The sequence below is a fragment of the Bacillus sp. SRB_331 genome, assembly GCF_003264175.1.
In the GTDB taxonomy this organism is placed as follows: Bacteria; Bacillota; Bacilli; order Bacillales; family Bacillaceae_G; genus Bacillus_A; species Bacillus_A mycoides.
In genome coordinates this window covers 1-48,423 of the sequence record NZ_NADV01000019.1, presented here as the reverse complement: position 1 = coordinate 48,423, position 48,423 = coordinate 1, and the positions used below count along the sequence as shown (strand labels likewise).

The 48,423-nt window shown below is 36.2% G+C and carries 50 protein-coding genes and 2 tRNA genes; 51 read left to right on the top strand and 1 reads right to left on the bottom strand.

Going from position 1 to position 48,423, the window contains the following annotated elements; genetic code table 11:
- Positions 1–208: 208 nt before the first annotated feature.
- The 9 genes from B5P42_RS13660 to rsmI all read left to right on the top strand — a co-directional run bounded on the left by B5P42_RS13660 (position 209) and on the right by rsmI (position 6,716).
- The gene (locus B5P42_RS13660) at positions 209–388 is read left to right on the top strand and encodes a sigma factor G inhibitor Gin (protein ID WP_002130199.1); all 180 of its coding nucleotides are present in this window, start codon (positions 209–211) and stop codon (positions 386–388) included.
- 79 nt (positions 389–467) lie between these two features.
- Positions 468–1,889: an aminotransferase class I/II-fold pyridoxal phosphate-dependent enzyme gene (locus B5P42_RS13655; protein ID WP_098636433.1), complete on the top strand. Its 1,422-nt coding sequence runs from the start codon at positions 468–470 to the stop codon at positions 1,887–1,889.
- A 1-nt stretch (position 1,890) separates the two neighbouring features.
- On the top strand, positions 1,891–2,517 hold the full coding sequence (gene tmk / locus B5P42_RS13650; protein WP_002009634.1) for a dTMP kinase: 627 nt from the start codon (positions 1,891–1,893) through the stop codon (positions 2,515–2,517).
- Between the two features lie 35 nt (positions 2,518–2,552).
- A complete protein-coding gene (gene holB, locus B5P42_RS13645; RefSeq protein ID WP_002009636.1) occupies positions 2,553–3,536 on the top strand; it encodes a DNA polymerase III subunit delta' in 984 nt (327 codons plus the stop codon).
- Positions 3,537–3,541: 5 nt separating this feature from the next.
- Positions 3,542–4,369, top strand: a complete 828-nt coding sequence (locus B5P42_RS13640) for a PSP1 domain-containing protein (protein WP_002009637.1) — start codon at positions 3,542–3,544, stop codon at positions 4,367–4,369.
- A 14-nt stretch (positions 4,370–4,383) separates the two neighbouring features.
- Positions 4,384–4,734: a DNA replication initiation control protein YabA gene (gene yabA, locus B5P42_RS13635; RefSeq protein WP_002009639.1), complete on the top strand. Its 351-nt coding sequence runs from the start codon at positions 4,384–4,386 to the stop codon at positions 4,732–4,734.
- 120 nt (positions 4,735–4,854) lie between these two features.
- Positions 4,855–5,595, top strand: coding sequence for a tRNA1(Val) (adenine(37)-N6)-methyltransferase (locus B5P42_RS13630; protein ID WP_113710298.1), 741 nt, complete (start codon positions 4,855–4,857; stop codon positions 5,593–5,595).
- Positions 5,582–5,872, top strand: a complete 291-nt coding sequence (locus B5P42_RS13625) for a GIY-YIG nuclease family protein (protein WP_002130207.1) — start codon at positions 5,582–5,584, stop codon at positions 5,870–5,872. The genes B5P42_RS13630 and B5P42_RS13625 overlap by 14 nt, the downstream gene beginning before the upstream one ends.
- Positions 5,841–6,716: a 16S rRNA (cytidine(1402)-2'-O)-methyltransferase gene (gene rsmI / locus B5P42_RS13620; protein WP_113710296.1), complete on the top strand. Its 876-nt coding sequence runs from the start codon at positions 5,841–5,843 to the stop codon at positions 6,714–6,716. Before B5P42_RS13625 ends, rsmI begins: the two co-directional genes overlap by 32 nt.
- A 20-nt stretch (positions 6,717–6,736) precedes the next feature.
- On the opposite strand, the gene B5P42_RS13615 is transcribed toward rsmI, so the two are convergent.
- Positions 6,737–7,021 carry a transition state genes transcriptional regulator AbrB gene (locus B5P42_RS13615; protein ID WP_000843037.1) on the bottom strand — a complete coding sequence of 95 codons (285 nt, stop codon included), beginning with the start codon at positions 7,019–7,021 and terminating at the stop codon, positions 6,737–6,739.
- 492 nt (positions 7,022–7,513) lie between these two features.
- Here B5P42_RS13615 and metG point away from each other — a divergent pair, with 492 nt between their 5' ends.
- The 42 genes from metG to lysS all read left to right on the top strand — a co-directional run bounded on the left by metG (position 7,514) and on the right by lysS (position 48,044).
- Positions 7,514–9,523, top strand: coding sequence for a methionine--tRNA ligase (gene metG, locus B5P42_RS13610; protein ID WP_113734405.1), 2,010 nt, complete (start codon positions 7,514–7,516; stop codon positions 9,521–9,523).
- A 165-nt stretch (positions 9,524–9,688) separates the two neighbouring features.
- Positions 9,689–10,456, top strand: a complete 768-nt coding sequence (locus B5P42_RS13605; protein WP_002009645.1) for a TatD family hydrolase — start codon at positions 9,689–9,691, stop codon at positions 10,454–10,456.
- A gap of 260 nt (positions 10,457–10,716) precedes the next feature.
- The gene (gene rnmV / locus B5P42_RS13600) at positions 10,717–11,274 is read left to right on the top strand and encodes a ribonuclease M5 (RefSeq protein ID WP_002029323.1); all 558 of its coding nucleotides are present in this window, start codon (positions 10,717–10,719) and stop codon (positions 11,272–11,274) included.
- On the top strand, positions 11,271–12,149 hold the full coding sequence (gene rsmA, locus B5P42_RS13595; RefSeq protein ID WP_002091590.1) for a 16S rRNA (adenine(1518)-N(6)/adenine(1519)-N(6))-dimethyltransferase RsmA: 879 nt from the start codon (positions 11,271–11,273) through the stop codon (positions 12,147–12,149). Before rnmV ends, rsmA begins: the two co-directional genes overlap by 4 nt.
- A gap of 117 nt (positions 12,150–12,266) precedes the next feature.
- Positions 12,267–13,130, top strand: coding sequence for a sporulation peptidase YabG (yabG, locus tag B5P42_RS13590; protein ID WP_002009651.1), 864 nt, complete (start codon positions 12,267–12,269; stop codon positions 13,128–13,130).
- A gap of 238 nt (positions 13,131–13,368) precedes the next feature.
- Positions 13,369–13,632 (top strand): biofilm formation stimulator Veg, encoded by a 264-nt coding sequence (veg, locus tag B5P42_RS13585; RefSeq protein WP_002009653.1) that lies wholly within the window; start codon positions 13,369–13,371, stop codon positions 13,630–13,632.
- Positions 13,633–13,723: 91 nt separating this feature from the next.
- Positions 13,724–13,903, top strand: a complete 180-nt coding sequence (gene sspF, locus B5P42_RS13580) for an acid-soluble spore protein SspF (protein WP_002094215.1) — start codon at positions 13,724–13,726, stop codon at positions 13,901–13,903.
- Positions 13,904–14,099: 196 nt separating this feature from the next.
- Positions 14,100–14,969: a 4-(cytidine 5'-diphospho)-2-C-methyl-D-erythritol kinase gene (gene ispE, locus B5P42_RS13575; RefSeq protein WP_012260164.1), complete on the top strand. Its 870-nt coding sequence runs from the start codon at positions 14,100–14,102 to the stop codon at positions 14,967–14,969.
- Positions 14,970–15,023: 54 nt separating this feature from the next.
- Positions 15,024–15,872: a pur operon repressor gene (purR, locus tag B5P42_RS13570; protein ID WP_002091587.1), complete on the top strand. Its 849-nt coding sequence runs from the start codon at positions 15,024–15,026 to the stop codon at positions 15,870–15,872.
- Positions 15,873–15,995: 123 nt separating this feature from the next.
- Positions 15,996–16,370 (top strand): RidA family protein, encoded by a 375-nt coding sequence (locus B5P42_RS13565; protein ID WP_000869819.1) that lies wholly within the window; start codon positions 15,996–15,998, stop codon positions 16,368–16,370.
- Positions 16,371–16,522: 152 nt separating this feature from the next.
- Positions 16,523–16,816, top strand: a complete 294-nt coding sequence (gene spoVG, locus B5P42_RS13560) for a septation regulator SpoVG (protein WP_000454042.1) — start codon at positions 16,523–16,525, stop codon at positions 16,814–16,816.
- Positions 16,817–17,142: 326 nt separating this feature from the next.
- Positions 17,143–18,522, top strand: coding sequence for a bifunctional UDP-N-acetylglucosamine diphosphorylase/glucosamine-1-phosphate N-acetyltransferase GlmU (gene glmU, locus B5P42_RS13555; RefSeq protein ID WP_002091584.1), 1,380 nt, complete (start codon positions 17,143–17,145; stop codon positions 18,520–18,522).
- Positions 18,523–18,540: 18 nt separating this feature from the next.
- The gene (locus B5P42_RS13550) at positions 18,541–19,494 is read left to right on the top strand and encodes a ribose-phosphate diphosphokinase (protein WP_002091580.1); all 954 of its coding nucleotides are present in this window, start codon (positions 18,541–18,543) and stop codon (positions 19,492–19,494) included.
- Positions 19,495–19,566: 72 nt separating this feature from the next.
- A complete protein-coding gene (gene pth, locus B5P42_RS13545; RefSeq protein WP_087943057.1) occupies positions 19,567–20,127 on the top strand; it encodes an aminoacyl-tRNA hydrolase in 561 nt (186 codons plus the stop codon).
- 70 nt (positions 20,128–20,197) lie between these two features.
- Positions 20,198–20,422, top strand: a complete 225-nt coding sequence (locus B5P42_RS13540) for an anti-sigma-F factor Fin family protein (RefSeq protein WP_002091576.1) — start codon at positions 20,198–20,200, stop codon at positions 20,420–20,422.
- A gap of 105 nt (positions 20,423–20,527) precedes the next feature.
- Entirely contained in the window at positions 20,528–24,058 is a 3,531-nt protein-coding gene (gene mfd / locus B5P42_RS13535) for a transcription-repair coupling factor (RefSeq protein WP_113734404.1), read from the top strand.
- Between the two features lie 135 nt (positions 24,059–24,193).
- The gene (gene spoVT / locus B5P42_RS13530; RefSeq protein WP_002009670.1) at positions 24,194–24,730 is read left to right on the top strand and encodes a stage V sporulation protein T; all 537 of its coding nucleotides are present in this window, start codon (positions 24,194–24,196) and stop codon (positions 24,728–24,730) included.
- A 231-nt stretch (positions 24,731–24,961) separates the two neighbouring features.
- Positions 24,962–26,563, top strand: a complete 1,602-nt coding sequence (locus tag B5P42_RS13525) for a putative polysaccharide biosynthesis protein (RefSeq protein WP_113734403.1) — start codon at positions 24,962–24,964, stop codon at positions 26,561–26,563.
- 12 nt (positions 26,564–26,575) lie between these two features.
- Entirely contained in the window at positions 26,576–28,036 is a 1,461-nt protein-coding gene (gene yabN / locus B5P42_RS13520) for a bifunctional methyltransferase/pyrophosphohydrolase YabN (protein ID WP_113734402.1), read from the top strand.
- A 14-nt stretch (positions 28,037–28,050) separates the two neighbouring features.
- Entirely contained in the window at positions 28,051–28,326 is a 276-nt protein-coding gene (locus tag B5P42_RS13515) for an RNA-binding S4 domain-containing protein (protein ID WP_002009677.1), read from the top strand.
- A 58-nt stretch (positions 28,327–28,384) separates the two neighbouring features.
- A complete protein-coding gene (yabP, locus tag B5P42_RS13510) occupies positions 28,385–28,693 on the top strand; it encodes a sporulation protein YabP (protein ID WP_001059101.1) in 309 nt (102 codons plus the stop codon).
- Complete coding sequence (gene yabQ, locus B5P42_RS13505) at positions 28,690–29,343, top strand: spore cortex biosynthesis protein YabQ (protein ID WP_002091573.1); 654 nt, start codon at positions 28,690–28,692, stop codon at positions 29,341–29,343. Before yabP ends, yabQ begins: the two co-directional genes overlap by 4 nt.
- Positions 29,340–29,699, top strand: a complete 360-nt coding sequence (gene divIC, locus B5P42_RS13500; protein WP_002091572.1) for a cell division protein DivIC — start codon at positions 29,340–29,342, stop codon at positions 29,697–29,699. The genes yabQ and divIC overlap by 4 nt, the downstream gene beginning before the upstream one ends.
- Positions 29,700–29,786: 87 nt before the next feature.
- Positions 29,787–30,272 carry a S1 domain-containing RNA-binding protein gene (locus tag B5P42_RS13495; protein ID WP_002009683.1) on the top strand — a complete coding sequence of 162 codons (486 nt, stop codon included), beginning with the start codon at positions 29,787–29,789 and terminating at the stop codon, positions 30,270–30,272.
- Between the two features lie 159 nt (positions 30,273–30,431).
- Positions 30,432–30,505, top strand: a tRNA-Met gene (locus B5P42_RS13490).
- A gap of 13 nt (positions 30,506–30,518) precedes the next feature.
- Positions 30,519–30,590 (top strand) — tRNA-Glu (locus tag B5P42_RS13485).
- A 261-nt stretch (positions 30,591–30,851) separates the two neighbouring features.
- Positions 30,852–33,323: a stage II sporulation protein E gene (gene spoIIE, locus B5P42_RS13480; RefSeq protein ID WP_113734401.1), complete on the top strand. Its 2,472-nt coding sequence runs from the start codon at positions 30,852–30,854 to the stop codon at positions 33,321–33,323.
- A 203-nt stretch (positions 33,324–33,526) separates the two neighbouring features.
- The gene (gene tilS, locus B5P42_RS13475) at positions 33,527–34,957 is read left to right on the top strand and encodes a tRNA lysidine(34) synthetase TilS (RefSeq protein WP_002107305.1); all 1,431 of its coding nucleotides are present in this window, start codon (positions 33,527–33,529) and stop codon (positions 34,955–34,957) included.
- Positions 34,954–35,496: a hypoxanthine phosphoribosyltransferase gene (gene hpt / locus B5P42_RS13470; protein ID WP_002124550.1), complete on the top strand. Its 543-nt coding sequence runs from the start codon at positions 34,954–34,956 to the stop codon at positions 35,494–35,496. The genes tilS and hpt overlap by 4 nt, the downstream gene beginning before the upstream one ends.
- Before the next feature lie 85 nt (positions 35,497–35,581).
- Complete coding sequence (gene ftsH, locus B5P42_RS13465) at positions 35,582–37,483, top strand: ATP-dependent zinc metalloprotease FtsH (RefSeq protein WP_002091565.1); 1,902 nt, start codon at positions 35,582–35,584, stop codon at positions 37,481–37,483.
- Between the two features lie 222 nt (positions 37,484–37,705).
- On the top strand, positions 37,706–38,494 hold the full coding sequence (locus B5P42_RS13460) for a type III pantothenate kinase (protein WP_113734400.1): 789 nt from the start codon (positions 37,706–37,708) through the stop codon (positions 38,492–38,494).
- A gap of 6 nt (positions 38,495–38,500) precedes the next feature.
- Positions 38,501–39,376: a redox-regulated molecular chaperone HslO gene (hslO, locus tag B5P42_RS13455; protein WP_002009693.1), complete on the top strand. Its 876-nt coding sequence runs from the start codon at positions 38,501–38,503 to the stop codon at positions 39,374–39,376.
- A gap of 117 nt (positions 39,377–39,493) precedes the next feature.
- Complete coding sequence (cysK, locus tag B5P42_RS13450) at positions 39,494–40,417, top strand: cysteine synthase A (RefSeq protein ID WP_002130221.1); 924 nt, start codon at positions 39,494–39,496, stop codon at positions 40,415–40,417.
- A 223-nt stretch (positions 40,418–40,640) separates the two neighbouring features.
- Positions 40,641–42,038 (top strand): anthranilate synthase component I, encoded by a 1,398-nt coding sequence (gene trpE / locus B5P42_RS13445; protein ID WP_044444394.1) that lies wholly within the window; start codon positions 40,641–40,643, stop codon positions 42,036–42,038.
- A 5-nt stretch (positions 42,039–42,043) separates the two neighbouring features.
- Complete coding sequence (pabA, locus tag B5P42_RS13440) at positions 42,044–42,631, top strand: aminodeoxychorismate/anthranilate synthase component II (RefSeq protein WP_002029312.1); 588 nt, start codon at positions 42,044–42,046, stop codon at positions 42,629–42,631.
- Entirely contained in the window at positions 42,625–43,497 is an 873-nt protein-coding gene (gene pabC, locus B5P42_RS13435; protein WP_107888352.1) for an aminodeoxychorismate lyase, read from the top strand. The genes pabA and pabC overlap by 7 nt, the downstream gene beginning before the upstream one ends.
- Positions 43,472–44,332, top strand: coding sequence for a dihydropteroate synthase (folP, locus tag B5P42_RS13430; RefSeq protein WP_107888353.1), 861 nt, complete (start codon positions 43,472–43,474; stop codon positions 44,330–44,332). The genes pabC and folP overlap by 26 nt, the downstream gene beginning before the upstream one ends.
- The gene (folB, locus tag B5P42_RS13425; protein WP_002130228.1) at positions 44,333–44,695 is read left to right on the top strand and encodes a dihydroneopterin aldolase; all 363 of its coding nucleotides are present in this window, start codon (positions 44,333–44,335) and stop codon (positions 44,693–44,695) included.
- Positions 44,692–45,207 carry a 2-amino-4-hydroxy-6-hydroxymethyldihydropteridine diphosphokinase gene (gene folK, locus B5P42_RS13420; RefSeq protein ID WP_002130229.1) on the top strand — a complete coding sequence of 172 codons (516 nt, stop codon included), beginning with the start codon at positions 44,692–44,694 and terminating at the stop codon, positions 45,205–45,207. Before folB ends, folK begins: the two co-directional genes overlap by 4 nt.
- Positions 45,159–45,362 carry a helix-turn-helix domain-containing protein gene (locus B5P42_RS13415; RefSeq protein WP_002009706.1) on the top strand — a complete coding sequence of 68 codons (204 nt, stop codon included), beginning with the start codon at positions 45,159–45,161 and terminating at the stop codon, positions 45,360–45,362. The genes folK and B5P42_RS13415 overlap by 49 nt, the downstream gene beginning before the upstream one ends.
- 23 nt (positions 45,363–45,385) lie before the next feature.
- Positions 45,386–46,384 carry a tRNA dihydrouridine synthase DusB gene (gene dusB / locus B5P42_RS13410; RefSeq protein WP_002009708.1) on the top strand — a complete coding sequence of 333 codons (999 nt, stop codon included), beginning with the start codon at positions 45,386–45,388 and terminating at the stop codon, positions 46,382–46,384.
- 160 nt (positions 46,385–46,544) lie between these two features.
- Entirely contained in the window at positions 46,545–48,044 is a 1,500-nt protein-coding gene (gene lysS / locus B5P42_RS13405; RefSeq protein WP_002009709.1) for a lysine--tRNA ligase, read from the top strand.
- Positions 48,045–48,423 lie beyond the last annotated feature (379 nt).

Below are 48,423 nucleotides of genomic sequence, written 5' to 3'. Positions count from 1 at the left end.
TCGCCAAGCAAGATAAAAACACAAGTCTTTTGACTTGTGTTTTTTTGTTTTTAAACAGTACATGAAAGAAGTAAAGGGAATACATAAGTAATACAAACACGTTGCCCAAGAATAAATCATATTATATAAGAAATTGATGTATATTTTCCAGAAATTTGTTAAGGAATAGAGGTATATAATATGTTTATTTAAAAAGGGAGGAAAGATTATGAAATTACCAAGTGAAATTTGCATCGTTTGTGAGACAAAAAGAGGGGAAGGAATATATGTATATAATAATTTAATATGTTACGAGTGCGAAAGAAATCTGGTGAATACTGAGACAACTGACCCGAAGTATATACATTATTTAAAACAACTGCGAAAATTAGAAGTATCATATTTTTAAATAGGCATTATGCCTATTATTTTTTTTGCCCTAATATCTGTATAATAGATACAGAATGAATAATAAGGAAGATATATATATGAATCAAAATCGTATGCCTTTATATGAGGCGCTAATGGAATTTAAAGAAAGGCGACTACTATCTTTTCATGTTCCGGGTCATAAGAATGGTTTAAACTTCCCTCAGAAAGCTTCAGGGGGGTTTAAGGACATATTATCAATTGATGTAACAGAGTTAACAGGATTAGATGATTTACATAGCCCGTTTGAATGTATAGATGAAGCACAGCAATTATTAGCTGAAGTATATGGCGTGCACAAAAGTTATTTTTTAATTAATGGTTCAACAGTTGGAAATTTAGCAATGATTTTGTCTTGCTGCGGCGAACATGATATTGTCCTCGTACAAAGAAATTGTCATAAATCGATCATTAATGGTTTGAAATTAGCAGGGGCTAATCCGGTCTTTTTAAATCCATGGATTGATGAAGTACATAACGTACCAGTAGGTGTTCATGATGAAATTATTAAGGAGGCAATTACAAAGTATCCAAATGCAAAAGCACTTATTTTAACACATCCTAATTACTATGGTATGGGAATTGATTTAGAGGCAAGTATCGCTTACGCACATGCACATAAAATTCCTGTTCTAGTAGATGAAGCACATGGGGCGCATTTTTGTATAGGGGACCCCTTCCCGAAGTCAGCATTAGTTTATGGTGCGGATATTGTGGTTCATTCCGCACATAAAACATTACCTGCGATGACAATGGGATCTTATTTACATATAAATAGCCGTTTGGTGAGCGAAGAAAAAGTTTCCTCCTATTTAAGTATGCTACAATCTAGTAGCCCATCGTATCCAATTATGGCTTCTCTTGATATAGCACGTTTTGCAATAGCAGTTATAAAGGAAGAGGGTCATGATGAAATCGTTGAGTTTTTACGCCGATTTAAAGAAGGATTGCGATCTATCCCACAAATAGCCATTTTGCAATATCCATCGCAAGATGAATTAAAAGTTACGGTGCAAACTCGCTGTCAGTTATCGGGGTATGAATTACAGTCTGTATTTGAAAAAGTCGGTATATATACGGAAATGGCAGATCCATATAACGTCCTATTTATATTACCGTTACAAGTAAATGAGGGGTATATGAAAGCTATAGAGATCATTCGATTAGCTATGCAGCAATATAAGGTAAAAGACAAGATAGCATCAATTCGTTATACTTATAAAGGGGAGATTTCCCCTTTACCGTATACGTATAAACAATTAGAGAGATACGAAACGAAGTTAGTATCTATAGAAGAAGCCGTTGGTATGATAGCTGCAGAAATGGTGATTCCGTATCCACCTGGAATTCCATTGATCATGTATGGAGAGAGAATTACTCAAGAACATACAAAGCAAATTACTCATTTAGAGAAAACAGGGGCTCGTTTTCAAGGTAGTACGAAATATATGAACGTGTATGATATAGAAAGTAGGTTTTAGGATGAAGGGATTATTTGTAACAATTGAAGGGCCAGAAGGTTCGGGTAAAACAACATTAATTAAAAGTTTATTACCATATTTTGAGCAAAAGGAACAAAAGGTAATGGCGACCAGAGAACCGGGTGGTATTGCAATTTCTGAAGATATTAGAACAATTTTACATAAACAAGAGTATACGATGATGGAAGCACGTACAGAGGCGCTCTTATATGCTGCTGCACGTAGACAACATTTAGTGGAAAAAGTTATGCCAGCACTTGAGGAAAACTATCTTGTACTATGTGATCGTTTTATAGATAGCTCTTTAGCATATCAAGGATATGCAAGAGGCTTAGGTATGGATAAAGTATTTGAAATTAATCGTTTCGCAACGGAAGATTGTATGCCTAGTTTAACAATCTATTTAGATATTGAGCCAGAGGTAGGTTTAGCACGAATTGGAAAAGATGCAGGACGTGAAGTAAATCGACTAGATATGGAAGATATCTCTTTCCATAAACGTGTGCGTGAAGGGTATTTACAAGTTGTAGAGCGTTTCTCTAATCGCATTGTATTAGTAAATGCTGATCAACCAATGAAAAAACTTATAGAAGAAGTTGTTCAGATTATAGAAGATAAATTGTTATAATAGAAGGAAAGAATGAAATAAGTGAGGTATGCAGTATGATAAATACGTGGGAGCAGCTTTCTGCTATACAGCCCATCGGTGTCAAAATGTTGATGAATAGCATTGCAAAAGAGCGTATATCCCACGCTTACTTGTTAGAGGGAGGGAAAGGGACTGGGAAGTTCGCCACAGCAATTCAAATGGCAAAAAGTTTTCTCTGTTCACAAAGAAATGGTGTAGAGCCTTGTCATGTATGTACGAATTGTCGCCGAATTGATTCAGGTAACTACCCAAACTTACATATTGTAAAACCAGATGGATTATCTATTAAAAAACAGCAAATTCATGATTTACAAGAAGAGTTTTCAAAAACAGGATTAGAAGCAAATAAAAAAGTATATATTATTGAGCATGCAGATCGTATGACAGCAAATGCAGCGAATACGCTCTTAAAGTTTTTAGAAGAACCAAGTAGTGATACAACAGCTATTTTACTTACTGAACAAAGTCATCAGATTTTAAATACAATCTTATCTCGTTGTCAAGTTGTTACGTTTAGGCCGTTGCCTACAGAATCTTTAATTAAGAGGTTAGAGGAAGAAGGTATTACAGTTTCTTTATCTACACTTGCTGCGCAGCTTACAAATAGTTTTGAAGAAGCTTTATTAATGTGTAATGATGAATGGTTTGCACAAGCGAGAGCTTTAGTGATAAAATTATGTGAAGCGCTCGAAAAAGATAAGGCCTCTATTTTTTTTGTACAAGAAAAATGGGGGAAGCACTTTGGAGAGAAAGAACAATTACAGCAAGGCTTAGATATGTTACTCCTTATTTATAAGGATTTATTATATGTTCAACTTGGAGAAGAAGATCGTCTTGTTTTTCATGAGCAGAAAGAGATGTTTGAATCCTTTTCTTATGCTCAGAAGCGCATTGTATCAGCTCTCTTTAATATATTAGAGGCAAAAAATAGAATCAACGCTAATGTAAATGCGCAGCTTGTGTTCGAACAGTTAGTGTTGCGGTTGCAGGAGGGATGACCGTTTTGTATGATGTAGTAGGTGTTCGCTTTAAGAAGGCCGGAAAGGTATATTACTTTGATCCAAATCAGTTCGATATCTCAGAAAATGAGTTTGTAATTGTAGAAACGGTAAGAGGTATTGAGTACGGAAAAGTAGTTATTACCAAAAAGCAAGTTGATGAAAATGACGTTGTATTACCGCTAAAAAAAGTTATTCGTATTGCAAATGAAAATGATCGTACCATTGTTGAAGAGAATAGGCATGCTGCGAAAGAAGCATATCAAGTTTGTCAACAAAAGGTAGGAGAACATAATCTTGATATGAAGCTTGTAGATGTAGAGTATACGTTCGATCGTAATAAGATTATTTTTTACTTTACTGCGGATGGTCGGATTGATTTCCGGGAACTAGTGAAAGACTTAGCGGCAATTTTTAGGACAAGAATTGAGCTGAGACAGATCGGCGTTCGTGACGAAGCAAAAATGCTTGGTGGTATTGGTCCATGTGGTCGTATGCTTTGTTGTTCTACTTTTTTAGGAGATTTTGAACCTGTATCCATTAAAATGGCAAAGGATCAAAATTTATCATTAAATCCTGCAAAAATCTCTGGTTTATGTGGTCGCTTAATGTGTTGCTTAAAATATGAGAATGATGAATATGAGGCAGCAAAGGAACAACTTCCTGATTTAGATCAACGTATACAAACACCGCACGGTACTGGCCGTGTTATCGGATTAAATATTTTAGAAAGATTAATTCAAGTGGAACTAGTAGACAAGGAACGGATAGTAGAATATACGTTAGATGAATTAATGAATAAAGGGGTCGTTTCGAGTCAAACCACAGATTAATGAGGTGGGTGCTTGTGGAGAAAAAGGATATTTTTGCATCGGTTTCTAGTATGGAAGAGCAAATTGGACATTTATACAAACAGTTGGGAGAATTAAAACAACATCTTGCAGAATTATTGGAAGAAAACCAACATATAAAAATGGAAAATGAAAATTTGCGACATCGTTTTGAAGAAGTGCAGAACAAGGAAAAACAAAAAACTCAAAAACGCAAAGAAATGAAGGCGAAGACAGATATTGGTGAAGGCTACGATAATCTAGCGAGACTATATCAAGAAGGTTTTCATATTTGCAATCTACATTATGGAAGTGTACGTAAAGAGGGAGATTGTTTATTCTGTCTGTCATTTTTAAATAAAAAGTGAGATTACCTTTCCAATATAATTGGAAAGGTAATTTTTTATACATGAGAGTAGAATGAAATTTATTTTTACATTAATAGAAGATGAAATAGGGTAGGTTAAGTGTAAGAAAGGGAGCAATATATGAATTTATATGAAGATGAGCGTTTAGATTACTTATTAGCGCAAGATATGAAGATTGTACAAAGTCCATCAGTATTTAATTTTTCTTTGGATGCTGTTTTACTTGCAGATTTTGCTTGGGTGCCAATTCAAAAAGGTAATTTACTTGATTTGTGTACAGGTAACGCAGTTATCCCTCTTTTATTAAGTACAAGGACAAAAGGGAAGATTACAGGTGTAGAAATTCAAGAGCGCTTATATGATATGGGAATAAGAAGCGTTCAATACAATAATTTAGCAGAAAGAATTCATTTAATCCATGGAGATTTGAAAGATATGCCGGAGAAACTTGGACGTCATCAATATGATGTTGTAACATGTAATCCTCCTTATTTTCAAACACCACAAACTTCTGAGAAGAATATGAATGAACATTTAGCGATAGCTCGTCATGAAATTATGTGCACACTAGAAGATGTTGTATACGCAAGTAGCCAGCTAGTGAAACAGGGTGGGAAAGTAGCATTTGTACATCGTCCAGGTCGTTTGCTCGACATCGTCACATTAATGCGTAAATACAAAATTGAACCGAAACGTGTGCGATTGGTTTATCCTAAGGCTGGTAAAGAAGCGAATACATTGTTAATTGAAGGAATTAAGGATGGGAATGCAGATTTAAAAATCTTACCACCTCTTTTTGTATATGAAGAAAACAATGAATATACAAAGGAGCTTCGTTCAATTTTATATGGAGAAGAATAAGCATTGTTTTTATGTGGTGGAGTGTTCTGATGGAAGTTATTATGCTGGATACACGAATCATATAGAAAAACGGATTCAGACCCATAATAGTGGAAAAGGTGCTAGATATACACGCGCTAGACTTCCAGTTGTTTTAAAATATGTAGAGGATCACGAGGATAAACGAACAGCTATGCAAGCTGAGTATCACTTTAAGCAGTTAACGAGGAAAAAAAAAGAAGAATATATGCAAAAAGGAGAACGCTATGTGGCAGCAAAAAAGCTTTCAGCAAAATGAAAAGGGAGTTTTATATTTAGTACCGACTCCAATCGGAAATTTAGAGGATATGACATTTCGTGCAATCCGAATTTTAAAAGAGGCAGACATTATTGCAGCGGAAGATACAAGGCAAACGAAGAAACTTTGTAATTACTTTGAAATTGAAACACCAGTTATGAGTTATCATGAGCATAATAAAGGAGTAAGTGGACGGAAAATTTTAGATAAGTTAGAAGAAGGTAAGACTGTAGCCATTGTGAGCGATGCTGGTATGCCATGTATTTCAGATCCTGGTTATGATATCGTTGTAGAGGCTGTAGCAGAACAATATCATGTTATCCCGCTTCCTGGGGCAAATGCAGCCCTTACAGCATTGATTGCATCAGGACTTGAGACAAAACATTTTTATTTCTATGGTTTCCTGCAAAGAAATAAAAAGGGACGTAAGCTTGAATTAGAAAAACTACGCTATATTCCAACTACAATGATGTTTTATGAGGCGCCACATCGTTTAGATGATACTTTAATCTCTATGCAAGAAGTATTAGGAAATAGGGAAATCGTATTATGTCGTGAGCTAACGAAAAAATTTGAAGAGTTTATTCGTGGAACAATTGAAGAAGCGATTGAGTGGACGAAGCAAAATGAAGTTCGTGGTGAGTTTTGTATTTTAGTAGCAGGTTCAACAGAAGAACCTACTCCAGAAGAACAATGGTGGGAATCTATTTCAGTATATAATCATATTGAACATTATATAAATGAAAAAGGTATGAATTCAAAAGAAGCGATAAAAACAGTCGCTAAAGACCGAGATTTGTCGAAACGAGACGTATATCAAATCTATCATGTGGATAAAAAATAAGCTTCTCATAATTGAGAAGCTTATTTTGCTGTTTCGATATAATCTTGAAGTTCGTTTAAGACTTGTTCAGCGCCTTCTTTACTTAAGATAATTTTACCTTCAGCTAAAGATAGGTTACCATCAGATACTTCACCAGTTACTTGGCAAGTCATGTTTGGTTTATATTTCTTTAAGATGATTTTTTCATCATCAACGTAGATTTCAAGAGCATCCTTTTCTGCAATACCTAAAGTACGGCGTAATTCGATTGGAATTACTACACGACCTAATTCATCAACTTTACGAACGATACCAGTAGATTTCATAATTCTTTTCCTCCTAAATAAATAGTTTATAAGTTTCGAGTCTATTTTTTTGATTCGTCATTTTTCGACAAAATACCCTATGGACATATGATACCAATCATTTACATTTCCGTCAATTATTAAATTCTATATTTTTAAAAAAGATTTATAGATTTTTATACTTCTTATATATGATAGAATGTAAGTCATTTCTACAATTGTTTTGTATTATTTTTTATAATGTTTATACTTTTCGGGAAATATATTGTATATTTTTTTGAATATGAGTAATAGATGATAAAGATATCGAGCATTAACTCGTTTTTATCCCGCATTAGCGAGCAGTAAGACTCCCACTTTAAAATTTAGCCGGAGCAAAGAAGTTAAGTGGGAGATCAACTGCTCGTAAAAGCCCGATTGGTGTGAGCTAATAATCCATGGGGGATGAACCCTCCCCACGGATTAAAGTTTCACTTTATATATGAGTTTTTGATATACTGTTTATAAATACATATGAGGTTATTCGGGAGGTCCAAAACGATGAAAGAGGAAAATAAGTCCTTTTATATTACTACCCCAATTTATTATCCAAGTGGAAAGTTACACATTGGACATGCTTATACGACAGTAGCAGGAGATGCGATGGCACGATATAAGCGTATGCAAGGATACAATGTTCATTATTTAACAGGAACTGATGAGCATGGACAGAAGATCCAAAAGAAAGCAGAAGAACTAAATGTTACACCACAGGCATATGTGGATAACATTGTATCAGGGATTAAAGAACTTTGGGAGAAGATGGATATCTCTTATGATGATTTTATTCGTACAACTAAAGATCGTCATAAAGATGTTGTTGAGAAAATCTTCAAGCAGCTAGTAGATCAAGGCGATATTTATCTTGATGAATATGAAGGTTGGTATTCTGTACAGGATGAAACATTCTATACAGCGCATCAATTAGTAGATCCAATTATGGAAGGTGACAAAGTAGTTGGTGGAAAAAGCCCAGATAGTGGTCACGCTGTAGAACTTGTTCGCGAAGAGTCTTATTTCTTTAGAATGGGTAAATATGTAGACCGACTATTAAAGTTCTATGAAGATAACCCTCATTTCATTCAGCCGGAGTCCCGTAAAAATGAAATGATTAATAACTTCATTAAACCAGGATTAGAAGATTTAGCTGTTTCTCGTACTTCATTTGACTGGGGAGTTCGTGTTCCAGGTAACCCAAAACACGTTATTTACGTATGGGTAGATGCGTTGTCTAATTACATTACTGCATTAGGATATGGAACAGAAAATGAAGAGAAGTATAAAAAATTCTGGCCAGCAGATGTCCATTTAGTTGGGAAAGAAATCGTTCGTTTCCACACAATTTATTGGCCAATTATTTTAATGGCTTTAGATTTACCACTTCCGAAGAAAGTCTTTGCTCATGGCTGGATTTTAATGAAGGATGGAAAAATGAGTAAGTCAAAAGGAAACGTAGTAGATCCAGTTACACTAATTGATCGTTACGGATTAGATGCATTGCGTTACTACTTACTTCGCGAAGTTCCATTTGGATCTGATGGAGTATTCACACCAGAAGGATTTGTTGAACGAATCAACTTTGATTTAGCGAATGATTTAGGTAACTTATTAAATCGTACAGTAGCTATGATTGATAAATACTTTAACGGGGAAATCCCTGCATTTAAAGCAAATGTAACTGAGTTCGATGAAACGTTAGTGACATTTGCCAAAGATACATTGAAAAAAGTAGAAGAGGCAATGGAGAATATGGAATTCTCTGTAGCGCTAAGTTCCATTTGGCAATTAGTTAGCCGTACGAACAAATATATTGATGAAACGCAGCCGTGGGTATTAGCGAAGGATGAGAATGATCGCGAAAAACTTGCGTCTGTAATGGCCCACTTAGTTGAGGTACTTCGTCAAACAGGTATTATGCTTATGCCATTCCTAACAGTAGCACCAAGTAAGATGTTTGCTCAACTTGGACTTACTGAAGAGGCGCATAAATCTTGGGAAAGCCTATCTACAATTGGATGTATTCCAGCTGGAACAAAAGTAGAAAAAGGAAACCCAATCTTCCCTCGTTTGGAAATGGAAGTAGAAGTGGGGTATATTAAAGAACAAATGCAAGGTTCTGCTCCTAAAATAGAAGAGAAAAAAGCAGAAGAACCAAAGGCAGAAGAAATTACAATTGATGATTTCTTTAAAGTAGAATTACGAGTAGCTGAAGTAATATCCGCTGAACCTGTGAAAAAAGCAGATAAGTTGTTGAAAATTCAGCTTGATTTAGGTACAGAGAAGCGCCAAGTGGTTTCTGGGATTGCTAAATTCTATTCCTCAGAAGAACTAAAAGGTAAAAAGGTTATTTGTGTAACGAATTTAAAACCTGTAAAATTACGTGGTGAATTATCACAAGGTATGATTTTAGCAGGTGAAGAGAATGGCGTATTGTCATTAGCATCAATTGACCAGAATTTACCAAATGGTACAAAAATCAAGTAATTGAGACAAGAAAAGAGATGTTTCACGTGTAACATTGGTGAAGCGTCTTTTTTCTTTTTACATTCCGTTTTTTGCATTAAAATTGAAGTATTGTTATCGTTAAGTTAGAAAGAGTGTAGTTTTTCTATGAGAGAATTGATTTCAATATAAAAGGAGTTATTTATTATGTTGTTTGATACACATTCACATTTAAATGCAGAGCAATTTGAAGAAGATTTACAAGAAGTTATCGCGAGAATGAAAGAAGCGGGAGTTACATATACAGTTGTTGTTGGATTTGATGAAGTAACGATAAAGAAAGCAATTGAATTAGCAGAGGCTTATGATTTTATTTACGCTGCAGTTGGATGGCATCCTGTTGATGCAATCGATATGAAAGAAGAACATTTAGCTTGGTTAGAAGAATTAGCGGCTCATCCTAAAGTAGTTGCAATTGGGGAAATGGGATTAGATTATCACTGGGATAAGTCTCCAAAAGAAATACAGAAGGAAGTATTCCGTAAACAAATTGCATTAGCGAAAAAGGTGAAATTACCGATTATTATACATAACCGCGATGCAACTCAAGATATTGTTGATATCCTAGAGGAAGAGAATGCAGCTGAAGTAGGGGGCATTATGCATTGCTTTAGCGGTAGTGTAGAAGTAGCGCAGCGATGTGTCGATATGAACTTTTTAATTTCATTAGGTGGGCCAGTAACATTTAAAAATGCCAAGAAACCGAAAGAAGTTGCTATGGAGATTCCGTTAGAAAAATTATTGATAGAGACAGATTGCCCGTATTTAACACCACACCCATTTCGAGGAAAACGAAATGAACCTAGTTATGTAAAACTGGTAGCAGAAGAAATTGCGAATTTAAAAGGAATTTCTTATGACGAAGTAGCACAAGTAACAACAAAGAATGCCAAATCCTTATTTGGTGTTGAATAAAAAAGAATGGGGAGTCCCATTCTTTTTTTGTTTTTTGAGAAGAGAGATAGTAGAAGTGATAAGAACCCACTATTTACTCATAACATAAGTGTAGAAATATTGCGGATAAATTAAGATGGAGATAGAAGTGTTACAATAAGGATAGTGAACAAAGATTTTTCTCTTCTACTTTTTAAAATGTACGATTGGGAAAATAATAATGGAAAAGTCGTCATTTTTTTGTTTTACTAAGTAGAGATGAAAAGAGTGTGGAGGCAAGCATGAAAATTAAAGAGATTATCGTTGTAGAAGGTAAAGATGATACAGTTGCGATTAAACGTGCTGTTGATGCGGATACAATCGAAACGAACGGTTCAGCAATCGGTGATCACGTTATTGAGCAAGTTAAATTAGCGCAGCAAAAACGAGGCGTTATTATTTTCACAGATCCGGATTATCCTGGAGAGCGTATTCGAAAAATTATTTCTGACAAGGTTCCTGGATGTAAGCATGCTTTTTTAACGAAGGAAGAAGCACTTGCTAAAAGGAAAAAAGGTGTTGGAATCGAACATGCTTCTAATGAGTCGATTCGCCGTGCTTTAGAGAATATACATGAAGAAATGGAAGCTTACACAAGTGAAATTAGTTGGAGTGATCTAGTCGATGCGGGCTTAGTGGGCGGAGAAATGGCAAAGAGTCGCAGAGAAAGAGTGGGTAAGCTATTAAAGATTGGTTATACAAACGCAAAACAGTTACATAAACGTTTACAAATGTTTCAGGTTTCAAAGGAATCATTTGCAGAAGCTTATAAGCAAGTAATACAGGAGGAAAAAAAATGAAGGATATCGCAACACCAAATCGTACGAAAGACATTGTTGAAAAGTATGGATTTTCATTCAAAAAAAGTTTAGGACAAAATTTTTTAATTGATACGAATGTATTAAATCGTATCGTTGATCACGCAGAAATCGGTTCAGAAAGTGGCGCAATTGAAATTGGACCAGGTATCGGTGCGTTAACAGAGCAATTGGCAAAGCGTGCTAAAAAAGTAGTGGCTTTTGAAATTGATCAGAGATTATTACCAATTTTAGACGAGACGTTAGCTCCATATAGCAACGTTACAGTTATAAATAAAGATGTACTAAAAGCAGATGTACATGAAGTGTTTAGTGAGCAATTTGAAGAAGGACAAGATGTAATGGTAGTAGCTAACTTACCATACTATATTACAACGCCAATTTTATTTAAATTGCTTGAAGAAAAATTACCGGTTCGTGGATTTGTTGTTATGATGCAAAAAGAAGTTGGGGATCGTTTAGCTGCTAAACCAGGAACGAAAGAGTATGGTTCTTTATCAATTGCCATTCAGTATTATACAGAGGTAGAAACAGTTATGACTGTACCGCGTACAGTGTTTGTGCCACAACCAAATGTTGATTCTGCGATTATCCGTCTTCTAAAGCGTCCTAAACCAGTTGTAGAAGTGACAGATGAAACTTTCTTCTTTGAAGTAGTACGAGCAAGTTTCGCACAGCGTCGTAAAACTTTAATGAATAATTTATCAAATAATTTAAATGGTTTCCCGAAAGATAAAGAGCTGTTGGATCGAATTTTGACAGAAGTAGGAATTGATCCGAAGCGAAGAGGCGAAACGCTATCTATCGAAGAGTTTGCAACATTAAGTAATGCATTAATTCTTCATAAATTGTCATAAGAATATGAAAGGGACAGTTCAACTTGAGCTGTCCCTTTTGTCACCTTTCCTTTCCTAAATTCATACTTTAAAAACAGGTAAGATGGCCTAACGAGTTTGGAGTTTGGAGGTAGGAGAATGGATTTACATGTTGGAGAATTAGTTGAACGATATTCTCATAATAGGGATATTCTTTTTCGTATTATAGAAATAAAAGGCGATATGGCAATATTATTTGGAGAGGAAATTAGACTTGTGGCGGATGCACCACTTGCAGATTTAGTTAGTATAGATCAACGAGAACATAAAAATAGAGTGAAGCGTGAAAAAGAAACGATGGAGCGTACTTACCGGTTGTTTCAGCAAGATTACGTGTTGATGAAACAAAGACATGAACATAATTCAACTGGTGGATATACAAGTGAAGTGAATTATTTTCAAATGCCAGGACGTGTATTGCATATAGATGGAGATCCTTTATATTTGCGCAAGTGCTTAGATTTATATAATAAAATAGGCGTTCCTGTTCAAGGTATTCATTGTAAGGAAACGGAGATGCATGAAAAGGTAGTAGACTTAATAGATCATTTTCGCCCAGACATTTTAGTTATTACAGGACATGATGCATATACAAAGTCAAAAGGAGTTATGGGAGATTTAGCAGCATATAGACATTCTAGACATTTTGTACAGGCCGTTCGAGAAGTGCGGAAAAAGTATCCATCGTTAGATCAACTCGTTATTTTTGCTGGGGCTTGTCAATCACACTTTGAGGCGTTGATTCGGGCAGGTGCTAATTTTGCTAGTTCACCGTCTAGAATTAATATTCATGCTCTAGATCCTGTATATGTAGTTGGCAAAATTAGTTTCACTTCATTTATGGAAAGAGTAAATGTATGGGACGTTGTGCGTAATACAATTACTGGCGAAAAGGGACTAGGCGGAATTGAAACAAGAGGGATTTTACGAACAGGATTGCCCTTTCAACATTATGACGAATGAGCAAGGTACATACGTATCTTGCTTTTTTATGTGGAAATGATTTAAATGAGTCTGGATAAAAAGCGGCAAGAACGTGCAGACTATACAATGATACTTTTAGAATATAGTATTTCTTCTATCTATTTGAACGCATGATGCTTTTATAATGATATTGTCTGTGAATTGCGGTTAATAATTGGGATAGATATATCGTGTTTTAAGTGTTCAATCTAAATTACAGCGAGGTGTAGCAAAGTATATGTCAAAACGTTTAGATGAAATTAAAAGCGAATTAGATCACCATCTTGGACAGCGGCTTATGTTAAAGGCAAATAGTGGGAGAAGAAAAACTGTGGAGCAATCAGGTGTACTTGCAGAAACGTATCGTTCTGTGTTTGTTGTACAATTAGACCAGCAAGAAGATGCATTGCAACGTGTATCTTATAGTTATGCAGATGTTTTAACAGAGACAGTAGAGCTAACATTTTACGATGAATCTCAAAATGAAGTATTTTATAATTAATGTATTTTTTGTTACATATATTCCCATAAATGAAAAGCTATATTATTTTGCATACTAATTATACCGTAGCAAAATAAGGAGGGACTCTGCATTGAGTAGACGAAGAGGAGTCATGTCAAATCAATTTAAAGAAGAGCTTGCAAAAGAGCTTGGCTTTTATGATGTTGTTCAGAAAGAAGGATGGGGCGGAATTCGTGCGAAAGATGCTGGTAATATGGTGAAACGTGCTATAGAAATTGCAGAACAGCAATTAATGAAACGAAACCAGTAGTTGTAAGATACTTTCTATGCTACGGTAGCCGAGGAGAGATTCCTCGGCTTTTTGCACGCTAAAAGGTGCCATCATTTGACATAAGTAGTTTCATTCTGAGTGCTTTTCGATATAATTAGGGAAGTGTCATCGTCTTACTATAAATTTATGGTAAAATAAACGATAAAAGATTGAGTACATAGAGTGGGTGAATAGATTGAAGCTACTAGTGAAAGCACCAGCAAAGATTAATCTGTCGTTAGATGTACTGGGAAAAAGACAAGATGGATATCATGAAGTGAAAATGATTATGACAACAATCGACTTGGCAGATCGTTTAGAGCTAACGGAATTAGCAGAGGACCGTATTGAAATTTTGTCCCATAATCGGTATGTCCCAGACGACCAACGCAATTTAGCTTATCAAGCAGCGAAATTATTAAAAGTGAAGTTTAATGTAAAAAAAGGTGTGTCTATTACTATTGAAAAAACGATTCCAGTAGCCGCTGGATTAGCAGGTGGAAGTAGTGATGCAGCAGCGACATTACGTGGCCTTAATAAGTTATGGAATTTAGGGCTAACAATCGATGAATTAGCAAAGCTTGGCGCAGAAATTGGGTCAGATGTATCGTTCTGTGTATATGGTGGAACTGCTATTGCCACTGGAAGAGGAGAAGAAATTGAACATATAAAGACTCCGCCTTCTTGTTGGGTTGTTTTAGCAAAGCCCCACATTGGTGTATCTACTGCTGACGTGTACGGAAATTTAAAATTAAATCGTGTTACGCATCCAAATGTAGATAAAATGGTTGAAGTCATTAACCATGGCGATTATAAAGGAATTTGTGATACCGTTGGTAACGTTTTAGAAGATGTGACGTTTGCGATGCATCCCGAGGTTGCACGTATTAAATCACAGATGAAACGCTTTGGGGCAGATGCCGTATTAATGAGTGGAAGTGGCCCAACTGTATTTGGTCTTGTACACCATGATTCGCGAATGCACCGCATATATAACGGGTTAAAAGGATTTTGCGAGCAAGTATATGCAGTGCGTTTATTAGGAGAGCGAGAAACGCTTGAATAAAGACGTATAATACGTTATGATTTGTTTAGAATATTCGTGATTTGAGGTGAGAGTATGAAAATTAGACGAAGTACAAGATTGGTCGATCTGACGTATTACTTGTTACAAAATCCTCGTCAGCTAGTTTCTCTCACTTTTTTTGCTGAAAGGTATCAATCGGCTAAATCTTCCATTAGTGAAGATTTAGTTATTATTAAGCAAACGTTTGAACAACAAGGTGTCGGCACATTGCAAACGGTACCAGGAGCAGCAGGAGGAGTGAAATATATTCCTTATATAAGTGAAGAAGAGGCAAATCTGATTATTAACGAGCTTTGTAGCTTATTTGAAAACCCAGACCGTATTTTGCCTGGCGGTTACTTATATATGACGGATCTTTTAAGTAATCCTCGCCAGATTAATGGCGCAGGTCGTTTATTTGCTTCTGTTTTTGCTAGGCAACCAATTGATGCGGTTATGACGGTAGCGACAAAAGGAATTCCGCTTGCTTATGCAGTAGCAAACTACTTAGATGTACCGGTAGTAATTGCGAGAAAAGATAATAAGGTAACAGAAGGACCCACTGTTAGTATTAACTATGTATCAGGTTCCTCTAAGCGAATCCAAACGATGACTTTAGCAAAGCGTAGCCTTCCAGAAGGGTCCAATGTTTTAATTATTGATGACTTTATGAAAGCTGGCGGAACCATTCAAGGTATGATGAGCATGCTAGAAGAGTTTAAAGCTAATGTTGTTGGGATTGGCGTATTAGTAGAGTCTACGGATATTGAAGAAAGACTTATTAATAACTTTGTATCATTAATTCGTCTGTCAGAAGTTGATGTGAAAGAAAAAGCGATTCAAGTGGAAAAGGGGAATTATGCACTTGCACCATTTGATAAAGGGCTTGTAGAGGCTGAGTAAAAAGGTAAAGCAGATAGCTTTACCTTTTTTTATTCCTATTTATAAATTACAAAATAGATGGACAAACTGCCTTTGGTACACTATTTTTAAAGAGTAAAAATAAATAATAAAAGGGTGAAAAGTATGAAAGTTGTTCAAACAAGCAAAGCACCACAGGCAATCGGACCATATTCACAAGGGATTATTGTAAATAATATGTTCTATAGTTCAGGACAAATTCCGTTAACGGCAAGTGGAGAACTTGTAACAGGAGATGTAACAGTACAAACAGAGCAAGTATTTGAAAATTTACAAGCGGTATTAGCAGAAGCAGGTGCTTCATTTGATACAGTGGTAAAAACAACAGTATTCTTGAAGGATATGGATGATTTTAATGCTGTTAATGAAGTATACGGTTCTTATTTCTCTACTCATAAACCAGCGCGTTCTTGTGTACAAGTAGCAAAATTACCGAAAGATGTTTCTGTTGAAATCGAAGTAATTGCCCTAGTTAAGTAACTCTTTGTAAGCGATAACCTCTACTAATCCTTATATTCAACTACAATAAAAATTTTTATCTTAAAAATTTTTAAAAAATTAAAGGGAAAATAGAAATTTTGTGGAATTTATACAAATATATCGCTTATTTAGAAAAGGGTGGTGAACACAAGATGGAAGTGACTGACGTAAGATTACGCCGCGTAAACACAGAAGGCCGCATGAGAGCAATTGCCTCTATTACTCTAGACCATGAATTTGTTGTTCATGATATTCGTGTAATTGATGGTAATAATGGATTATTTGTAGCAATGCCAAGTAAACGTACTCCAGATGGAGAATTCCGTGACATTGCACATCCAATTAATTCTAATACACGCTCTAAAATTCAAGATGCGGTTTTAACAGAGTATCATCGTTTAGGCGAGTTAGAAGAGGTTGAGTTTGAAGAAGCAGGCGCTTCGTAAAATTCGAATGAAAAGGGCTTTTGAAAGAAAGTCTTATAATTTTGTAGCAAACTCCTGTAAGCATTTACAGGAGTTTGTTTTTTTTTTTGAATAATACACGTTTCTAATTATAAAAATTCATATTTTGAAAAAATAAAGATGAAAAACTTCTAATTTTTTCAAAATCATTTAAAATAGTATAGCTTATTCCTTAAAAAAGATACTAAAGAGTAAAACATCTTATAAGAATTATGGTAAAATTTAATAGTTATAATGTGTTTCTTGAAATATATGATGATTTAGGATAATATCGTTAATGGATAAATAGGTTGCGATGGAGGGTCTATATGTCAAACAGATTTGCAGTGATTCTAGCTGCAGGTAAAGGCACACGTATGAAGTCCAAGCTATACAAAGTGCTGCATCCTGTATGTGGAAAACCAATGGTACAACATGTAGTCAATGAAGTATCTCAATTAGGATTGCAGAAACTTGTAACAGTCGTTGGACATGGTGCTGAAAAGGTACAAGAACAGCTAGGAAACGTAAGTGAGTTTGCATTACAAGCAGAACAACTTGGTACAGCTCATGCTGTCGATCAAGCTGCAAGTGTACTTGCAAATGAAGAGGGAACAACTTTAGTTATTTGTGGTGATACACCTCTAATAACTGCTGAAACGATGGAAGCATTGCTTCAGCAACACGAAGAAGCGGGAGCAATGGCGACGGTACTAACAGCGTACATAGAAGAGCCTGCTGGATATGGCCGTATCGTTCGTAATGAGAATGGTCATGTTGAAAAGATTGTTGAGCATAAGGATGCGAATGAAAAAGAATTAGCTATTAAAGAAATCAATACAGGTACGTATTGTTTTGATAATAAAGCTTTATTTGCTTCACTTTCTAAAGTTTCAAATGATAATGTACAGGGCGAATATTACCTTCCGGACGTTATTGAAATTTTAAAAAATGAAGGTCATATTGTATCAGCTTATCAAACAGAGCACTTCGATGAAACGTTAGGTGTTAACGACAGAGTCGCTCTATCGCAAGCGGAAATTATTATGAAAAATCGTATCAACAGAAAGAACATGGTAAATGGTGTTACAATTATTGATCCAAGTAACACATACATTTCTGCGGATGCAATTATTGGTAGTGATACAGTTCTTCACCCAGGAACGGTTATTGAGGGGAACACTGTAATTGGTTCTGATTGTGAAATTGGACCGCATACAGTAATTCGCGATAGTGAAATTGGAGATCGTACGGTAATTCGTCAATCTACTGTACATGACAGCAAACTTGGTACAGAAGTATCAGTTGGCCCATTTGCACATATTCGCCCAGATTCAGTTATTGGAGATGAAGTGCGCGTTGGAAACTTCGTAGAAATCAAAAAAACTGTTTTTGGTAATAGAAGTAAAGCTTCACACTTAAGTTATATCGGGGATGCACAAGTTGGAGAAGACGTGAATCTTGGTTGTGGTTCAATTACGGTGAACTACGACGGCAAGAATAAATTTAAAACTGTAATTGGTAACGGGGTATTTATTGGATGTAATTCAAACCTTGTTGCTCCTGTAACAGTTGAAGATGGTGCTTATGTGGCAGCAGGCTCTACAATAACAGAGAATGTTCCATCAAAAGCATTATCAGTAGCACGTGCACGTCAAGTTAACAAAGAAGACTATGTTGATCAATTGCTGAATAAGAAAAAATCATAATGTGGAGGGTTAATCTAGATGTCGACTCAATATCTAAATTCTAATTTGAAAGTATTCTCTTTAAACTCTAATAAGGAACTTGCTGAGCAAATCGCAAAGCATATTGGAGTAGGACTAGGAAAATGTTCTGTTGATCGTTTTAGTGATGGAGAAGTTCAAATTAACATTGAAGAAAGTATCCGTGGTTGCGATGTATTCATTATTCAATCTACAAGCTTCCCAGTAAACGAACATATCATGGAATTACTTATTATGATTGATGCATTAAAACGTGCATCTGCAAAAACAATTAATATTGTTATTCCTTACTATGGTTATGCGCGTCAAGACCGTAAAGCGCGTTCTCGTGAACCAATTACATCGAAACTTGTAGCAAACTTGCTTGAAACAGCAGGTGCAACTCGTGTAATCACTCTAGATTTACATGCTCCGCAAATTCAAGGATTCTTTGATATCCCGATCGACCACTTAATGGGTGTACCGATTCTTTCAGACTACTTTGAAGCAAAAGGCCTTAAAGATATCGTAATCGTATCTCCTGATCACGGTGGTGTAACGCGTGCTAGAAAAATGGCGGATCGCCTAAAAGCGCCAATCGCTATTATTGATAAGCGTCGTCCTCGTCCGAATGTATCTGAGGTAATGAACATTATCGGTAACATCGAAGGCAAAACAGCAATTTTAATTGATGACATCATTGATACAGCTGGTACAATTACATTAGCGGCAAACGCTCTTGTTGAGAACGGTGCTTCTGAAGTATATGCTTGCTGTACACACCCAGTATTATCTGGTCCAGCAATTGAGCGTATTCAAAATTCGAATATTAAAGAGTTAGTTGTAACGAACTCTATCGTATTACCAGAAGAGAAGAAAATTGATAAAGTACATGAACTTTCAGTTGCTCCATTAATCGGAGAAGCAATCATTCGTGTATACGAAGAAGAATCTGTAAGTGTATTATTCAATTAATTGGATAGAATGAGACGTAACCAAGCTTGGTTACGTCTTTTCGTATCGAAAAAAGAAAGTAGTGGTACAAGAATGAAATTAATAGTAGGACTTGGGAACCCAGGTAGAGAATATGAATTAACAAGGCATAATATTGGATTTATGGCAATCGATGAACTTGCAAAACGTTGGAGTATTTCTTTGAATGAACAAAAGTTTAAAGGGGTATTTGGCGCAGGTTTTGTTAATGGGGAAAAAGTAATCTTACTAAAGCCACTTACATATATGAATTTATCTGGGGAAAGTATCCGTCCACTCATGGATTATTATAAAATTGATGTCGAGGACTTCATTGTTATGTACGATGATTTAGATATTCCTGTAGGTAAATTACGCCTTCGCATGAAAGGTAGTGCGGGTGGACATAATGGTGTGAAATCAACAATTTCACATTTAGGAACACAAGAATTTCAACGTATCCGCATGGGAATCGATCGTCCGAAAAATGGGATAAAAGTAGTGGATTACGTATTAGGACGTTTTACATCTGAAGAAATATCTGGCGTTAATCAATCCATTGAAAATGCAGCAGATGCATGTGAGGAATGGTTAAATAAACCTTTTCTCCAAATCATGAATACTTTTAATAGTTAAGCGCACAATCTGGAATATTTTATTTTGTTTTATCCCATACTAGTAGCAATTGGATATTTAGGAGGCTAGTATGGAAGGTTATTATTACTGTAGACATTGTGGAAGTAATGTGGGCTCCATTATCGCAGAAAAAGTATATAGCGACGTTTTGTTTCAACTAACAGAGCAAGAAGTAGTGGATATGATTCATTTTCATGAGAATGGAAATATATATATAAAAACGATTTGTGAATCGTGTCAAGAAACACTCGCATCTTATCCTGAGTATTATGAATATGAAAAATTTCTGCAATAAAATGTTGTCGCTTTGGCATGTCCAAAGCATTTTTCTGTTTTCTTTTTCCAAAATATTTGCATAAAATATAGTAACTTGCTCTTTATGTTGAGAGGAGTTTTGAAAATGATAGGTTTATTAGAGCAATTTTATAAAAATGAAGAAATACAATCGGTTATTAATGGGCTAGAAGATGGGTTGAAAGAACAACTTGTATCGGGTATGGCAACATCCTCTCGTTCATTATTAATGGCAGCTTTATATAAAAAGACAAAGCAATCACAACTTATCGTGACGCACAATTTATACCAAGCACAAAAAGTACATGAAGATTTAGTGGCGTTACTTGGTGAAAAAGATGTTTGGCTATATCCGGTAAATGAATTGATAGCATCGGAGGTTGGTGTTGCAAGTCCAGAATTGAAGGCACAGCGTATTGAAGTGTTAAATCGCTTAGCTGCAGGAGAGAATGGGATTATTGTAGCGCCAGTTGCAGGGCTGCGTAGGTTTTTACCAATAAAAGAATTATGGAAGCAAAGGCAAATTGAAATCAATCTAGGGCAAGAGATTGATTTAGATGCACTCTTGCATACTTTACATCATATTGGCTACGAGCGTAAGTCAATGGTAGAAGCTCCAGGAGAGTTCAGTTTACGCGGGGGAATATTAGATATTTACCCATTAACGGAAGAATTACCGTTTCGTATTGAATTCTTCGATACAGAAGTCGATTCTATTCGATTGTTTGATGTGGATGAACAGCGTTCTCAAGATAAAAAGGAAAGTGTTAAGTTCGGTCCAGCAACAGAGTTTTTATTTTCACAGGAAGAATTGAAATCGGGAATTAAGCATCTTGAAGAAGGTTTGACTAAGACGATGCAAAAGCTTTCCGATGATAAATTAAAGACTACTGTGCTTGAGACGGTTAGTCATGAAATTGAAATGTTGAAAAACGGGCAGAGTATAGAACAAATGTTTAAATATTTATCTATTTTCTATAAAGAACCTGCTAGTCTGATAGATTATTTACCAGAGAACGGTATTGTAATTTTAGATGAGATTTCCCGTATTCAAGAAACAGCATCACATCTTGAGACAGAAGAAGCGGAATGGTATATCTCACTTCTTGGCGAAGGAACAATTATTCAGGATTTATCTTTCTCCCACTCGTTTGAGGAGTTTCTTCATAATAAAAAAAGAAGTTTTGTATATTTAACGTTATTCTTACGCCATATAGCACACACACATCCTCAAAATATTGTGAATGTGACATGTAAAACGATGCAAGATTTCCACGGACAGATGCATTTGTTAAAAACTGAAATTGATAGATGGAATGAAGGTAATTTTACGACCGTTGTGCTTGGAACAGATGATGAACGTGTAAAAAAACTACAACATATTTTAAGTGATTATGATATTGATGCAGACATTGTAGAGGCGACAGATATCTTATTGCCTGGAAGGTTACAAATTGCTGTAGGTGATTTACATGCAGGCTTTGAAATGCCGATGCAAAAGTTTGTTGTCATTACTGAAAAGGAGCTTTTTCATAAGAAGGTTAAAAAATCACAACGTAAGCAAAAGTTATCTAACGCTGAACGTATTAAAAGTTATTCGGAATTAAAAGTTGGAGACCATGTAGTTCATGTAAATCATGGTATAGGTAAATTTTTAGGTATTGAGACATTAGAGATTAATGGTGTTCATAAAGATTATTTAAATATTAAATATCAAGGTAATGATAAGTTATACGTTCCAATTGAACAAATTGATCAAGTGCAAAAATACGTAGGGTCTGAAGGTAAGGAACCAAAAGTTTATAAATTAGGTGGAAATGATTGGAAGAAGGTCAAAACGAAAGTTGAAAAATCTGTACAAGACATTGCAGATGACCTAATTAAATTATATGCCGAGCGTGAAGCTTCGAAAGGTTATGCATATACACCAGATACGGCAGAGCAACAAGAGTTTGAATCTTTATTCCCATATCAAGAGACAGAGGATCAATTACGTTCTATTGAAGAGATTAAGAAAGATATGGAACGCGGACGTCCGATGGATAGGCTTCTTTGTGGTGACGTAGGATATGGAAAGACTGAAGTAGCTATTCGTGCGGCATTTAAAGCAATTATGGATGAAAAACAAGTTGCAATTTTAGTACCAACAACAATCCTTGCACAACAACACTATGAAACAATTCGAGAGCGTTTTCAAGATTATCCGATTAATATAGGGTTACTAAGTAGATTCCGCACACGAAAACAACAAAATGAAACGATTAAAGGTTTAAAAGATGGAACGGTGGATATTGTAATCGGAACGCATCGTATTTTATCTAAAGATGTTACTTATAAAGATTTAGGACTTCTTATTATTGATGAAGAACAAAGATTCGGCGTTACACATAAAGAAAAAATTAAACAATTGAAAGCAAATGTTGACGTGTTAACATTAACGGCAACTCCGATTCCACGTACACTTCATATGTCTATGCTTGGTGTGCGCGATTTATCTGTTATTGAGACACCACCAGAGAATCGTTTCCCAGTACAAACATATGTAGTAGAGTATAATCCAGCGTTAATGCGAGAAGCGATAGAGCGGGAGTTAGCAAGAGGCGGTCAAATTTACTTCCTATATAACCGTGTGGAGGATATTGAAAGAAAAGCAGATGAAATTTCGATGTTAGTTCCAGATGCTCGTGTAACATACGCGCATGGGAAAATGAATGAAGGTGAATTAGAGTCTGTTATGCTATCGTTTTTAGAAGGGCAGCATGATGTTCTTGTAAGTACAACAATTATTGAGACGGGTGTAGATATTCCGAATGTAAATACATTAATTGTATTTGATGCAGATCGTATGGGATTATCGCAGTTGTATCAGCTTCGTGGTCGTGTTGGGCGTTCTAATCGCGTCGCGTATGCATACTTTGCATACAAACGTGATAAAGTGTTATCGGAAGTTGCAGAGAGGCGTCTGCAAGCAATTAAAGAGTTTACAGAGCTTGGATCTGGTTTCAAAATTGCGATGAGAGACTTATCAATTCGTGGTGCGGGTAATTTGTTAGGGGCAGAACAACATGGATTTATTGATTCTGTCGGATTTGATCTGTATTCTCAAATGTTAAAAGATGCAATTGAGCAACGTAGAGGAACAGACGGAGTTGAAAATACCGTTAATGTTGAAATTGATTTAGAAGTAGATGCATATTTACCGGATGCGTACATTTCAGATAGTAAACAAAAAATTATGATGTATAAACAATTTAGAGGTATTTCTGCAATTGAAGATATTGAAGAGTTGCAGGAAGAGATGATCGACAGATTTGGTGATTATCCACAAGAAGTTGGTTATTTATTACAAATTGCAAACATTAAAGTGTTGGCAATGAAAGAACAAATTGAGTTAATTAAGCAAAATAAATTTGAAGTAACATTCCTGTTTTCTGAACAAGCGAGCCAAAATATAGATGGTGGAAAATTATTCATGCTAGGAAGTAGTTTTGGCCGTATGATCGGTCTTGGTATGGAGGGGTCACAATTGAAAATTGTGATGAAAACGAATGGATTAGAGACGTCGAAATGGTTAACAATTGCTGAAAATTTATTAAAAGGCTTGCCAGATGTAAAAAAAGAAGTAATAAATGCCTAATATAAGATAAAAAATACAATTCGACGTGCATAGAAGAACTAATGTGTAAAATACTATGTTTAATAGTTGGTGATTTTTACATGAACAGGTAAATTCACCACTTTGATCATCAGTAGAAAGTGAGGCAGCATTAGAATGAAAGCAACTGGAATCGTACGTCGAATTGATGATTTAGGCAGGGTAGTAATTCCGAAGGAAATTCGTAGAACTTTACGTATTCGTGAGGGAGATCCACTAGAAATATTTGTTGATCGCGATGGAGAAGTGATTTTGAAAAAATATTCTCCAATTAGTGAACTAGGTAATTTTGCAAAGGAATATACGGAAGCTTTATACGATAGCTTAGGACATAATGTGCTTGTATGCGATCGTGATTCTATTATCGCAGTAGCAGGCGCATCTAAAAAAGAATACTTAAATAAAAGTGTTGGCGATTTAATTGAGAAGACAATGGAAGAGCGTAAGTCTGTAATTATGACAGATGAAAGCGAAATTTCAATTATTGATGGAGTGACAGAAAAAGTGAGCTCTTATACAATTGGCTCGATTATTGCAAATGGAGATCCAATCGGAGCTGTCGTTATCTTCTCTAAAGAGGCTATTATAAGTGAAGTAGAGCATAAATCAGTAAATACAGCTGCAAGCTTTTTAGCGAAACAAATGGAGCAGTAGCGAAGTGTAATTTCTATAAGTAGCAATCTTTCCTAATTATGATATTTCTATTTGAGAAATTAACTATTTGGAGATATAAGTATATTGAACGAAGGTAGCGCTTTGCTACCTTTTTTCATTGAATATTTTTGCTGTTGAAAGAAGTCAGTGAATGTAAGGAATATGAAGGAGAGCCAGTTTTTCTTTGTGATATAATACGAGGGGTGAGAATAGAAAAAGGAGTTTTCTTGTATGGAAGCGAAGAAGTACCAAGCCTTTTGGCGTGGGGCTATTATATTAACAATCGCAAGTTTTGTTACGAAGGTATTAAGCGCTTTTTACCGTATTCCATATCAAAATATAGCGGGTGATGTTGGTTTTTATATTTACCAACAAATTTATCCGTTTTATGGATTTTGTTTGATTTTAGCTACTTATGGGTTTCCCATTATTATTTCAAAAATGGTCGCAGAAAGATTAGAACGAGGAAAACAAAAAGAAGCAGAAGAAATTATTTGTGTATCTTTTTGGTTTTTATTAGGAATTGGCTTTATAGGATTTTTCACATTATTCTTTGGGGCCAAAACAATTGCATCGGCTATGGGCGATATACATTTAGATAAATTATTACGCGTTATTTCGTTTTCATTCCTACTAATGCCATTTTTATCTGTAGCGAGAGGATATTTTCAAGGATTCAATAATATGATGCCGACGGCTGTTTCGCAAGTAATTGAACAAACGATTCGTGTTTCTATTATTGTATTTTTATCACTATTCCTTATTGCTCATGGATTTGATTTATATACAGTTGGTGCGGGTGCTATGCTAGGTTCAATTGCAGGTGGGCTTATTGGGATTATCGTACTTTTACTTTATATGCGTCATGATTTCCATGCTATTTTCTTTAGAAGCTGGAAGAGAATTAGAAATAAAAAAAGGATTGTTCGAATCCTTTTTTGGCAGGGATTAGCGATTTGTGTTAGTAATTTAGTCCTTATTTTTATACAAATGGCGGATTCTATTTCCTTGTATACTTTGCTTATTCGTGCGGGAGAGCAAGTTGAAAATGCAAAGGTACTAAAAGGTGTTTATGATAGAAGTATCCCGCTTATGCAATTAGGTACTGTTGTGACAACTTCTTTCTCATTGTCACTTATTCCTATTATTACAGCGGCGAAAGAAAGAGGAGATCTTTCATTTATTCAAGAAAAGGTAAAATTAGCAATGAAAATAACATTTGTTATTGGATTTGCAGCTGCTATTGGATTAACTTGTATTATTCAACCTACAAATATTATGTTGTTTGAAAATAGTGATGGATCAGATGTGTTATCGATTTTATCTTTATCTATTTTATTTAGTTCATTGTCAATTACAACTGCTTCCATTTTGCAAGGAGTGGGACAAACATTAAAACCAGCAATATTCGTTGTATTTGGAGGTTGTCTGAAGTTAGTTTTAAACTATATATTAATGCCGTATTTTGGTGTAAAGGGAGCTGCAATTGCAACTTTAGTTGCGCTTATTGTAATTGCCTTGCTAAATAGTGTGTTACTTATGCGAGCTGTATCGGAGCCGCTTATTGATAGGCGGAATATGTTAGGTGTAGCTATTAGTGGTATCGGTATGGGGTTTGTATTAATAATCTTTATGCGTATGTTGCGAATGTCCGGATTAGTAATTGATACAGGACATAGAGGAATTGCGACGCTTGAAGCGCTGTTAGGTGTAGCTATCGGTGGATTAGCATATATGTTTTTAATTTTAAAATTACGTGTATTTACAAAAGAAGAATTAGGAACTGTTATGAAACAAGAGAAAAAAGAAGGTTCATTGAAGAAGAGTGGATAGAGGTGACTGGTTGTGAGTGGAATCATTACTATTTTAGGATTAGGTGCTGGTGAGTTAGATCAGTTAACGATGGGTGTATATCGAAAGATAAAAGAAGCAGACCATATGTTTGTTAGAACGAAGGAACACCCAGTTATAGAAGAATTGGAGAAAGAAGCTATAAAGTATACGGCCTTTGATAATGTATATGAGGCACATGATACATTTGAAATCGTATATGAAACAATTGCGAATACATTGTTAGAACAAGCTAAAGGCGCAGAAATTATTTATGCTGTTCCAGGTCATCCGCTTGTAGCAGAAAGAACAGTTCAGCTACTTTTGGAAAAAGGAGAAGCAGCAAATATTGAAGTGCGAATTGAAGGTGGACAAAGTTTCCTTGATCCGATGTTTGCAAGTCTAAAAATTGATCCGATTGAAGGGTTCCAATTAATTGATGCTACATCATTTGAAAGAGGACAATTAGAATTACGTCAACATTTAATCTTTTGCCAAGTGTATGATGCATTCGTTGCTTCAGATGTGAAGCTAACGTTAATGGAGATTTTGCCAGATGATTACGAAGTGTATATCGTAACAGCTGCAGGGACTTCATTCGAGCAAGTGAAAAAGGTATCGTTATACATGTTAGATCACGAAACAGAATTAAATAATTTAACGAGTGTGTATGTACCGCCAGTTAAGGAACGTGCGTCCTTATATCAGCAGTTTGATGTGCTTAGAGCAATTATTGCTGATCTTCGTGGACCGAATGGTTGCCCATGGGATAAAAAGCAAACTCATCAATCTTTAAAGAAATACTTAATTGAAGAAGCGTATGAAGTGTTAGAAGCAATTGATGAAGAGGATGATGATCATTTAGTAGAAGAACTAGGTGATATATTATTACAAGTTATGCTTCATGCCCAAATTGGAGAGGATGAAGGTTGGTTCTCTATAGATGATATTATTCGGACTTTAGCTGAGAAAATGGTTCGTCGTCATCCGCATGTGTTTGGGGATACGGATGTAAATAATGCTGATGAAGTGATTGCAAATTGGGAAGAAATTAAAAAACAAGAAAAGGGATTCGTGAAAGAATCTGTTTTAGCGGGTATTCCAAAAAGCTTGCCACAACTAATGCGTGCTTATGAAATTCAGAAGAAAGCTGGAAAGGTTGGATTTGATTGGGTTGATGTGCAGCCGATGATAGAGAAGGCCTTAGAAGAATGGCAAGAATTCCAACAAGAAGTTGTAAACATGGATGAGAAAAAGATGCTAGGTGAATTTGGTGATTTACTATTTGCATTTGTGAATATAGCTCGTCATTATAAATTAGATCCAGAAGAAGCGTTACGTTCAACTAATGAGAAATTTATGGATCGCTTTTTATACATGGAAGCAAAAGTAGCTGAAATGAATAAGGGAATGCAAGATTTATCATTAGAACAGTTAGATATTTTATGGGAAGAGGCAAAACAAACAGAGCGTTAATAGGGGGATTTGATATGCGTCTAGATAAATTTTTGAAAGTATCACGTTTAATTAAAAGAAGAACATTAGCAAAAGAAGTGTCTGACCAAGGAAGAATTTCGATTAATGGCCAAGTGGCAAAAGCGAGTTCAGATGTGAAGGTAGAGGATGAATTAACAATTCGTTTCGGGCAAAAAATAGTAACTGTGAAAGTAAATGAATTGAAAGAAACAACTAAAAAAGAAGATGCAGCAAACATGTATAGTCTCGTTCGTGAGGAAAAAGTGAAAGCGGAAGAAGGCTTGTTCTAAAATAGGTTAGCCCTTCATACATTACTATTAGCTAGTATAAAGCTATGGGGGGATTTTCGTGAATAATGGTTACTCACCTATGTCTTCTAATCAACAAAATGTTTCTGTAGAGCATGATATTATCATGCGTGGCAGGCGTGTAATCGATATTACTGGTGTAAAGCAAGTAGAGAGTTTTGATAGCGAAGAGTTTTTACTCGAGACTGTAATGGGTTTTTTAACAATTCGTGGTCAAAATTTGCAAATGAAGAATTTAGATGTAGAAAAGGGTGTTGTATCAATTAAAGGGAAAGTTCATGAAATGCTGTATATTGATGAGAACCAAGGGGAGAAAACTAAAGGCTTCTTTAGTAAGCTGTTTAAATGAGCCTAACAATTCAGTTGTATACAATGCTTTCGATGATTGGAATGGGTGCTTGGATTGGTGCTTCTTTAGATACATACCAACGGTTTTTAAAACGCCAAGAGCGTAAACGTTGGCTTGTATTTATACATGATATACTATTTTGGATTGTCCAAGCATTATTCGTTTTTTATGTATTACTGCGTGTAAATGAAGCCGAACTACGTATATATGTATTTTTGGCGTTACTATGTGGTTTTGCAGCATATCAAAGCTTATTGAAAGCACTATACATGAAGATGTTAAATTTTCTCATCTATATTTTTGTACAAACAACACAATTTTTTGTTCGAATTATACAGCTACTCATGATAAAACCTGTTATTATTATAGCACAGCTATTTATTGCATTTATATTATTCTTATTTCGTATACTGCTTTCAATTGGACATGTGTTATGGAAAATGGTGATTTGGATATTACTTTTCATATGGAAAGTTTTTTTCTCGCCTGTTCGGTTTATTGCTTCGCTCATATGGAAACTTCTCCCTAATCGTGTTAAACTTTTTATAATGAAGCATGTAGGGTTCCTGCAATATGTAGCAAAATTGAAGGGACATATCTTCCAATTATGGGTGCGTATAAAAAAGAAGTTAGGGGGACCTCGGAAATGAGGGAACTGAGACAAAGAACAATCGACAAACAGAGTCCAAATCCTGTTAAAGAACATATAATACAAACGGATGAGAACAGGAAGCGACTTTATCGCCGTTTAGCGGTTTTTCTTGTCTTTGCTTTTACAATTATTGCTAGTATTAGTGTGACGTTTTATCAACAAAACAGTTCCATTAAAGCAAAAGAAGCAAAAGTTAAGGACATGAAAAAAGAACTGGATTCATTAACGAAAAAAGAAAAGAATCTAAAAGATGAAGTTCAAAAGTTGAATGATGAAGAGTACGTTTTAAAGATTGCTAGAAGGGATTATTTCTTCTCCGGAAAAGGGGAGATAATTTTTCCTGTTTCTAAGTAGAGTATGTCTTATTGACACTGTATTTTAGGATTATATATAATAAAGTAAAATTTGACTTTTTAACCACTAAGGAGGAGCATTTTTTTTATGTCAATCGAGGTAGGCAGCAAGTTACAGGGTAAAGTAACAGGTATTACAAATTTTGGGGCTTTTGTGGAGCTGCCAGAAGGCTTAACAGGTCTTGTTCATATTAGTGAAGTTGCTGATAATTATGTGAAAGATATTAACGATCACTTAAAAGTAGGCGACCAAGTAGAAGTAAAAGTTATCAATGTTGAAAAAGATGGCAAAATTGGCCTATCTATTAAGAAAGCGAAAGAACGTGAAAAAACAGAAGGAGATCGTCCACGTGGTGAATACCAACGTGGTGGTGATCAACAACGTTCTGGACGTCCACAACGTAATAATCGTTCTTCCAACAGAGATAACCGCGGTGGCGGTAATGAACGAGCTCCAAAAGAAACATTTGAGCAAAAGATGGCACGCTTTTTAAAAGATAGTGAAGATCGTTTAACTTCTTTAAAGCGTAACACAGAATCTAAACGTGGTGGCCGTGGCGCACGTCGCGGATAATAAGTCCGTTTAATTCTTAACATATAGAGAGGTACCCAGAGTAATTACTCGGGTACTTTTTTATGTGAGAGAATATATTTTTAAAAAAGTTTTTGAGATGTATTGACTTTAAAATATATCTGATGTAATATACTAATTGTCCGTTAAATACGACGACATGGCGGTGTAGCTCAGCTGGCTAGAGCGTACGGTTCATACCCGTGAGGTCGGGGGTTCGATCCCCTCCGCCGCTATATTTAATTTAACGGCCCGTTGGTCAAGTGGTTAAGACACCGCCCTTTCACGGCGGTAACACGGGTTCGAATCCCGTACGGGTCATCTAAAAAGATCATGCAAATTTGCATGATCTTTTTTTGTTAAATATAAATTAAGACGTACAATACTTCTACAAAATCACCCTATATTTTCTGAAGATTCTTTCAACTCGTTTTAAATAAATTAAATACTATGTATATATGTAGATTTATTTCGAATAAAAAGTCGAACGATTATAAAAGTCAAAACTGTTGTTTTGACAAAAAAACCAATAATCATCTTTTATAATAACAGTAATTAAACTATGCAGGTGGTGTTAAAAATATGCCTAAAGCAGGAAGGAATACTATGAATACAAGTGCATTGGCGATGAATGAAAGTCAGTTTGGAACAATAAAGTGGACGAGTAAGTTGCGAATGAAGTTTGAAAAAGTTTTCTTTAGATGGGGATTCATTATTGCTGTTATTGGTTTTCTTTTGGGACGAGCATATATATTAACAAACATTTTACCGTTTGCATTGCCGTTTTTTGCTGCTGTTTATGTTATGAAGCGAGATAAAATGCCGCTCGCGTTCTTAGCCCTAATGGGGGGAGCACTTTCAGTTTCAATAGATAATTTATTTTTTACTTTTGCATCTATCTTTACCTTCTTTATTTATAATATCTTCTTTAGTCGGTTTACACGTAAAACTGTTGGACTTGTACCATTCCAAGTATTTATCTCCGCATTAACCGCACATTTAGTTGTTGTATATTTTGCACAGCAAACCGTCACCATGTATGATCTGCTCGTCAGTACGATCGAAGCGGGGCTTAGCTTCGTATTAACGATGATATTTTTACAAAGTGTTCCGCTTTTAGTGGAAAGGAAAGGGAAGCAACAAGCGTTAGAAACAGAAGAAATTGTTTGTTTAATTATATTACTAGCATCTGTTTTAACGGGCACAACGGATTGGTTTGTTTATGATGCTTCTATTCAACATATTTTCACTAGATATTTAGTATTAGTATTTGCCTTTATTGCAGGGGCAGCTACAGGGTCCACGGTAGGAGTTGTCACTGGGTTAATATTAAGTTTAGCAAATGTGGCGAGCTTGTCTCAACTTAGTCTCCTTGCCTTTTCAGGATTGCTTGGGGGATTGTTAAAAGAAGGGAAGCGTATAGGAGTTAGTTTAGGTTTATTAATTGGTACAAGCTTAATTACATTATATGTAGACAAGCAAACAAGTATTGTAACAACTTTAATTGAATCTGGTGTAGCGATTGTTTTCTTCTTATTAACACCGAAGCTTGTTATGGATCGTATTGCTAAATTTATGCCGGGTACACAGGAACATTCACAGGATCAACAACAATATTTAAGAAGAGTGCGCGATGTTACAGCAAACAAAATCAATCAATTTGCTAATGTATTTGCTGCTTTGTCTAATAGCTTTTCTGTATACGGGTATGTGGAGGAGGAAGATAAAGAAACAGAAGCTGATTTATTTTTAAGTACAATTACTGCAAAAACATGTCAAACATGCTTTAAGAAGGATCAATGTTGGGTAGTTAATTTTGATAAAACATACGATTATATGAAACAAATAATGAGTGAAACAGAAGAAGGAACGCTGCAGCATAATCGGAAGTTAGTTCGTGAATGGGACAAGCATTGTGTGAGAGGGAAGAAAGTAACGGATTTAGTAGCGGGTGAATTAGATCACTTCTATGAGGGGCAGAAATTAAGAAAACAAATGAAGGAAAATCGTAGAATTGTAGCGGAGCAATTACTAGGTGTATCAAAAGTGATGGAGGATTTCGCTAAGGAGATACAACGAGAAAGAGAGAACCATCAAGCGCAGGAGGAGCAAATTTTACAAGCGTTTCGTGATTTTGGTGTCGAAGTGGAGCATGTTGATATTTATTGTTTAGATAGAGGAAGTATTGATATTGAAATGTTGATTCCGGCTGCATCTAATGAACATGGGGAATGTGAGAAGTTGGTTGCTCCAATGCTTTCGGATATTTTAAAAGAGAATATCGTCGTTAAGCATGAAGAGAAATCCTCATATCCAAATGGGCACAGTTTAATATCATTTGGTTCAGCGAAGACGTATTCTCTTGATACAGGATTGGCCACAGCTGCAAAAGGTGGTGGGTTTATTTCAGGTGATTCCTACGCGATGATGGATTTGAGCGTTGGTAAATATGCACTTGCGATTAGTGATGGTATGGGAAATGGACAAAGGGCTCATATGGAGAGTAGGGAAACGGTAAAATTATTACAAAAGATACTTCAATCAGGTATTGATGAAGAAATAGCGATTAAGTCCATCAATTCGATTCTTTCTTTAAGGACGACAGAGGAGATGTATACAACGCTTGACTTGGCTATGGTAGATTTACGGGATGCGAGTGCGAAGTTTTTAAAGATTGGATCGACGCCGAGTTTTGTTAAACGCGGAAATAATATTTTGAAAATTGAGGCAAGTAATTTGCCGATGGGAATCATTGAAGATGTTGAAGTTGATGTGGTTGGTGAGCAATTAAAAACGGGTGATCTTCTTATCATGATGAGTGACGGCATCTTTGAGGGAGCGCAACATGTGGAGAATCACGAATTATGGATAAAACGTAAAATTAAAGAACTACAAACAGAGGACCCACAGGAAATCGCTGATATTATTATGGAAGAAGTAATTCGCTCTGGTGATGGTTATATAAATGATGATATGACTATTGTGGTGGCGAAAGTAAAGAAAAATATGCCGAAGTGGGCTACGATTCCAATAGTAGGAATGCAGGCGCAATAAAATAATCAAAAAACCTAGGTAGATGCCTAGGTTTTTTTGATTAAAAAGGTAATGTGATTACTTTGTTAAATATACAGGAGGGATGTAAGATAAAAATATGGATTTTGTACATCTTTTTTTTGCACAATGTTTGTAAAAGTTGTACCATTATATACAAGGTAACTAATGTTGTTGTTCTTGTTTAATGAAAGGTGATTGCGAAGTTGAAAGATGCATTTGTTGAAAAAGTAGATGACTTTGTAAAGCAGCATGATGTATTAAAGAAACATTCAACAATTGTTGTAGGGGTTTCTGGTGGTCCTGACTCTTTGGCTCTTTTATATTATTTGTTAGAAAAAAGGGCAGAAAAACAGCTAGAAATTGTAGTAGCACATGTGGACCATATGTTTAGAGGTAATGAATCTTATGAGGATTTACAGTTTGTACAGGGTCTTTGCAAAGAGCTAGGAGTTATTTGTGAAACGCTAAGGATTAATGTGTCGCAATATCAACAGCAATATGGAATGAATGCACAAGTTGCAGCTAGAGAATGCAGATATGCATTTTTGGAAAGAATAATGAAGAAATATGATGCGAGATATGTAGCTCTTGGTCACCATGGAGATGATCAAGTAGAGACGATTTTAATGCGCCTTGTACGAGGGAGTACTCCGAAAGGATACGCAGGAATTGCAGTGAAGCGATCTTTTCATAATGGATATTTAATTAGGCCGTTACTTGGGGTAACTAAGGAAGAAATTGTTGATTACTGTAATAAATTAAAAGTTATTCCGCGTATAGATCCGAGTAATAAAAAAGAAGTATATACAAGGAATCGATTACGTAAATATGTCCTTCCTTATTTGAAAGAAGAAAATCCACAAATGCATGAGAAATTTCAAAAATTTAGCGTGCAGATGCAAGAGGATGAGGCTTATTTGCAGGAATTAGCTTTTGAGAAAATGAATAAAGTAATTACAAAAAAAAGCGATAAACAAATTAGCTTATCAATTCCTGCCTTTGAATCCATGTCTATGCCTTTACAAAGAAGAGGGATTCAACTAATATTAAACTATCTTTATGAATATAAGATTCCATCTTCGCTTTCTTCTATACATATTGACAAGGTGATTGAATTTTTTAAGCGGGCACAACCTTCAGGTTCACTAGATTTTCCAGGTGGTTTGAAAATTGTTCGCACATACGAAGAATGTGGTTTTGGATTTAAACAAGAAATTGTTTCTCCTTTTTCGCAAGATTTATCAGTACCTGGGACAATTATATTGCCGAATGGGGATAAACTTGTAACAGAGGTGAGCGAAGATATACCGAGTAACATGAATGAAACAGTATTTGTTGCTAAGTATAATGATATATCGTATCCACTTCGTATTCGGTCTAGGGAAAATGGAGATCGCATGTCAATGCAAGGTATGGATGGTACAAAAAAGATAAAAGCTGTTTTTATCGAAGCAAAAGTACCAAAAGAAAAAAGAGAAGAATGGCCGATCGTTTGTGACGCAAGTGGAAATATTATTTGGGTACCCTTGTTGAAACGATCTGCGTTTGCTACTTCGAAAGAGCTAGCAAAGAAGGGTAAATACATGATTATTCACTACAAAAGCAAGGAGTCTTCCGGGAGGATAATGAAATGATGAATCAAGATATCGAAAAAGTATTAATTTCTGAAGAACAAATACAAGAAAAGGTGCACGAACTAGGTGCAGTTATTGCAGAGGATTACAAAAATACAGTACCTCTTGCGATTGGTGTACTAAAGGGTGCAATGCCATTTATGGCAGATTTATTAAAGAGAACAGATACATATCTTGAAATGGATTTTATGGCTGTATCTAGCTACGGTCACTCTACAGTTTCGACAGGCGAAGTAAAAATCTTAAAAGATCTTGATACTTCGGTAGAAGGTCGCGATATTTTAATCGTTGAAGATATTATTGATAGCGGTCTTACACTAAGCTATTTAGTGGATCTGTTTAAATATCGTAAAGCGAAATCTGTAAAAATTGTTACTTTATTAGATAAGCCAACAGGCCGTAAGGTTGATCTGAAAGCAGATTATGTTGGATTTACTGTTCCTCATGAATTTGTTGTAGGATATGGATTAGATTATAAAGAGCAGTACCGTAATCTTCCTTATGTAGGAGTATTAAAACCAAGTGTTTACTCAAATTAATTAAATATAGGCGTTACAATTGTATAGGAAATTTTTTTTATGTTACGATTTACTATAGTGTTTATGCCGTGAGAGGAGGTTAGGAATGAATCGTATCTTCCGTAATACCATCTTTTATTTACTGATATTCTTAGTAGTAATTGGAATCGTGAGCTATTTTAATGGTTCGACGCAAAAAACGACATCAGTTAGCTACGATAAATTCATTACTCAACTTGAAAAAGGTGAAGTGCGTAATGTGCAGCTTCAACCGAAAAATGGTGTGTTTGAGGTAAAGGGACAATTCAAGACTTCTAGCCAAGGAGAACAATTTGTTACTTATGCACCAAATACTGAGGAATTACAAAAGAAAATTAATGATAAAGCGCAAGGGGCTGAAGTTAAGTATCAACCAGCAGAAGAAACAAGTGCTTGGGTAACGTTCTTTACTTCTATCATTCCGTTTGTCATTATCTTCATTTTATTCTTCTTCTTATTAAACCAAGCTCAGGGCGGCGGTAGCCGTGTTATGAACTTCGGGAAAAGTAAGGCGAAGCTATACAATGATGAAAAGAAAAAAATTCGTTTCAGAGATGTTGCTGGAGCGGATGAAGAGAAACAAGAACTTGTTGAGGTAGTTGAATTCTTGAAAGACCCTCGTAAGTTCGCTGAAGTTGGTGCCCGTATTCCAAAGGGTGTTCTATTAGTGGGACCTCCAGGTACAGGTAAAACTTTACTAGCACGTGCTGTTGCAGGTGAAGCAGGCGTTCCATTCTTCTCTATTAGTGGTTCTGACTTCGTAGAGATGTTCGTCGGTGTCGGTGCATCCCGTGTACGTGATTTATTTGAAAATGCAAAGAAAAATGCTCCTTGTATCATTTTCATTGATGAAATTGATGCAGTAGGACGTCAACGTGGCGCGGGTCTTGGCGGTGGTCATGATGAGCGTGAACAAACGTTGAACCAATTGCTTGTTGAAATGGATGGATTCGGTGCAAATGAAGGTATTATTATCATCGCTGCGACAAACCGTCCTGATATTCTTGATCCAGCGTTATTACGTCCAGGTCGTTTTGACCGTCAAATTACAGTAGATCGTCCAGATGTAAATGGTCGTGAAGCTGTACTTAAGGTACACGCTCGTAATAAACCGCTTGATGAGAATGTCAACTTAAGAGCAATTGCAACTCGTACACCAGGATTCTCTGGTGCCGATCTTGAAAACTTATTAAACGAAGCTGCTTTAGTAGCTGCGCGTCAAGATAAGAAGAAAATTGATATGAGTGACATCGATGAAGCGACGGATCGTGTTATTGCAGGTCCAGCTAAGAAAAGTCGCGTTATCTCTGAAAAAGAACGTAATATCGTTGCATTCCATGAGGCTGGCCATACTGTAATTGGTGTTGTCCTTGATGAAGCAGATATCGTTCATAAAGTAACAATTGTCCCTCGTGGTCAAGCTGGTGGATATGCGGTAATGCTTCCGAAGGAAGATCGTTACTTCATGACAAAACCAGAGTTACTTGATAAAATCACTGGTTTACTTGGTGGTCGAGTAGCTGAGGAGATTGTATTTGGTGAAGCAAGTACAGGTGCTCACAACGACTTCCAACGTGCGACTGGTATTGCAAGACGTATGGTTACAGAATTCGGGATGAGTGATAAGCTTGGACCGATGCAATTTGGTAGCTCACAAGGTGGTCAGGTATTCTTAGGAAGAGACTTCCATTCAGAACAAAACTACAGTGATGCAATCGCGCATGAAATTGATGTGGAAATGCAAATAATTATTAAAGACTGTTATGCTCGTGCGAAACAAATTCTTACTGAAAAACGAGATAAGCTTGATATTATCGCGAAAACGTTACTTGAAGTAGAAACATTAGATGCAGAGCAAATTAATCATTTATATGATTATGGCAGATTACCTGAGCGTCCAACATCTTCAGATGATGTGAAAGTAAACATCAATATGAAGAAAGACGATGAAGATACAGAAGATAAGTAAGAAAAAAAGGAGTGACAATAGTCACTCCTTTTTTTTGTGGAATGAATTTAAGTGGCAAAAAAAATTGAATGAAACTATTATTAAAAATTGAAATAGAGAGTAATCTTTTTGTACAATGATGAGTATAGAAAAACTGATTATATAAGTATGTGTGATATGATGTTTTTATAAGTTTTATACATACTGCGCAAATATAGATTAAATAAGATAAGTGGTGAGAATATGATTTTTGTATTGGATGTAGGGAACACAAATGCGGTACTAGGTGTGTTTGAAGAGGGAGAACTTCGTCAGCATTGGCGCATGGAAACAGATCGTCATAAAACAGAAGATGAGTATGGGATGCTTGTAAAGCAGTTACTTGAGCATGAAGGTCTTTCTTTTGAAGATGTGAAAGGTATTATTGTGTCTTCAGTCGTACCGCCAATTATGTTCGCTTTAGAGCGTATGTGTGAAAAGTATTTTGAAATTAAACCGCTTGTAGTGGGGCCTGGGATAAAAACTGGCTTGAATATTAAATATGAAAATCCACGTGAAGTAGGCGCGGACCGAATTGTAAATGCAGTAGCAGGAATCCACTTATATGGAAGTCCGCTTATTATTGTTGATTTTGGTACGGCTACTACATATTGTTATATTAACGAAGAGAAGCATTATATGGGTGGCGTCATTACGCCAGGAATTATGATTTCGGCAGAGGCTTTATATAGCAGGGCAGCAAAGCTTCCTCGTATTGAAATTACAAAACCGGGTAGTGTTATCGGGAAGAATACAGTCAGTGCAATGCAATCAGGTATTCTTTATGGATACGTTGGACAAGTGGAAGGTATTGTTAAGCGTATGAAGGAAGAAGCTAAGCAAGAACCGAAAGTTATTGCAACAGGTGGATTAGCAAAATTAATTTCAGAAGAATCAAATGTAATTGATATTGTAGATCCGTTTTTAACGTTAAAAGGTTTGTATATGTTATATGAGCGTAATGCAAATTTACAACATGAGAAGGGTGAATAAATAAGTATGAAAGATTATTTAGTAAAAGCGTTAGCGTTTAATGGAGAGGTTCGTGCTTATAGTGTACGTACAACAAATACAGTAAGTGAGGCGCAAAAGCGTCATGATACATGGAGAACAGCATCAGCGGCACTTGGTCGTTCTTTAACTGCGGGTACAATGATGGGTGCTATGTTAAAAGGCGAGCAGAAGTTAACGATTAAAGTAGAGGGTAACGGCCCGATTGGTCCTATCTTAGTCGATGCTCATGCAAATGGGGATGTACGTGGTTATGTAACGAATCCGCATGTTGATTTTGAAGGAACGGAACAAGGGAAATTACGTGTATATCAAGCGGTAGGTACAGAAGGATTTGTAACGGTAATTAAAGATATCGGTATGCGTGAACCGTTTATTGGTCAATCTCCCATTGTTTCAGGAGAACTAGGGGAAGATTTCACATATTATTTCGCGGTTTCTGAGCAGACACCTTCTTCTGTAGGTGTTGGTGTTCTTGTAAACGGAGATGATAGCGTATTAGCGGCGGGTGGATTCATTCTTCAAATTATGCCAGGTGCGCAGGAAGAAACAATTTCATTTATTGAAGAGCGTCTTCAACAAATCCCGCCAGTATCACAATTAATTGAACAAGGTCTTTCTCCAGAAGAATTACTGTATGAAGTGCTTGGAGAAGATAAAGTGAAAGTGCTAGAAACAATGGATGTTCAATTTAATTGTACATGTTCACGTGAGCGTATTGAAAGTGTGCTAATTAGTTTAGGTAAAGCGGAGTTAGAACAAATTCGTGCAGAAGAGGAAGAGACGGAAGTTCACTGTCACTTCTGTAATGAACGACATAAATTCGCTAAAGAAGATATTACAAGTCTAATTGAGAAGCTGTAATAAAGAAGTTTAGGTGGAGAATCAGCCGCCCAAATAGATTGACAAACAGGGAATTTTCTGACAAAATCTAAATATCGATAAAACCAATAAAAATACTCGGTGTTAGGAGTGACAGGAATGCGAGTGGCACAATCAGTTTCAGAATTAATCGGGAAAACGCCGATCGTTAAGTTGAACCGCATCGTAGAATCAGACAGCGCAGATGTATACTTAAAATTAGAATTTATGAATCCGGGGAGCAGTGTTAAAGATCGTATCGCGTTAGCTATGATTGAAGATGCTGAAAATAAAGGATTATTAAAAGAGGGCGATACAATCATTGAGCCGACAAGTGGTAACACAGGTATTGGCTTAGCGATGGTAGCAGCTGCTAAAGGATATAAGGCAATTTTAGTAATGCCAGAAACAATGAGTATTGAGCGTCGTAATTTATTACGCGCTTACGGTGCTGAATTAGTATTGACTCCAGGACCTGAAGGAATGGGCGGAGCAATTCGAAAGGCAACTGAATTAGCAGAAGAACATGGGTACTTTATACCACAACAGTTCCAAAATCAAGCGAATCCAGAAATCCATCGTATAACAACAGGTCCAGAAATTGTTGAACAGATGGGGGATCAATTAGATGCGTTTATCGCAGGTATTGGTACAGGTGGAACAATTACAGGTGCCGGTGAAGTGCTGAAAGAGGCTTATAAAGATATCAAAATTTACGCGGTAGAACCTGCGGATTCACCAGTATTATCTGGTGGAAAGCCAGGACCACATAAGATCCAAGGAATTGGAGCGGGGTTTGTTCCGGAGACATTGGATGTAGAGGTATATGATGAAATTATTCAAGTGAAAACGGAGCAAGCGTTCGAATATGCGAGAAGAGTGGCTAAAGAAGAAGGTATTTTAGTTGGTATCTCTTCGGGAGCGGTCGTTTATGCAGCGACAGAAGTTGCGAAGAAATTAGGTAAAGGGAAAAAGGTACTTGTTATTATCCCAAGTAACGGTGAACGTTATTTAAGTACACCACTTTATCAATTTGAGTCATAAGTGAATGTGATTTGAAAAGCATCCTTAAAAAAGGATGCTTTTTCTTTTTTGATTGGAAAAAGGAAAAGAGTGAATGACTAGAAAACTTCATGTAAAATAAGAAGTAGTATAATTAATTTATTTTCACTAGCCCTCAAGTATAATCATTCTCTATATAAATAATTTTATGTAGTTTGATTTGATTGGCTTAAGAGGGTGGGATAACAGAAGACGGGGTGTTGATATGCAACGAAGAAAATCTTTAGCGCTTTCTATTCCATATCAGTTAGATTTCTTTAAGCAATATAAATTTCTTTCTCAGGATAAGCCGCAACATATTTTGTTAGAAAGTGGACGTGGTGGTCGTTATAATATTGTTGGGCTGGATCCAGTAGCGGTAATTCAGGGTAAGAATGAGACGTTACATATAAGTGAAAGTGGTAAGGAAACAATAAAGCGAGGGAATCCATTAGATTTAATGCAAGCGTATATGGAGAAATGGAAAACGGATTATAATCCGGAGTACCCACCTTTTCAGGGTGGGGCAATTGGATACTTTAGTTATGATTGTATCCGTTATATTGAAAAACTTTCTTCTCTTGCGAAGGATGATATTAATATACCTGACATATTCTTTTTGTTATTTGATGACGTGTTTGTGTATGATCAACAGGAGAGAGTATTATGGATTATTACGCATTATGTAGATGAGTGTGAAGAGGCAGAAGAACGATTAAATGAATGGAAGGGTCTTTGGATGAAAGAAGCCCCCGAAGTGACTATGCCGTTTGAATCTCCTGAAAAGAAAAATGAAGCAGTCGCTTTTACGGAAGAGGGCTTTATGAAGGCCGTTGAACGTATTCAAGAATATATTGGAGCGGGTGATGTGTTTCAAGTAAACTTGTCGACAAGACAAGAAAGAACATTACAAACACATCCACTAGAAATATATACAAGTCTTCGTGAAATTAATCCATCTCCATATATGGGTTACTTGGAGTTTGGAGATTTTCAAATTGTTAGTGCTTCGCCTGAATTGCTAATTAAAAAGCAAGGAAAAGAAGTGAGTACAAGACCGATTGCTGGTACGCGCTCTCGAGGAGCAAGTGAGCAAGAGGATGAAGAATTAGCGAAAGAATTAATTGAAAATGAAAAGGAAAGAGCAGAGCATGTAATGCTTGTGGATTTAGAACGAAATGACTTGGGCCGGGTTTGTAAATATGGCACTGTTGAAGTAGATGAATTTATGGTAATTGAAAAATACTCACACGTTATGCATATTGTTTCTAATGTGCGTGGTGAGGTGGAAGCAGATAAAGATGCTTTCGATTTGGTGAAGGCTGTATTTCCTGGTGGGACAATTACCGGTGCCCCGAAAATACGTACGATGGAAATTATTGAAGAATTAGAACCTGTTCGCCGAGGAATTTATACAGGGTCAATTGGTTGGATTGGTTATTCTGGAGATACGGAATTGAATATTATAATCCGAACACTACTTGCTAAAGATGGACAAGCGCATGTGCAAGCTGGAGCGGGTATTGTAATTGATTCAAATCCAAAAAATGAATATAAAGAGTCGTTAAAAAAAGCAATCGCTTTATGGCGTGCAAAAGAAAGTAGCGAAGAAACGGTTAGGTGAGAGAAATGATATTAATGATTGATAATTATGATTCTTTTACATTTAATTTAGTGCAGTTTCTTGGAGAACTTGGACAAGAGCTTGTTGTTAGGCGTAATGATGAAGTGACTATTTCGGATATTGAGAATATGAAACCGGATTTTTTAATGATTTCGCCAGGTCCATGTAGTCCTAATGAGGCGGGAATCAGTATGGATGTTATTAAATATTTTGCAGGTAAGCTTCCGATTTTTGGGGTCTGTCTTGGACATCAATCAATTGCACAAGTATTTGGAGGTGATGTTGTCAGGGCAGAGCGTTTGATGCATGGAAAAACATCTTTAATGCATCATGATGGGCAGACGATTTTTTCTGATATCCCAAATCCATTTACCGCGACACGTTATCACTCTCTTATCGTTAAAAAAGAGACGTTACCGAATTGTTTAGAGATAACATCTTGGACTGAAGAAGGTGAAATTATGGCGCTTCGTCATAAAACGTTGCCGATTGAAGGGGTACAATTCCATCCGGAATCTATTATGACTTCTCACGGGAAAGAATTGCTACAGAATTTCATTCGCAAATATAGCCCAAGTGTGACATCGTGTTAATTTACGTAAATGGCGCGTATGTAGAAGCGAGTGAAGCGAAAATTTCTCCTTATGACCACGGTTACCTATATGGACTTGGGGTTTTTGAGACATTTCGTATTTATAATGGTCATCCCTTTTTATTGGATGATCATTATGAACGCTTAATGGATGCGCTCGATATATTGCAAATCAAATGGACAATGACAAAAGATGAAGTGATGCTTATTTTAAAGAATCTACTTGTTAAGAATGGGTTAAAGCATGCATATGTGCGCTTAAATGTATCGGCGGGTATAGATGAAATAGGATTACAAACGGAAGTATATGAAGAACCGTCTGTTATTGTTTTTATAAAACCTTTAGCAGCTCCAGGGAATGTAGTGGAAAAAGAAGGAGTTATTTTAAAGCAAGTGAGAAATACACCAGAGGGTGCATTTCGCTTGAAGTCCCATCATTATTTAAATAATATTTTAGGGAAACGCGAAATTGGAAATGTTGTGAATAAGGAAGGTATTTTTCTTACCGAAACAGGTTATGTTGCAGAGGGTATTGTTTCGAATCTCTTTTTTGTTAAAGGAGATATTTTATATACTCCTTCATTAGAAACAGGGATTTTAAACGGAATCACTCGTGCGTTTATTATAAAGGCTGCTGAAGAGCTAGATATAGAAGTAAAGGAAGGTTTCTTTACAAAAGATGAATTGCTTTCAGCGGATGAAGTGTTCGTAACGAACTCTATTCAAGAGATTGTCCCCCTTTATCGTATAGAGGAGAAAGATTTCCCGGGTAAAGTGGGAGTGGTTACAAAAAGACTTATGGATCTTTATGGAGTGCAGAGAGAGAAATTGTGGAGCAGAAATGAATTGCGAAGAGGAGATGTGTAGTTTGAAGTGGGATTATGATTTGCGCTGCGGCGAATATACATTGAACTTAAATGAAAAGACATTAATTATGGGGATTTTAAATGTAACGCCAGATTCATTTTCTGATGGTGGGAGTTACAATGAAGTAGATGCTGCGGTGCGACATGCGAAAGAAATGAAAAGTGAAGGTGCCCATATTATTGATATTGGCGGCGAATCTACCCGCCCGGGTTTCGCTAAAGTTTCAGTAGAAGAGGAAATAAAGCGAGTTGTTCCAATGATTCAGGCAGTGTCAAAAGAAGTAAAGCTACCTATTTCTATTGATACGTATAAAGCTGAGGTTGCGAAACAAGCGATTGAAGCTGGTGCTAATATTATTAATGATATTTGGGGAGCGAAGGCGGAACCGAGGATTGCTGAAGTTGCAGCCTATTATGATGTGCCCATTATCTTAATGCATAACCGAGATAATATGAATTACCGCAATTTAATGGCCGATATGATTGCTGATTTGTATGAAAGTATTAAAATTGCTAAAGATGCTGGTGTGCGAGATGAGAATATTATTTTAGACCCAGGTATCGGTTTTGCGAAAACACCTGAGCAAAATTTAGAAGCGATGCGCAATTTAGAACAGTTAAATGTACTGGGTTACCCAGTTCTCTTAGGTACTTCAAGAAAGTCCTTTATTGGCCATGTGTTAGATTTGCCAGTGGAGGAACGTCTTGAAGGAACGGGAGCTACCGTTTGTCTTGGTATTGAAAAGGGCTGTGAGTTTATCCGTGTTCATGATGTGAAAGAAATGGCGCGTATGGCTAAGATGATGGACGCGATGATTGGTAAGGGGGCAAAGTAATTGGATAAAATTTATATCCATGATATGGAGTTTTACGGTTATCATGGTGTATTCCCAGAAGAAAATAAATTGGGTCAGAGATTTAAAGTGGATTTAACGGTGGAGTTGGATTTAAAACGTGCAGGAGAAAGTGACGACTTAGAGTATTCTGTCAATTACGGGGAGCTTTTCGAACTATGTAGAAAAGTGGTTGAAGATAGAACGTATAAGCTTGTAGAGAGTATCGCTGAAAATATCGCTACAGATATATTGAAACAATATGAGAGTATTTCACAGTGTACAATTAAGGTAATTAAACCGGATCCGCCGATACCGGGACATTATCGTGCTGTAGCGGTAGAAATTACGAGAGAACGTCCATGAATAATATAGCGTACATTGCATTAGGTTCCAATATTGGGGAGCGTTATACTTATTTAACTGAAGCAATTCAGTTTTTAAATAAAAACCAGCATATCCAAGTTGATGATGTTTCGTCTGTATATGAAACTGATCCGGTTGGCTATACTGACCAAAATTGCTTTTTAAATTTAGTTATAAAAATTTCTACCAATTTATCACCGCAAGAATTATTGAAAGTAACACAAAAGGTAGAGAATGACCTAGGAAGAAAAAGGGAAATTAGATGGGGCCCGAGGACCATCGACCTTGACATTTTACTATATAATCAAGAAAATATTGAAGCAGAGAATCTGATTGTTCCGCATCCGCGGATGTTCGAAAGAGCTTTTGTTATCGTTCCGTTGTTAGAGATTAATCAAGATATAAAACAAAACATTTCACGTTCACAAGTAGAAGAAATGAAAAGGCGAGAGGGAGTAACGGTATGGAAGCAGAAAAATGGGGAAGACGCATTCGTGCTTTTCGAAAGCTAAAAGGCTATACGCAAGAAGGTTTTGCGAAAGAATTAGGGGTATCTGTATCGGTTTTAGGTGAAGTTGAGAGGGGCAATAGATCACCTTCCCAAGATTTTGTAGTAGAAGTCGCTAAAACATTAAACGTTTCAATAGACGAATTGATGCCAAAGTGACCGTAAAGGAAGGAGTAAGTCGGGTGTTAAAGATTGCAAATATTGAGATGAAAAATCCAGTTGTACTAGCACCGATGGCGGGAGTGTGTAACTCTGCATTCCGTTTGACGGTAAAAGAATTTGGTGCAGGTTTAGTTTGTGCTGAAATGGTAAGTGATAAGGCAATATTACTTAATAACAAAAGAACATTAGATATGTTATATATCGATGAGAGAGAAAAGCCATTAAGTTTACAAATTTTTGGTGGAGAGAAAGAAACTCTTGTAGATGCTGCGAAATACGTAGATAAATATACGACAGCAGACATTATTGATATTAATATGGGGTGCCCAGTACCGAAAATCACTAAGTGTGATGCAGGAGCAAAGTGGCTTTTAGACCCAAATAAAATATATGAGATGGTAGCGGCGGTTGTAGATGCTGTTGAAAAGCCAGTTACAGTTAAAATGCGTATTGGTTGGGATGAAGAACATATTTTCGCAATAGAAAATGCTAGAGCTGTTGAGCGTGCTGGTGGACAAGCGATAGCGGTTCATGGGCGTACACGAGTGCAAATGTATGAAGGTAAAGCGGATTGGAATATTATTAAACAAGTAAAGCAGGCTGTAAATATTCCGGTTATCGGAAATGGTGATGTCGAAACACCACAAGATGCAAAGCGTATGCTTGATGAAATTGGTGTAGATGGTGTTATGATTGGTCGCGCTGCTCTTGGAGATCCGTGGATGATTTATCGTACGGTAAAGTATTTAGAGACAGGTGAGTTAATGCCGGAACCAACAGTGCGTGAGAAAATTGATGTATGTATGTTGCATCTAGATCGTCTTATCGATTTAAAGAACGAAAATGTTGCCGTAAGAGAGATGCGAAAGCATGCAGCTTGGTATTTAAAAGGTGTTCGTGGTAATGCGAGTGTGCGTAATGGTATCAATACTTGCGACACACGTGAAGACCTTGCCAATGTATTAGGTGCATTTGTAGAAGAAGTAGAAGCGAAACAACAAACAATTTATGTTGGTTAATAAGGGGGCATAGGAGATTGACATTCTTCTATACACTTCCTATAATTACGTGAAAGAAAGAAGAACTGCCAGTTAGTTGCTGGCAGTTTTTCTAGTTGAGTAGAAAATGCTATACTGTATATATTGTAAAAATTAATAGAGCTGGAGTGATATTAATATCATGGATAACATGAACCACGAAGAATTAAACGACCAATTGCTTGTTCGTCGTGAAAAGCTACATAATTTACGTGAGCAAGGAATTGATCCGTTCGGTAAACGATTTGAACGCACAAATTCAACAACTGACTTAGTAAGTCTATATGGAGAATTCTCTAAAGAAGAATTAGAAGAGAAAGAAATCACTGTTTCTATCGCTGGTCGTATTATGACAAAACGCGGTAAAGGAAAAGCGGGATTTGCGCATATTCAAGATTTACAGGGGCAAGTTCAAATTTATGTTCGTAAAGATACTGTTGGAGATGAAGAGTACGAGTTATTTACGACAGCAGATTTAGGTGACTTAGTAGGTATTGAAGGTAAAGTGTTCAAAACAAACGTTGGAGAACTTTCAGTAAAAGCAATAGGATTTACACTTTTAACGAAATCCCTTCGTCCATTACCGGATAAATACCATGGATTAAAAGATGTTGAACAACGCTATCGTCAACGTTACTTGGACTTAATTACAAGTATGGAAAGCCGTGAAACGTTCGTTACCCGTAGTAAAATCATTCGTGAAATGAGAAGATATTTAGATGACAACGGTTATCTTGAAGTAGAAACGCCTATGATGCACGCGATTGCAGGTGGAGCGTCTGCTCGTCCTTTCACTACACACCATAATGCGTTAGATATGGAATTATATATGCGTATCGCAATTGAACTTCATTTAAAACGTCTTATTGTGGGTGGATTAGAAAAGGTTTATGAGATCGGCCGTGTATTCCGTAATGAGGGTGTATCAACTCGTCATAACCCTGAGTTTACGATGATTGAATTATATGAAGCGTACGCTGATTATAATGATATTATGAAACTAACAGAAAATATGGTTGCTCATATCGCGAAAAAAGTATTGGGTACAACAACAATCCAATATGGTGATTATGAAATTAATCTAGAGCCAGAATGGACACGTCTTCATATGGTAGATGCAATTAAGCAACACTCTGGAGCAGATTTCTGGAATCCAATGAGTGTAGAAGAAGCGCGTGAACTTGCAAAAGAACATAATGTGGAAATTAAGAATACAATGGAAGTTGGTCATATTATTAATGAGTTCTTCGAACAAAAAGTAGAAGATAAATTAATCCAACCAACATTTATTTACGGTCATCCGGTAGAAATTTCGCCACTTGCGAAAAAGAATGACGAAGATCCACGATTCACAGATCGTTTCGAGTTATTTATCGTTGCACGTGAACATGCAAATGCATTCACTGAGTTAAATGATCCAATCGATCAAAAAGAACGTTTTGAAGCTCAACTAAAAGAGCGCGAGCAAGGTAATGACGAAGCTCACATGATGGATGATGATTATATCGAAGCTCTTGAGTACGGTATGCCTCCTACGGGCGGGTTAGGAATCGGTATTGATCGTCTTGTTATGTTATTAACAAACGCACCATCTATTCGTGACGTACTATTATTCCCAGCTATGCGCCATAAACAAGACTAAGCTTTGGAGATTTCTCCAAAGCTTTTTTTATTTTACTATGAGTGACATGAAGGGAGTGGATCTTGATAGGGTAGATAATGCGTTTAGAAATTATATTTATATAGAAGAAACATGCTATTTTTATACTTTGTTACTAGGTTGAAAATTTTATTAGAAAAACTATTGCATTTTAATAATCAAACTGGTATATTTATATTCGTTGCCACGAGAGGTAACAAAAGAAACAAACGAAAAACAACTTATTGAAAAAAGTTGTTGACGAAAATATAACAAAATGTTATATTAATAAAGTCGCTTCTGAGCGACGAAGTAGTTCTTTGAAAACTGAACGAAACAAACAACGTGAACGTCAATTTTTATTTTTAGATGCTAGACAAAC

Excerpts from the sequence above, each read along its gene's own strand:
- B5P42_RS13660 (WP_002130199.1), top strand. The coding sequence starts at position 209 with ATGAAATTACCAAGTGAAATTTGCATCGTTTGTGAGACAAAAAGAGGG.
- B5P42_RS13655 (WP_098636433.1), top strand. The coding sequence starts at position 468 with ATGAATCAAAATCGTATGCCTTTATATGAGGCGCTAATGGAATTTAAA.
- tmk (WP_002009634.1), top strand. The coding sequence starts at position 1,891 with ATGAAGGGATTATTTGTAACAATTGAAGGGCCAGAAGGTTCGGGTAAA.
- holB (WP_002009636.1), top strand. The coding sequence starts at position 2,553 with ATGATAAATACGTGGGAGCAGCTTTCTGCTATACAGCCCATCGGTGTC.
- B5P42_RS13630 (WP_113710298.1), top strand. The coding sequence starts at position 4,855 with ATGAATTTATATGAAGATGAGCGTTTAGATTACTTATTAGCGCAAGAT.
- B5P42_RS13625 (WP_002130207.1), top strand. The coding sequence starts at position 5,582 with ATGGAGAAGAATAAGCATTGTTTTTATGTGGTGGAGTGTTCTGATGGA.
- rsmI (WP_113710296.1), top strand. The coding sequence starts at position 5,841 with ATGTGGCAGCAAAAAAGCTTTCAGCAAAATGAAAAGGGAGTTTTATAT.
- B5P42_RS13615 (WP_000843037.1), bottom strand. The coding sequence starts at position 7,021 with ATGAAATCTACTGGTATCGTTCGTAAAGTTGATGAATTAGGTCGTGTA.
- metG (WP_113734405.1), top strand. The coding sequence starts at position 7,514 with ATGAGGTTATTCGGGAGGTCCAAAACGATGAAAGAGGAAAATAAGTCC.
- B5P42_RS13605 (WP_002009645.1), top strand. The coding sequence starts at position 9,689 with ATGTTGTTTGATACACATTCACATTTAAATGCAGAGCAATTTGAAGAA.
- rnmV (WP_002029323.1), top strand. The coding sequence starts at position 10,717 with ATGAAAATTAAAGAGATTATCGTTGTAGAAGGTAAAGATGATACAGTT.
- rsmA (WP_002091590.1), top strand. The coding sequence starts at position 11,271 with ATGAAGGATATCGCAACACCAAATCGTACGAAAGACATTGTTGAAAAG.
- yabG (WP_002009651.1), top strand. The coding sequence starts at position 12,267 with ATGGATTTACATGTTGGAGAATTAGTTGAACGATATTCTCATAATAGG.
- veg (WP_002009653.1), top strand. The coding sequence starts at position 13,369 with ATGTCAAAACGTTTAGATGAAATTAAAAGCGAATTAGATCACCATCTT.
- purR (WP_002091587.1), top strand. The coding sequence starts at position 15,024 with ATGAAAATTAGACGAAGTACAAGATTGGTCGATCTGACGTATTACTTG.
- B5P42_RS13565 (WP_000869819.1), top strand. The coding sequence starts at position 15,996 with ATGAAAGTTGTTCAAACAAGCAAAGCACCACAGGCAATCGGACCATAT.
- spoVG (WP_000454042.1), top strand. The coding sequence starts at position 16,523 with ATGGAAGTGACTGACGTAAGATTACGCCGCGTAAACACAGAAGGCCGC.
- glmU (WP_002091584.1), top strand. The coding sequence starts at position 17,143 with ATGTCAAACAGATTTGCAGTGATTCTAGCTGCAGGTAAAGGCACACGT.
- B5P42_RS13550 (WP_002091580.1), top strand. The coding sequence starts at position 18,541 with ATGTCGACTCAATATCTAAATTCTAATTTGAAAGTATTCTCTTTAAAC.
- pth (WP_087943057.1), top strand. The coding sequence starts at position 19,567 with ATGAAATTAATAGTAGGACTTGGGAACCCAGGTAGAGAATATGAATTA.
- B5P42_RS13540 (WP_002091576.1), top strand. The coding sequence starts at position 20,198 with ATGGAAGGTTATTATTACTGTAGACATTGTGGAAGTAATGTGGGCTCC.
- mfd (WP_113734404.1), top strand. The coding sequence starts at position 20,528 with ATGATAGGTTTATTAGAGCAATTTTATAAAAATGAAGAAATACAATCG.
- spoVT (WP_002009670.1), top strand. The coding sequence starts at position 24,194 with ATGAAAGCAACTGGAATCGTACGTCGAATTGATGATTTAGGCAGGGTA.
- B5P42_RS13525 (WP_113734403.1), top strand. The coding sequence starts at position 24,962 with ATGGAAGCGAAGAAGTACCAAGCCTTTTGGCGTGGGGCTATTATATTA.
- B5P42_RS13515 (WP_002009677.1), top strand. The coding sequence starts at position 28,051 with ATGCGTCTAGATAAATTTTTGAAAGTATCACGTTTAATTAAAAGAAGA.
- yabQ (WP_002091573.1), top strand. The coding sequence starts at position 28,690 with ATGAGCCTAACAATTCAGTTGTATACAATGCTTTCGATGATTGGAATG.
- divIC (WP_002091572.1), top strand. The coding sequence starts at position 29,340 with ATGAGGGAACTGAGACAAAGAACAATCGACAAACAGAGTCCAAATCCT.
- B5P42_RS13495 (WP_002009683.1), top strand. The coding sequence starts at position 29,787 with ATGTCAATCGAGGTAGGCAGCAAGTTACAGGGTAAAGTAACAGGTATT.
- spoIIE (WP_113734401.1), top strand. The coding sequence starts at position 30,852 with ATGCCTAAAGCAGGAAGGAATACTATGAATACAAGTGCATTGGCGATG.
- hpt (WP_002124550.1), top strand. The coding sequence starts at position 34,954 with ATGATGAATCAAGATATCGAAAAAGTATTAATTTCTGAAGAACAAATA.
- ftsH (WP_002091565.1), top strand. The coding sequence starts at position 35,582 with ATGAATCGTATCTTCCGTAATACCATCTTTTATTTACTGATATTCTTA.
- B5P42_RS13460 (WP_113734400.1), top strand. The coding sequence starts at position 37,706 with ATGATTTTTGTATTGGATGTAGGGAACACAAATGCGGTACTAGGTGTG.
- hslO (WP_002009693.1), top strand. The coding sequence starts at position 38,501 with ATGAAAGATTATTTAGTAAAAGCGTTAGCGTTTAATGGAGAGGTTCGT.
- cysK (WP_002130221.1), top strand. The coding sequence starts at position 39,494 with ATGCGAGTGGCACAATCAGTTTCAGAATTAATCGGGAAAACGCCGATC.
- trpE (WP_044444394.1), top strand. The coding sequence starts at position 40,641 with ATGCAACGAAGAAAATCTTTAGCGCTTTCTATTCCATATCAGTTAGAT.
- pabA (WP_002029312.1), top strand. The coding sequence starts at position 42,044 with ATGATATTAATGATTGATAATTATGATTCTTTTACATTTAATTTAGTG.
- folP (WP_107888353.1), top strand. The coding sequence starts at position 43,472 with ATGAATTGCGAAGAGGAGATGTGTAGTTTGAAGTGGGATTATGATTTG.
- folK (WP_002130229.1), top strand. The coding sequence starts at position 44,692 with ATGAATAATATAGCGTACATTGCATTAGGTTCCAATATTGGGGAGCGT.
- B5P42_RS13415 (WP_002009706.1), top strand. The coding sequence starts at position 45,159 with ATGGAAGCAGAAAAATGGGGAAGACGCATTCGTGCTTTTCGAAAGCTA.
- lysS (WP_002009709.1), top strand. The coding sequence starts at position 46,545 with ATGGATAACATGAACCACGAAGAATTAAACGACCAATTGCTTGTTCGT.